The following is a 57,671-nucleotide window of genomic DNA, read 5'->3' as shown; positions in this document are numbered from 1 at the left end:
TTTTTCTCCCCTCAACCAGTATACATAATATTATTATAATCTCTTTTCTAAAAAGTGTTGACTATGCCCTTTAGGATGATCTTCAACAACACCATATTCTCGGTATCCGTGCTTTTTATAAAAATCTGGTGCTTGGAAACTAAATGAATCTAGTAAAATAAGTCTACATCCTTTTTCCATCGCAATTCCTTCTATTTTATGTAACAATTGACTACCATAACCATCATGACGAACAGATTCATCAACCCATAAAAAATCTATATGAAGATGATAAAAATACATCGTTCCTGTTACCCCGCCAAAGATTTTTCCTTCCTCATCTTTCACTACGAAACTTACTTGTTCCATTGGCTGTTTTACTTCATCTGACAGCGCAGACATGTTATATTGAATTAATTTATTTTTAATGTATTCTCCTTCAGTGCGTGTACCGTTCTCTATACGTTTCATATATATTTCATCCTTTCAATTCTTATAATATTTACATATTTTTATTGCATCATTTCAATAGACTAATCAATACAAATCTACCATATGTAACAAAACATGAAAAACCAATTAATCCCGGCATTGATACATGCCCTGTTCTTGCATAACTTATGACGATAAAACTAGTAATTAATAATAAAATAGATGGCCAAAAAATAAGTGCTGTTTGGAGTAAAGCCATGTTCCTTATATATTATAGAATGGGTTTATATTTGTGTCATAAGGGCTTATGCTTATTTTTATTTTTAAAGGCTTTTTCCTTATACTTGCGTGTTAGCTAATTCATAAGCTATAGAGTGTAAGTGGGTGAATGATAAGGATGGTGTAAAAATGAGTAAATTTAATAAGAAATTTCATATTCCATGCGAATGTTTTGGTCCCCCTTTACCTCCACCTGAAATTGGTCCAACGGGTCCGACAGGACCAACAGGACCAACAGGAGCAACAGGAGCAACTGCAGTAGCGTGTTGCCCATGTACTAATGTTCTTGACAATCCTGGATTTGACGAACCACCATTAGTAACCGATCCAGTTCCTGGTTGGAATCAAATTGGGGATGTTGAAGAAGTAGGTGTTCCAAATGCTCATAGTGGTCGTATTCTTTCAAATGGGGCACTTAGTCTCTTAGCTGCGTCAATTGGACCAGGTGGAAGTATTAATCAATTGGTTGATGTTGACGAAGGTTGTTGTTTTACGTTTTCTTTTGCTGCGGATGTAAGGGATAATGCATTTCTTATAGCTTCTGTATCTTTTCCAGACCTTGGACATGGATGTCCTCCTCTTGCTGCAACTCTTGGCCCATTAAATATTCCACATATTATACCAGTTATGAATCAACCGCAATCTCTTTTCCAACATTATACTCTTGTTGTGTGTATACCTCCTGGTGTGACTACAGCATGTGTTGCTTTCCAAAATATTGCTACAGGTGGGCAAGGCGCAACAGCTTTTGTTGACAATGTTGTATTTCAGCCGACTGGTGGACCTTGTACTTCATGTTCACAAAATTTCTAATGTATTGAAGTACTTGAATCTTTTCGTTTTGCTGGCGGATCACAAAACCATTAAGGAGAGCCTTTGTGCTCTCTTTTTATGTTAGAAATCACCAGACACTCCCATATGCTGAGCGCATTCCTTTATAGTCCCGATACATATGAGCGATTCACTTTTGTAAACGGTATACTCCTTTAGGTGCACTATTCCCCTCCCTGCTATTAAAATAACGTTTTTATTCAATTATCGGTTACAACGTTTGTTTGACTTGTCATCTTATATTCTTTATATAAGCACTTCAAAGCTTCTAGAATTGTTTCATCAACCTCTTTATTATCAAATCGATTAGGTAAATCTCTTCCCCCAATTACATAAAGAAACGGAAATTTATGAAACATTCCTATTATACCAATATTTATTATAGCGGTGGGTAATCCACCTGTCATATGTGCTAGATGATAATAAGGTATACCTGCATATTCATCCCTCTTTTTATATCGTTTTATCATCTTCTCAAAATTCGATATAGAATATAAGAATCCTTTTTTGTTAAATGATAATCATGAATACAATAAGAAAAAGGTAGTATGAAATTTCTTCACACTACCTTTTAAAATTAATTATTACGCATAACGAATACATCTATTCTTCGATAGGATTTCCAGGTCCGTTAAGCTCCAATTGATAAAAAGCTAAATCTAGCCATCGATTGAACTTATAACCGGCTTTTTTTATTGTTCCTGCATGAACAAATCCATAGTTTTGATGCAGGGCAATACTTTTCTCATTTTCTGCGTCAATTCCAGCAATTAAGGTCATATATTCTCTTTCTTTTGCTATTGTAATTAATTCTTCTATTAAAGAGGACCCAACTCCATTTTTTCTATATTCCTTATCAACATACACAGAATGTTCAACTGAATATTTATAGGCAGGCCATGCCCTAAAGGGGCCAAATGTCGCAAATCCTACTACTTTATTATCTAGCTCGTAGACTAAAATTGGATAGCCATCAGCCTTTTTTTGTTCATACCAATCTATTCTATTTTCAAGGGTTACAGGTTTGTACGCATATACAGCTGTTGAATTAAGGATTGCATCATTATAAATATCTAAAATAAATGTTACATCTTTTTTCATTGCTTCCCTTATCATTGTTTTCTTCCTTTCATAATGATCTTTCTCTGTACCTTTCTTTCAACTGATCTACCTAATAATAATACAAACTTATTTTTACAACCGAATTCTAGATTTTCGAAAACCATCAATTGCATTTAGTACCGCAGATAATATGAAGATAATTATCCCTCCACCAATTAACCACGTTTTAAATTCCTCTGGAGAAATTGTAAACACATTTGCCACATACATAATGAATCCTTCGTTAAATAAATGAGGATTTACTACGATTACAATGAATACTATTGTTGCAGCTAACTGTAGGATTGCGTTCCCAATTGCCAATTTTTGCGTCCATTGTCCTTGCACTAACTTATAAAGAGATATACCTATTTCGAAAACGATCATAATTACAACGATTGGCCAATACTGAAGTAAAACATCTTGATTGAAAGTTGGTGCGACAAATTTAAGTCCATCTGCTGCACCATTATATACGCCAACAAGATGATTCGCATAAAAGTAAAGGGTAGCCCAAACTGCTGTCCACATCAAACCTCCAAAAACTTCAAACTTTGAGATCGACTTTTTCTTTGGAACATACGAGATATTTTTCAAATCATCAGGAGTCCATTTTTTTAAACTTGTCGTCAACGGTTGGGTACCTTTGTCTTTATCTGTTCTTTCTAAAATAGCAAATACAAGTGTCAACCAGAAAAATACATGGAGGCCTACTTCGACAATTTCCCCAATGCCTTTACCTATCAATTGTAAAATAACATTTAATACTGCTTGATCACCAGTATAGCCTATAAAATTTTCTGCAATCATTGCAATGAGTGCGATAACAGCTGCAATTGGTATAATCATTTTTAATAGCGTCGTATATACATCAAAATAGCGCGGTCCAATTAAATGCATCGGTCTATCCAAATACCCATTAGCCAATGAAACTGGGCTCCCCAATTTTTCAAGGACACTCTTTACATCTTCCTCATTGTATTCATCAGGTAACATATCCTCTATTGTCGACCGTAGCTCAAGCGTAATATCTTCACGATTTTTTTCAGGTAATCTCTTCGCAACTTCTTGGACGTACATATCAATCAAACTCATTCTCGTCCTCCTCCTTTAATAAGTTATAAAGTTCTTTTGAATCCTTTATCCATTCCTTTTTCAACTGCAAAAATATCTCTAATCCATATTCACTTAAAACATAATACTTACGAGGTCTACTCTCCGTTTTATCCCAACTACTCGTCACTAGCTCCTGCTTTTCTAATCGGCGAAGTAGTGGATATAAAGTACTTTGATCTATCATGATTCCTGATTGCTCCAATAATTGGACAAGCGAATATCCATATTGCGGCGTTCTTAGTTGACTTAAAACCGCTAATGTCAATGTCCCTCTCCTTAGCTCAGTAATTAATGAATTTAATAAAGTATCCATTCACCCACCTCATTTCCATTACTATATGTCATACAGTATGTGTTTTATACTATGTATCGTACAGTATTAGTGTGACAAAAACAATAATTTTTCAAAAAAATAGACAATAAAAAGCACAAATGATATGATTTGTACTTTTCTAGCTAACTTAAATACCTATAACACTCTTAACTTTGTCCCTCTGGTAATAAAAAATCTCCCTTTTCTTTAAGAAATGGTGCAACACCTACAATTGCCTCAAAATTGATTACTCCATATACATGCGGGTATTCTTGACCGTTAGAAGCAAGTTCATATTTTATTTCTGCTTTTACTAGGGATGGATCAATTGTAAGTAATAATACATCTTCTTCATGACTGAAATGTGTTTCCGCAACTTTTAAAGCTTGGTCTAATAATGAACAATGAATGAACCCCTCTTCTTTAAGTGAGGCTTCATTAATCTCTCTAGTTGTTTTTGCGATTTCCCAATTTCTTTTTGTTATTACTTTTGTAATCATATCCATTCCTCCTATATCTTTATATAGAAAAAAAGAGGTTTTTCTGTTTATTACTAGAAAATCCTCTTTTTTATTTATTTTAATCCCTTAATTAATGGCGACGCTTCCCCACTATGGAAAATCCATAAATCATGAAGCGATCTCGTACATCCGACATACAATAATTTCGCATCATGTTTTGTATTTTTGTAATGTTCCTCATCAACGTCGATTAAAAGTACGGCATCAAATTCTAAACCTTTCGCCAAATATACAGGTACTACCGAAATACCACCTTCATATTTGCTTTGATCTGCTTCAATGACATTAACAGTCAACTCTGCATTTGTTAACTTCTCATATATATCACGGCATTCATCGTCTGTTCTTCCAATTACCGCGATTGTTTTCACATCTTCAGTTTGCAAATGCTGTAATGTCTTTAAAACTTCAGTAAATTGGTCCTCTGCCGGAATTACTTTCACGTCTTCACCGCTACGGAAAACTGGAGTTGCGAGTCCCACTGGAATCTCTGCATTTTTAATTATTTCATTCGCGAATTCAATAATTTCTTTTGTAGAACGATAACTTCTCGTCAATTCATAATAACCTGTTTCTTGGAATACTTCCTTAAAAGCACCCCAGTCTTCAATTCCTTGATAATCATAAATTGCTTGAGATAAATCACCTAATATAGTGAAAGAATTACCTAGTGTAATTTCTTTTAATACATATACTTGGAATGGCGAGAAATCTTGCGCTTCATCAATAACGACGTGATGGAACTTTTGTCCAATTTCAATTCCTGTTATGCGATGTTGTATGTAAATTAAAGCTGGTAAGTCTTCTACATACACTTCTTTTTTACGACAATTTTTTTCTGTTTCTTGAACAAGTTCTTCAGGTAATACTTCGAGTATTTCTTTACTCTTTATCATTGAATTATATAGTGAAAGCGGGCTCATTTTCGGCCAAAAATTCATATATGTGTTCAATCTCTTTGTCGCTTCTTTTTTTAGTAATTTTTTCTCGTTTGTTTCTCCAAACTTTTTAAGCTCAATTTCAATCCAGCGCTTCATACGGCCGACTAAACGTTCTCTTCTTTTCTTTAATGGATAGTGTTTATATTCAACCTGCATCCATTTTTTAACGTCTTCCACTGGAATAACAGCTTTATCCCATGCCTCAAAATCTTTTGTTGGCACTAAATCTTTTTCAAATTGAATCATTCTTTCTTCAATAAACGACTTAAATTCCAGCGCGCCTTTCAATTTACCTAGCATAACCTTTTTTTCATCGCGATTAATTGAGAAAGCTTCTTTCAATTTTTCTTCTGTCTGCTTCAGTTTCACCGAACCATCTAACGTACGTAATGCCCAATCTGGAAACGTTGTTTGACTAATATTTCCTACCCCTAACTCAGGAAGTACACTTGAAATATAGTCTAAAAACAAACTGTTTGGAGCGAATACGATCATTCTCTCCGCTTCAAGTTGTTCACGATATTCATAAATTAAAAAAGCAAGGCGATGTAAAGCGATTGTTGTTTTTCCGCTCCCTGCAACCCCTTGAATTAATAACGGTAAGTTTCTTTCCGCACGAATAATATCATTTTGCTCCGATTGTATAGTCGAAACGATATCTTTCAATTTATTATCTTTATTCTCACCTAATCGATATAGAAGAAAATCATCAGCATGTGAGACATCTTCATTTCCTTTCACATATGTATCAACAACACGTTCTAGTTCTCTCTTTCGAATCGAAATGTTTCGTTTTAAATAAACATCGCCTTCTACTAATCCGTCTGGTGAATGATAAAATGCTAATTCTTCACCACCGGTAAATGAATAAAACATACTTGCGACAGGTGCACGCCAATCAATTACAATTGGTTTCATCGTATCTTTATCTGAAACACCTATTTTACCGATGTAAATCGGCATTACGTCTTCCTTGCCATCCTCCTGAAAGTCTAATCTTCCAAAATACGGCTCATGTACACCAATACGTAAGCTTTGTCTATTAGACTCCCTCATACTTTCAAGAATTTGCTCTTTAAAATCTTCTCCATAATAAACCGGGATTTTTTCAAGCTGTTCTAATTGATCATCCATCGTACTTAAAGTATCTTTCATTTTTTGTAACTCTTCGTCAAAAATGTTGTTCATTTGATGATTCCCTCCTGTCCGTTCCAATTTTTTCAGTCGAAATATAATTGTATTAAAAATCCATTCATAAAGTCAATCGTTTTAGTAAGAATTTTCTAAATTAAAAAAGAGTAGAGATTAATCCCTACTCTTTTTTAATTTAATTCGATATGCCAAACATTCATTTAATGTTGCCAATTCTTTATATTTTCGTTTTTCAAAATCATATGCTCCCCCAGGGAAGAATCCCATAATACTTAAACCAGCTTCAGCACATAGATTGCTAATCTCATCTACCGTATAACATCGTAAAGACTGTGTTACTACATCATTTGGATAATTAGGGTCCCACCAATGATCTAACATTCTTTCATTTATACTATCATATTCGTATTTTCGCATAGCTACACTTAAGAACATTTCTTGTCCACTTACTTTTTTCCAATACAATGGTTGATAAATATCAATAAGTGCACATCCATCATCCTTCATCCAATTTTTAATCCGTTTTAATAGAATCAATTGCTCATCATCTGTTCCTACACCAAATCCGTCTAAATAACTAACAACATCAAACTTTTCTTCAAAGTTAATTTTATAAAAATCAGCGCAATGAATATCTATATTATTAGTAGAATGTTCTTTTGCAAACATAACTAACTCTGGTACAAGTTCAACCGTAGTCATTTTCACTTGTAACCTAGACATCGCCCTTGCAAATCTACCATTTCCTGCTCCTAGTTCTAACATCGCTTGAAATGGATGACCAACTTGTTCTTGAACTTCTTTAGCAACCTGCTCTAACCAGCTTTCTGTATTGATATCGTAATTCGACAGTTCGAATTGTTTTTGGTAAAATTCCTTCACATTTAATTCGTTCATTATTATTCTCCTCCTGCACTAGATTTTTCTGCTACAGGTGAGAAACTAAATTTCTGACACCCATGAAAAAAACCATTTTTATTTCTCTATATTTATGATTTATCAAAATAATAAGAATTTTTAAATTACCAATATGAAAAGCAGATAATGGTCGATTCCACTATCTGCTCTATAGCTGCTTTTATTTTCCTTGTTGATACTCCACCCAATCACCAGAAATGATGACTTTCTTTAGCATCTCTTTATCTTGAGCAATATACACAAATGCACGTATTTCTCTATCACCTAAATAAATCGTTTCGGTGATTCGGTCATATAAATCACTCTCTGCATTACCTGTGTATTCTTCAAGTTCATCTAACTTTTGCAGAACATCATCATTTACTTCATAAACTTCTCCGTATACTTTGTCCTCATTTGAACAAATCATCGCAGGATACCCTTCGTATGTATCAAATAATTTACCATACGTCCATGCTTCGTCTGCGATGCATATTGCACCTTGCATAAAATGAGCATTCGTTTGCTCTTTTCTTAACGTGCCATACACGAAAACGTGATGCATAAATCCCTATCCCCTTTATATGTCTCTACTTTCTAATTTGTAAATAAGCACGAATCATAAAGTAACTCACTTCATTTGGAAGTTGGTCCTTAATCGATTTCAGACCACCCTCTGCATTTTGCACGGCAGTTTCAATCAGTGATTCATATTCTGCAGGAACAAAACTGTTCCAGTCTACTTCCATTCCATCTTCAAAGCAGCGAATTAAATGATTTTCAATTGTTTGTCTTGATAAGCTACGTTCTTTAGCAATTTCATCTAGATCAATGCCTTGTTTATACATTTCATACGTTTCTAAATGAGAATTCGCTGACGCTTTTCCTGATTTTTTACTCTCTGAAACAACTTCAGTCTTAATTGTTTCCGCATAGTTTGGGTTATCCTCAATAAAGTGCTGAACTGCTTGTAAGAAGTGAGACCCGTACTTCACAAGTTTGTGTTCTCCGATTCCTTTTACAGTTAGGAGTTCGGAGTCACTTTGTGGCATTTTCGCACACATATCTTTTAACGTTTGGTCAGAGAAAATAACGAACGGCGGTACACCTTCTCCTTGTGCAATTTCTTTACGCACTTCACGAAGCACTTCAAATAAAGGATGGTCTTGAACAATTTGTCTCGTTTCTACTCGTTCTTTGCGTAAAACATTCTCTTTACCAAGTAATACTTCTTTTCCTTTTTCCGTTACTTTTAATGTTGGATACGTACCATGTTCAACTGCAATTAACTCATCTGAAATTAAAAACTCAATAAACTCACTGACTTCTTTTACACTACGGTTTGATAAAAGACCGTACGTTGGCAAAGTATGAAAATTAAATTCAATGACTTTCTTATTTTTAGATCCAGTTAATACTTGTGCAATCATTTGCTTTCCGAATCGTTGGTTCGTCCTAATCATACAAGATAGTACCATTTGGGATTCTCTCGTCACATCGATACTTTCACGGTCGTCCGTACAATTACCGCAGCGACCACAATCTTCCTTCGGCTCTTCTCCGAAGTATTGCAAAATAAATGATTGTAAACATTGTTCTGTATGACAGTAATCAGTCATATTTTGGAGTTTTTCAAGCTCATTTGAAAAACGTGATTCTCCAGTTGATTGATCGATTAAAAAGCGTTGTACTTGCACATCTTGAGAAGAATATAACAAAATACATTCACTATCTAATCCATCACGACCAGCACGTCCTGCTTCTTGATAGTAACTTTCCATATTTTTTGGAAGTTGATAATGGATAACGTAACGTATATTCGATTTATCTATACCCATTCCAAATGCAGATGTTGCCACCATAACACTTATTTCATCTCGTAAAAAGAGTTCTTGCTGTTCATTTCGATCGTGGTCGCTCATACCAGCATGATATTTCGATACAGAAACTCCTGCTTTCCCTAAATCTTCATATAACTGATCGACAACTTTTCTTGTAGCTGCATATATAATCCCAGATTCCTTCTGATTTTGACGAATATAATCCGCTAAATAAGCATTACGATCCTGTCCTTTAATGACAGAGAATGATAAGTTCTCGCGCTCAAACGTTGTCATAATTGTATTTTCTTGATTAATTCCAAGCGTGTTGCAAATATCTTCACGAACTTGTGGTGTTGCCGTAGCAGTTAACGCTAATACGAGCGGCTTTTCTGGAAGATAATCTAATATGCGATGTATATGTAAATAACTAGGACGGAAATCATGTCCCCACTGCGAAATACAGTGCGCCTCATCAATTGCAATCATCGGGATTTTCATATCGATAAGTTGATCAACAAATTCCATTGAATCAAGACGCTCAGGCGCCACATAAAGTAACTTATAATGGCCTTGTTTCGCTAATTGAATTCGTTGATTTGCTTCTGTAATAGAAATAGAACTATTAATATAAGTAGCTGAAATACCGTTTTGTACTAATGTATCTACTTGGTCTTTCATAAGTGAAATCAAAGGTGAAATAACTAATGTCGTTCCTTCGAATACTAATGCGGGAATTTGATAACAAATTGACTTACCACCACCCGTAGGCATAATACAGACTGTATCTTTCCCATCTAATACATTTTTAATTGTTTCATCTTGTCCTCTTCGGAATGACGAATAACCGAAATAAGACGCTAAAAGTTCTTGTGCTTTTGTAAACAAAAAAGAGTCACCTGCTTTTCTTTATCTTTCATCTATTCCCATTATATCATCAAACTGATTCTCGCCACTTTGAATTTTATAAGTATTTGAGTTCTATTTGCTTCCTACGTTTTCCAACATAAAAAACAAATCTAGTACACAAGAAGAAAGAATTTCAAAATAAATATTCATTTAATTTACCTTCCTAGAATACTACTAATCGTATACATATGAATTTGAGGAGGTTAAATTATGAAGAGTCGTTACAATAATTCCAACAAACCTAAAGCGTCAAATAAACAACTCCAATTCTCTAATAATGATGCGTGGAAATATGAATCATTTTATAAGTATCAGCCCTTATTTTCTTATAGCAAGCTTATGAATTTCCTTTCTCAACTTTTTAAACGTTAATACATGTGCCAAATATATATCATTCAAACAAATTTTCTCAACATATAACTTATAGACTTACTACAATACAGTTGTTACCATATATAATAATCTGTTAGATAAACCCCTTATGTTGACCTGCTTAAATTAGCAGGTCTTTTTTTATACTTACATATTGCAATGTATCGTAGCCTGGCTGAAAAGTCTTTTCTCCATTTTAGAACCCTATTCCGCTCTCCACAAATGATTATAATTCCAAAAAGCAAACTATAAATCCGCTACATTCATACAAGCAATTCATTTTTTCTCAATACACAAAGTGAATTTCATTTGTTACTATAAAAGTACTCTAGATGAGTTTTTGCTCATCAACATTATCTAGTTAAAGGGATCTGCCGCGGGAAGCAGATCCCTTTAACTTTATTAAAAAGCACCCTTCTCATTTGGACACATTTACCAGGTTTTTTCGAAAGAATTTTATGTTAATATTACGTAGTCGAGTCCGACATCTCGGCAATACCCTTTTGAGGTCCTGCAATTTCCCTTGCAGGACCTCTATTATTTTAAAATTCTTTATATTCATATATATCATAAGCGTGTTTTTTTATTCCCCTTCAACTTTCTCCTTTTCCAACTCTCAAAAAAACTCTTGGACACGTAACTTAAAAATAACGTTTATCATATTGTGAGATATACATGTTCAAAGGAGTGTAACTATTTATGTATACTTATTGGCAATCGTATTACTCCCCTTATCATATCACTAATGGAAACTTCGATTCATTTGTACGAAATTACCGAGTTAGTAAAAACGAAAACTTTCTAAAAGGATATATGCGTTCTTTATGGGAACAACACGTTGCTTGGACACGATTAGCCATTATAGGCATCATCTTTAACTTGCCCGACGTAAACGTTACCGTTGGACGTCTTCTACAAAATGCAACACACATGGGGCTATCACTTGAACCATTCTACGGAGAAAATGCAGTAAAAAAATATAGTGCATTAATTAAAGACCACTTAACAATCGCTGCTGATCTTGTTAAAGCCGCAAAAGCTGGTGATCAAAACGCAGCGGCCGCTATAGAAAAGAAATGGTACGCTAATGGAGACGAAATTGTTGAGTTTCTAACTAGTATCAATCCATATATAGAAAAAGAAGAATTTAGAAAAATGTTTTATGAGCATTTAGCGTTAACGAAAGCGGAAGCACTTGCCTTCCTAAATAAAGATTATGATGCCAGTGTAAAACTATACGATAAAATTGAAAAAGAGGCATTAGAAATGGCCGACATGATAACAGACGCAATCGTAAAACAATTTCCGCAAGTATTTCAATAAAAATAAGCCGATTTGAAAAAACAAATCGGCTTATTTAGTTTTCTATCAATGATATTTCACCACTCCTCTTTACATTTAACGTATATCGATATATTTTATTAATATCCGTTTTTTATAGGAGGAAATAGTTTGATTAACGCAATTGGTCTCGTATTTATTCTCACAAATAAGCACGAGAAAAAGAAAAAAGTTTATCTGAATGAAAAATTCGCATTAATAGACATTATTGATTCTAAAGAAATATTTGATGATAAAGGAAACTCATTAGTAGAACTAACATGTAAATACAGTATATATTTAGACGAAAAATACTACTGTAAATCTCTCGATGATTATACTGGACAAGTATTCCCCTTCTTAAGCTCTAAAATAGGCAAAGGACTTCTTAGAAACTTAAATTATTACTTTTCTTACGTTGATGCCTATGATAAAAAACCACCTGTTAAAGAAATAAGACCTCTTATGAAACAAGTAACTAACAGATAGCGGACAGTATTCAAAAAGAAAGCACCTAACTTCAGATGCTTTCTTTTTTTGAATCAGTAACTCTCTAACTTTCATCTCCTTCTAAATATATATACCCAAGCATACTTTAAAATAAAAACATTGGAGGATTAGGCTGAATGAAATATTCAGAATCAATCGTAAGTAAACGGCTTCGAAAACTTAAAACAACTGGTATGTTTTTTATACTATTTTTAATCGCCTGGCTTGGATATACAAAATTCCTTTATGGAAATGGTTTTCTTCTAGAAAAGAAAAATTCAGTTGAAGTAATGAATACTAGCGTTACTGGAGAAATAGAAAAGAATTTCGATGTAAACTTACAAGGTTTTCGTAAAACAAACCTTGATACACTTATAGATGCTAGTAAAACCGATCCTAGCGAACTATCCTTAATTGAACTTATCAACACATCTTGTTCTAAAGATTGCATTGGCGAGCCTTTAACTTACGTTAAATCAAACCACGGATATATCTTTTATAAGGAATCTAATGGTACTAATGTAGCTTTAAAGATTATAAAACAGGATTCATGGGAAATTGAAAAAAAATCTGTTCAAGATGGAATTTAAAAGGTTTATACACAAAAAGAGTACTTACTTCGAAGTACTCTTTTTAAAATATTACCACTTACGACATTTATCATCATCGTCGTCACGTTTACGATTGCGACGGCAATCATCACAATCACAGTCACGTTTACGTCTACAACCACAATCATCACAATCTCTGCGTCTACATCTTCCAAACATTAAATCATCCCAAAATCTATTACAATCTCTGCGTCTACAACCACAATTATTACACATGAATATGACTCTCCCCTCAATAGCGTTCATCATATTCTATGTTTAAAAACGTAAAAAGGCTTGTTTACTAGTCTATTTTAAATGTATTAATTTGAATCTATATTACTAATTTATCCCTATACTTCCTTCTGCGCTTCCACTGCCCCATTCAACCTCTGCAACATATACCCAATTCCTTTACACCCTTCTAATGGATATGTAATGATTTCTTCTGGATATAGCTTCGTCACAACTTTTTTATGCTTCTTCCCTGCAAGTAATACTATTTCATCAAACTGAAGTAAATCTTTATCAATCATCTGTTGTTTTAATTGATCTATGCTAATAATCTCATTACTATTTGAATCAAATGCAAGATCATAATTTCCCTTTACAATATCATTTGGTCTTAAAAATCCATGCTTTGCTGATAATATAACCCAATTCTCGAAAAACTCAGTTGCATACGCCTGACATGCTTTTCCGAATGGACTAATATATACATCTTTTGCCTCTGCCTCTCCGTAATCTGAGTACTTATCCCAAATTTTCTTCTTTCCGCATGGAATTATGCATAACCTTTTCATCGTTATTTCTTACCTCGATTCTATATTTCTTATGAAATATCAATTTTTCAGTACATTTTTTTTACAGAATACTATATACTTATCTCGAAAGATAAAATTACATTATATCCTATATTTGGTTTAATTTATTTCAGAACAGTCTATTAAGCATATGTATTATTACATAAACACACCGTACTAAAGTTACTTTCATACAGCATGCAGACTCCTCATCCTTTAGTGAATTTGTAAAGATTTCGTAAAATCAAGTACACTTAATCTCCCAATCTCTATTCAATAGCACAATATATAAATATAGTATAAAAAGGAGGTGAACAACTATGAAAAATATACTCCCAGCATTATTAGCTTATATTATTGTTTGTATCATCGCGATTATCATTCCAGCATCTGAGGGCTATAATACTGTAGGTTGGAAATTCTTTGTTGGGCAAGCGTACGCAATACCTATTTTCATTATTGCAGCTATTATCACATTTTATATAAATAAGAAACGATCTTATGAATAAATGATAAGAAGGATAGCTATTGCTATCCTTTTTTATTTCCATCCAATAGGCTCTTCTGTAATTTTATAATAAAAAGGACAAGTAGCCAATATGACTACTTGTCCTTTCTTTTATCCATACTCAATAATATTAAGCTTGGAATGTTTCTGTTAATACAGGAACGATTTGTTTTTTACGAGATACAACACCTTTTAAAGTAGCTGTGTTGTTTTGTAATGTTACGTTGTAAGCTTTCTCAACAACGTTTGTTGCTTTACCAATCGCAAGACCAACAGAATCGTTAGTTAAGATATCAGTTACAACGAATAAGAATAGGTCCAAACCTTTTTCTTCTACTACTGTAGTGATAACTTTTTCAAGTTCTGCTTGGTGTACAAGAACGTCGTTTGTATCAACAGCGTTTACTTGTGCGATTTCAACTTTCGCGTTACCCATTTGGAATTCTTTAGCGTCAAGAGAGATTAATTGCTCCATTGTTTTTCCGCTTAAATCAGCACCAGCTTTTAACATTTCTAAGCCGTAGCTATCTGCATCTACACCAGCGATTTCCGCTAATTCACGAGCTGCTGCTACGTCTTGTTCTGTGCAAGTTGGAGATTTGAATAGTAAAGAATCTGAAATGATTGCAGATAACATTAAACCAGCAACTTCTTTACGAATTGTAACGCCATTTTCTTTGTACATTTTGTTTAAGATTGTAGCTGTACATCCAACTGGCTCACAACGGTAGTAAATAGGATCGCTTGTTTCAAAGTTAGCAATACGGTGATGGTCAATAACTTCTAACACACGAACAGATTCGATATCGTTAGCACTTTGTTGACGCTCGTTATGGTCAACTAAAATAACGTTGTCCACTTCGTTTGCTACTGTCTCAACAAAACGCGGTCCTTCTACTTTAAAAGAGTCTAACGCAAATTGAGTTTCACCACTGATTTCGCCTAAACGTACAGGCTCAGCATTCATTCCTAATTCTTTTTTCAATTCTGCATAAGCAATCGCAGAACAAATTGCATCTGTATCTGGGTTTTTATGCCCGAAAACTAGTACTTTTTCCATGTTTTCCACCTCTTCATGAAAAGGATATCTTAAAGAAGCAAATATGACAATATTTTAGACACATTTTTTTATAAATAATTGCAGTTTCTTCTATATTTTTCATAAAAAAAATCATCTAAAATGAATTAGATGATCAAAATGTATATTTAATTTAAAATAGTTTAGGAACTTGCACTACATTGTTAAAAGCAAAATTGGAATTTAAACCATTATTCACAAGGTTCACATCAATAACTTGATAAAACGCATTTCCAGTGTCCGCAATCTCCCAAACAGCTAAAATAAGATGGTAGCCATTACGGTCAGTTGGTACATTTGCTTCATGCGTTACTGTTGTCCCCGGTCTAACTCCGCCATCATTTTTCACATAGAACGGCACTAAATCTAAACTAGACCTTGTTAAAGGCATATTTGGATTCCAATCCTTCTTTGTAATGTAGTATTTCCATTCTTTCGTACTATGAGGAGCGGTTAGTTTCCACTTGAATGTATTCATCCCGCCGTTTAACGTAACTTTCTTCCACCTATCAACTGCTTGAACGTCTAAAGCAGGAAAATGGCCAGCTCCTGCGATTTGTCCATCAGAAGGTCCTAATTGCGGAAAACCCCCTATTCCTTCTACACTTTGTGGTTCATATTGAACTGGACCGCAATTTACATTTACCCCTTGCTTACATAAATAAGATCGGCTCGCTGGTGATTCTACATACCCATGTGCTGAAGCCTTTTCTGAAAATCCAAATGTTAATAACCCCGTAAGTAATATCCCGCCACTTAATATAACCTTCTTCACCTTTTGTAAACTTGTCTTTTTCATTCTTTCATCCCCTTCCCAAAAATGAAATAAAAATAACTATAGTTGCCTAGTCATCTTCTCTACATCCATTATAAGTGGAAGAGTATTACTAAAAGAACCCTCTAAAAACTTTCTCAAATTCTTCTAGCTACAAAAATATCAATTCTTCACGCATTTTAATTACCAGTTATCAAATCTATTATTTATTTTGTCGTTTTACTGTTAAATACTTATAACACCGTCTGAAAATACAAACGGCGTTAAAGTAGTTAATAATTACTTACAATTATATATCACAGTGTAGCTTCGAAAAAAGTTTGATTACATTAACTCTATAAACCTAGATAAAATAATACAAAGAAAAAGTGTGTTTTGAAAAAGATTGATCTAAACACGCTTTAAATATACTCAATTAAACCATTCGTTTATAAATAAATTACGAAATTGGCAAAGGTAGTCTAGTTATCAAATAGCCCTCTCCCTCTCAGATTTGTGGAAACTGGCTCCTTTCCTATCTCACGTGCCCATATAGATAACTGGCCGATATGGTGGATTTCATGGACAATGACATGACGTATTATCTCTCCGTGTGTACATTCAATGACTCGGCGCCTGATTGGGGCGTCTCTAGAGCTAATCGGTTCTTCATTGAAATCAGTTTCTGAAAGTTTCCGAGAATCCATTTCATTTGTCCAAGAGGTCACAAATGGCTTCACTTTCTCGTGGTATTGATCCGAAAGATTTTTCACTTTTTGCAAGCTAGCATAATCTTCAAACAATGGCTCCTCAGGCACTGGTTCACCTCGCAAACCTAAGATCCACATATATTCCACATCTACAATGTGAAATAGGGTATGTAGTATACTGCCGAACCCACCGACCCGTTTCTTTACCAGTTCTTCAGCCGACATGTCTTCGCACAATGTAAACCAATCATCACGAACTTGCCAGTTATATTGAAACAGTTTCAACATCACAGCAACCTCCATCTTTTAGATTAACATTTAATATTCACCAAAAGACTTCAAAATTCCTATTTAAATAATACCTCTTATAAACCTATTAAAACCTTATACAAATTGGCCCTCAAATTGAACATTCAATATAAAGTTAATGAATGAAAAGAAAACCCCTATTATACAGGGGTTTATCAATCTTTTTATAAATCAATACTCAGACCTAATAACAACTTTGTGGTTTGAAAATATCCCTCTTTTTAAATAAAAATACTAAATCATTTTATAATAAATAACCGTTGCATCTAACTCACCATTCGGAGAAATTGCATACCCCGGTATTTTACCGGATTCTTGAAAGCCTAATGACTTGTACAATCTATTGGAAGAATCTCCTTCTCTAGTATCTAATACTAAAAGAGATCTGTTTTCTTGCTTTGCCCGTTCTTCTGCTTTTTGCATAAGTAAACGCCCAATACCATTTCGTCTATAATTTGGATGAGTCATTAACTTGCAAATTTCAGCTCTATGTATCCCATTAGGCTTTGTAACTAAATGTAATTGAATACTCCCTGCCACTTCATTGTTTATTTTAGCAACATACAATATCACTTCTGGTGCTAATACAGTTTGCCAATAATTTGTTGCTTCTTTTTGTTCCAGTGGAGGTAAAAAACCAATTGACGCCTCATCATTTACTACAGTTTTCAACAGTTCAGAAAGCTCTTCAAGGTCTTCATCAAGTCGTTTAATTTCTTCTATTACTATACTTCGCATTCCTTTTCCCCCTTTTGTTTCATTGTAACAATTTTTAAAGCAGGAATAATGAAATACTAAGATGAAATTATTAAATATATGATTTTTTAGAGAAAGGATACCTATATGAAATATATATTAGATAGGAAATATGCAAGAGAATTACTCCAGTGGGCATATGAACAAAACCCAGGTCCGTGGTTCGATCATTCACGTAATGTTGCCCTTGCAACTGAAAAGATAGTTGATGAACTTATTAATAATGGGTACGACCTAAATGCTGATATAGCATACAACGCTGCCCTCCTGCATGACATAGGAAGATATAAAGGTTTTACTAAATCTGTTATTCATTCCTATGATGGTTATATGTATATGAATGATTTAGGGTATACAGGAAACGCCATTATATGTGTGACGCATTCATTTCCTTGCAAAAATGAGCATTTAGATATCGCGGCAGAGTGGAGCATTGTTCCTGATTATATGGAAAGCCGATTAATTGAAATATTGAATGAAAACAGTGACTACGACTTATACAATAAGGTGATTACCCTTTGTGACGCACTTGCTGATGCGGAAGGCTTTACTACTCTTGAAAAAAGATTGGTTTCAGTTGGTTTACGTCATGGCACAACCTCTCATACTTCTTTACATTGGAAGGGATTCTATGCAATTAAGAAAGAATTAGAATCTTTAATTGGTAAGAGCATATACACACTTCTCCCTAATATAGAGACATCGATTTATAAAAATATAGAATATTAAAATGGGATTTGACTTGATAGAACATAAAGGTAACTTTGATTTTGGATATGAAGATATTGCGGGTATATCTCGGAAATGTAAATTTTCTAATTGTTCGCATACAAATGAACCACACTGTGCAGTAAAAAAAGCTATCTCTGACGGCATACTTTCTGAAGAAATATTTAATAGTTTTTATAGAAATTTAAACGAGGCACACTATGTTTCTAAACAGAGTAATAAAACAAAAGCTATCGACTATATGAAACAATTGAAACTCTTTCAAAAAAATTAGACTAAACTAGAAAGTCCCCCTTAAAAGAATATTTTAAGGAGGGCTTTTTCTTGTTTAATGATTTTGATGTTTCAATTCCACCAGACATTCTTGTACTAAGGTTACTGCCTGACTCATTGCAGCTCCCCCAGCAAACGCGGCTGAAACACCACAAGCTTCTAAAATTTCTTTATCAGAACATCCTTGGTCAATACAGCCCTTCGTATGATAAATCGTACAATATTCGTCTTGTGTTGCTAAACTAATCCCTAATGCAATGAGCTGCTTTTCTCTTTTAGTTAATGTACCCTCCTGAAAACATGCTTGTGTAAAAGCGTTATATGTTTCTGCAATTTCAGGGATTTGTTGCGTAAAATTCCCTATACCTTCTTTATAATCAAGTAATACATCATTTATAGAGCCATATTGTTGATTTTCCATCGTATATCCTCCATTCATTTTATTCACACTTACTTTAGTATGAGATAAAATAAAGGACATATACAAATATTTACTTTAAAAAATAGAATGAATTTTCAGTTTATTTCACTTTTAAATTTGCACATCTACAGTTTCAGCCCATTATCTACTGACACTTTTTCTTTAGAATTTTTCCTTTCAACCTCTTTACTTCTTTCTTCCCAAAATGTTAAACCTTCAATTCCCACATTTTTAGGATCAAACACTGGATCTTTCCCTTCTTTTTTCTGCGTTTCATAGTCTTTTAACACTTTTAATGCCGTTTTACTTAATAATAGAATCGCGAGTAAGTTTAACCATGCCATACTACCGATTCCTAAATCTCCAAGGTTCCATAATAGCGAAGCTGATTCTACGCTACCGATGTAAACCATAATTAAAAACCCAATTTTCAAAACTGGTTTTAACCAGCTATATTTGAGGTCACGATCTAAATAAGTGAGTGTCGTTTCAGCGATATAGTAGTACGCGAGTAAAGTTGTAAATGCAAAAAAGAAGATTGCGATTGAAATAAATAATGGACCAAATCCTGTCATAACAGTTTCAACTGCTTGTTGTGTATAGATTGGACCTGCATCTACATTTCCCATATTCTTTACAATAGCGCTTTTCCCTTCAGGTATTACATTATACATACCTGTTATTAATATCATAAGAGCTGTCGCTGTACATACTACAATTGTATCAATATATACAGAAAACGCTTGAACTAGCCCTTGTTTTGCAGGATGTGATACTTCAGCAGCGGCAGAGCTATACGTTGCTTCTCCAACACCAGCAACATTTGAAAATACAGCACGCTTTACACCCCATGCAATAGCTGCGCCGACGATGCCGCCAAACATTTCATTTACACCAAAAGCACTTGAGAAAATTAAAGCAAACATACTTGGAATTTCCGTTACATTCGCAATTAATACGATACATGTAACAATTACATAACCAATTGCCATAAATGGAACTAGCATTTGAGAAACGCCCGCAATTCTCTTTACGCCACCAAAAATGATAGCTGCTAATAATACGACTAACAATATACCAGTTATATATTTGCTAATACCATTAGAATTTTCAAATCCAACTGCGATACTACTCGATTGAATACCTGGTAATAAAACGCCATATGATAGTGTTACAACGACCGCTACAATGACCGCAAACCATTTCATTTTCAAGCCTTTCTCAATGAAATATGGCGTACCACCACGGTATTCATTGCCTACTTTACTTTTATATACTTGTGCTAATGTTGATTCAACAAATGCACTAGCTGCTCCTAATAATGCCATCACCCACATCCAAAATACAGCTCCAGGTCCGCCGAAAGCGATAGCTGTCGCTACTCCTGCGATATTACCAATTCCAACCCTACCTGATAACGCCAAACAAAATGCTTGAAAGGATGATATCCCAGTCTCCGAGCTCTTCCCTTCAAATAATAATTTAATCATCTCCTTAAAATAGCGAATTTGTAAAAAACGAGTTGCAATTGTGAAATACACTCCTGCTCCTAATGCGAAAACAACTAAGCCAATACTCCAAACTTGCCCTACTAACCATTCTACTAACTGCTCCATCCAAATCCCCCTTATAATTCTTTTGAAAAAGCAATTTTATATATAAGAAAACGGACAACTATTATTAAACCTTCCAGTTGTCCGCATCTCTCATTATTTCATCCCTCTATTTATTAACAGTTAGACTCTCTATTACTTTATATTTACCCAAACACTTTTCACTTCTGTATAGTTATCAAGGGCGTATGAACCTAATTCACGTCCGATACCAGATTGCTTATATCCACCAAATGGTGCAGCTGCATTTTCTAAGTTATAATCATTAATCCACACTGTTCCTGCCTTTAATTTATTGGCAACTTGATGTCCGGTTTTAATATTTTGTGTCCATACGCCCGCAGCAAGCCCGTAAGACGAGCGATTTGCTCTTTCAATTACTTCTTCTGTCGAATCGAACGGGAGTACAACGACAACTGGTCCGAAAATTTCTTCCTTAACGATTGTCATATCGTCTGTAACATTTGTGAATACTGTTGGCTGTACAAAATAACCTTTTTCAAATGCACGTTTACCACCAGCTGCAACAGTAGCACCTTCAGATTTTCCTTGTTCAATGTAATTTAGCACACGCTCTTGTTGTTTTTTAGATACGAGCGGTCCCATTTCAGTTTCCGCCTCCATACCTGCCCCTAGCTTCACGTCATTCGCCATTTTTACAAGTTCATTTACGACTATTTCATAATGCTTCCGATGAACGAAAACTCGAGATCCTGCGCTACAATTTTGACCATGATTATACATAATGCCTTGGAACGCACCGTTAATCGCTTCTTCTAAGTCAGCGTCTTCTAAAATGATGTTTGGTGACTTACCACCAAGTTCTAACGTTACATGTTTAATTGTTTCTGCAGATTGACGCATAATATATTTCCCTGTAACTGTTGAACCTGTGAAAGCTACTTTATCAATATCATGATGGTTTACAATTGCCGATCCTGCTTCAGGACCGAAACCTGGTACAAAGTTTACGACACCGTTTGGAAAACCAGCTTCTTTAAAAAGCTTCGCTGTATATAGTAAAGATAAAGGTGTTTGCTCTGCTGGTTTTAATACAATCGTACAACCCGTCGCAAGAGCGGCTCCCATTTTCCAAGAAGACATAACGAGCGGAAAATTCCACGGGATAATTTGACCTACAACGCCAACCGGTTCATGGCGTGTGTAATTTAAATAGTCTTTTGAAATTGGAATGGTTTGACCAATAATTTTTGTAGCCCATCCCGCGTAATAGCGGTAATTTTCTACAGTCGCTGAAATATCATCATCAAGTGCTACTTGATATGGTTTTCCATTATCTAAAGCTTCCAGCTGTGCTAATTCTTCTCTATGCTCTTCAATTAAATCTGCTAATTTATAAATAAGGTGTGCTCTTTCAGCAGTAGTCATCTCTGCCCACGGGCCTGATTCAAAAGCAAATCTTGCCGCTTTTACTGCGACATCAACATCTTCTTCTTGCGCTTCACATACGACTGCTAGAACATCTTCTGTTGCTGGATTGTATGTTTCAAACGTCTTTCCACTTATTGAAGAAACAAATTCACCATTAATAAACATTTTAATTTCTTCATTTAAAAACGCTTTCACTTTTGGTTTCAGCTCAATGTTTGTCGTTAACATATATACTCTCCTCCTTATTTAAACAGCTGCATGAGCTGCAATTTCTAGTAAAATAGCTTGAAGCTTTTGATCTTCTTCTTCAGTTAATCCTAATCTCGGATAACGTGAAGGTCCTCCGACTTGCCCATGTAATTCCATTGAACGTTTAACGATTTGCACATACTTTCCTGATCCTTCAAGAAACTCACAAAGAGGTAAAATAGCATCGTTCATTTCCCACGCTTTTTCTAATTCACCATTTTGAAAATGCTCATACATTTTCGTAACGAGTCCTGGAACGATATTTCCGGCTACTGAAACCCATCCCGATGCACCAACTAAATAAGATTCCATAACTAAATCTTCAGATCCGCAGAAGACTTGGAAAGCACCTTCACCTTGTCTTACTAAATCTCTCGCTTTTCGAATATCTCCGCTAGATTCTTTAATATGTGTAACATTTTCACACTCTTTTCCAATACGGAGCATTAACTCTGTGCTCATATCAACACCAGAAGTAAATGGGTTATTGTATAGCATAATTGGTATATTTACAGCGTTTGAGATTTCTTTAAAATGAAAATAAATCTCCTCTTCCTTCGGTTTACAATAGTAAGAGTTTATAATTAATGCGCAATCCGCTCCGTGCGCTTCTGCATGTTTCGTATATTCAATCGTTTCTTTCGTCGTCTCTGCAGCAGTTCCAACAATGACAGGAATACGGCCATCAACTTCTTTTAATACTGTTTCTACCATGTTAAATCGTTCTTCTTTTGATAAACTAACAAATTCCCCTGTACTTCCATTAATAATAATTCCAGCTACCTTTTGCTCAATAAAGTAGTTTACGTTTTGTTTTACGCCTTTCCAATCAATCTCTTGAAATTCATCCATCGGTGTTATTAATACTGGAAATGCTCCTTTAATTTTTTGCATCTTTATCTCTCCCTTTAACATATTATTTTAATAAGAAACCTGTTGGAAACGGATCAGTAGGATCTAATATAAATGTTTGCATACCTGTAATAAACCCTCTACTTTCAAATCGAAAAATGTATCCGAGTTCTTCTTTCTTCACTTTTTCTACTGTTATAAAGCTATTAAAAATACTTTCATTTCTAAAAGGTTTATCCGCTATATAATCATTTTTAAATAATGTATGAACATAAGACACAATAGTAGAAACAAAACCTGGTGAACGTACTATAAAGTTATCTTCATGAAATGTAATCGACTTTATATGGTTCTTTTCTTTTTGCATAGAATCTACTAAAATAAGTCTTTTTATTAATGACTGTTTTTGTATAGCTTGAAGTGTAGCTTCACCCCATTTTTTTAATTTAGAGATGTTTTCAATACTGATTTCTGGCGAATACGTATCCTTTTCTACAACTGCATATACTTTATCTGCCTGTATGAGAGAGTAACTTATATTACCAATCTTTAAATTTTTCTCAATCATATAACATAGTTTGCTTTCAAACGAAACAGATACAACTTCATCATTCTCTACATATGCATTCACTGAAAATATGCCAGATAGCGTTTCGATTTTGTATTGATTAGACTCTCTCTTTTTTAAATACCCGCTTTCTAGTAACATCGTTATTACTGCGACAATGCCTCCGTAATGAAGAGGAATGGATCCTTCATGATTAAAAAACAATACAGCTGCATCCACTTCATTATGAATAGAAGGAACGACAATACATCCATTTAAACCGATAAAACCACGTGGTTCATTTAATAAAAGCTTCATTTCTTCTGCTAATTCACCTGAAAATTGTTCGTTTAATTGCTCCAAACTGTAGTAGTATTTGCATGGTACGTCTTTCATTACACGAAATGCCTCGCCATTTACGTGTACGTCTACTGCTGTATACATTTTTTGAATGTTCATTTTACATCCTCCGTTTCATGTTCCATCGGCGGAATTAGCAAAAAGCCTTCTTTAAGTGGATCCTTTTCATTGTAAAAAAATCTATGCATGCCCATAAGCCAAGCTGATCCCGTAATTTTCGTTACTACAGCTTCAATATTTTCGACATATGTTGTATTCATGACACACCCTTTAAATAGAGAACCCACAATACTCTCATGAACAAATTCTTCATCGATGTCAATTTTTTTATGAGCGTATAATACAGCTAACTTCGCTGATGTTCCTGTACCACATGGAGATCGATCAATTCCCCCTGGTGGAACAACAACTGTATTTTTCACATGCGCACTTTCATGAGTAGGATCTGTGTAAAATTCAATATGTGTTAATCCTCTTATAAACGAATACTCTGGATGAATGATTTCAAAATTCTCATTAATTGTATTTCTAATATGAATCGCCTTATCAATGATTGTAGAAGCATTTTCTGGCACTAGCTCTAGACCAACTGCCTTCGCATCGATAATGGCATAAAAATTACCTCCATACGCAATATCAGCCTCTACAGTTCCAATTTCTTCGACGTATACAGAAATATTTTTCAGTAAAAAAGCTGGTATGTTACAGAAAGAGACTTCTTTCGCTTTCCCATCTTGAACAGAAATATCTACTTCAACTAAGCCAGCTGGCGTATCTAGCTTTAAGGAAGTAATCGGTTCAACTACTGGAATTAAACCTGATTCAACTAAAGCTGTACATACACCAATTGTATCGTGGCCACACATCGGCAAATATCCACCCGTCTCTATGTATATAACACCTATATCAGCTTCAGGATGACACGGATCTGTTAATAGTGCTCCTGACATTACATCATGACCACGTGGCTCATTCATTAACAATTTACGAATCCAGTCATACTCCTTTTTCATATGTAACATCTTCTCTGCCATCGTCTCCCCAATTAACTTAGGAAGTCCGCTAATTAATGTCCTCGTTGGATTCCCGCCCGTATGTGTATCAATCGTCGTAAAGACTCTTTGTGACCTCATCCGTTTAACACCCTTTCTGTAAAACGACTCAAACGAAGTTGTTCAATAGGAATGATTGTTTCTTTGTCATTTAATAACTCTTCAATTACTTTCCCGGTTACTGCTGCAAGACTAATTCCATCACCTTCATGTCCTGCTGCTATAAAGTAGTTCGGAATATGTTCCACTCCTGAAATGATTGGCAAATGATCTTCTGTCCACGGGCGTAAACCAGCATATGAACGAATCACCATCATATCTGCCATTTTCGGATAAAAACGAATTGCTCTATTCGCAATACATTTAATAACCTCATTGTTAATCCTCGTATGAAAGCCTACAAACTCTCTACTACTACCAATTAAAAAATTTTGGCTTTCTGTCGGTTCAAATACAAGTGCCACCCCGTATTTTTCAGTTAAAGCATCCACTTTTCGTTTTCCGCCAAATTTAGAAATTAAATAACCAAATTCCATTACTTTACGGCAACCTACGTGTTGTTGCCTTGAAGCTACAATAATATGTCCCTTTCTCGGTTCAATTGGGATATTCACATCTAACATCTGTCCGATTTTAGGAGCCCACACACCGGCTGCGTTCACCACTTGCTTCGCAGTAAACGTCCCATTTGTTGTTTCTACAATAAAGGAACCATCTATATCTCTTTTCATTTCTTTTACTTCTGTATGATTAAAAGCTTTTGCACCAAATTTCTTCGATTCTGCAAGAAGTGAAAAAGCAAGAAGATATGGATTTACAGTTGAATCCGTTGCACATTCTAAACCACCCAATAAATCATCTGCAAAAAATGGTGATTCTTCTTTTATATCTTGCCTATCAAGCATTCGAAACGGTAATCCAGCTTCTTTTTGACGATTTACCCATTGCTGCGCTGCCTCCATCTCTTCGTCTGATTCACAAACGAGAATGCTTCCTGGCGCTCTATATTCAAATGAGTGCTCCAATTCTTCACTTAATTCAGTTACTAAATTTTGACTTACTAACGACATTTGACTATCAAACCCTGGATCTTTATCAATCGCTAAAATATTCCCGTCACACCGTGAAGACGTTCCACTGACAAATTCTCCTTTTTCAATGATCGTTACGCCTCTTCCGTATTTTGAAGTGTAATAAGCGATAGAACATCCTATAATTCCACCACCTATTATTAAAACGTCACAGTGCCTCATATATAGCACTCCTCCTTTCTCCTAAATCTCTCACTTTTTATTCATGCAATTGGTGTGCCAACTCTACATACAGAACTATTTATATGAAATAATTTTTATTTGTAAAAATATTTTAAATTTATCGTAAATAGGTGTATTATTTCTTTATCACTGTCTAAATTTTTATACATACCAGGAGGACACTATGACATTTTCATTTCCAACAATAAAAGAGTTTATAAAAATTTTATCAATTGATCGTACAAGCACCATTCAGCACATGAAACAGGAAGGTGAAAATTTTTATTACCTTCCTTCATCTACTGAAGAATGTAGTTGCGCAGTTATTTATGAAGAGGACTCTTTCACTACGTTAATCGAAGCTTTTTCTAACAATTCGGCAGTTGTAATTGTGAACGAAAATCTAGATCCTATATGCTGTGTAACTGCTCAACAAATGATTCCATTTCTTTATAAGTCTTACAATGATCTGCTAGCTTTTTATAACACTGTCATTCAAACGACTGATTCTTCTGTTACCGTCATTGATGAGAAAGAATGCGTTCGTACGTGGACAGATGGCGCTGAAAAAATCTTTTCAGTCAAATATAACGAAATTATCGGACAACCGATTACACGTTTTTTTGATTATAAAGATTTAGAAATTTTACAATCATTACATGACGGAAAAAGCATAATCGCCCAGTTCCATCAGCCTCGTCCGGATTTGTTCGTATTAATTAATTCAAATCCAGTTTATTGTAACAATGAAATTATAGGAGCAGTCGTTTCTGAAACTGATGTTACAAATCAAGTCGCTTTGAATGAAAAACTATTTAATATGTCGCATGAAATGCACCGATTAGAACAAGAAGTAGCAAAATATAAAGATACATCCGATCCTTTCCTTGCGATGAATGGAAAAAGCCCTGTTATACAACGAACGATTCAATTAGCTAGAAAGGTTTGTTCAGTAAAATCCACGGTTTTAATACTCGGCGAAAGCGGAGTTGGAAAAGAAGTGTTTGCGAAAGCAATTCATGAAGCAAGTGAGACAGCGAATGCCCCGTTTATTTCAATTAACTGCGGTGCAATTCCTGAAGCGTTATTTGAAAGTGAATTATTTGGTTACGAGCGCGGGGCGTTTTCTGGTGCAAATAGTAAAGGGAATAAAGGGAAAATAGAGCTCGCGCAAGGCGGTACTTTATTCCTTGATGAGATTGGAGAAATGCCTCTCGATATGCAAGTGAAACTTTTGCGTGTACTGCAAGAACGAAAGTATTACCGAGTTGGTGGAGAAAAAGAAATAAATATTGATTTCCGCATTATCGCTGCTACAAATCGTGATTTACAAGAAGAAATGAGAAAAGGAACTTTCCGAGAAGATTTATACTATCGCTTAAATGTAGTTAGCTTACATATTCCGCCACTACGCGAAAGACGAGAGGATATTATCGAATTAACCTATACCTTCTTAAACGATTTTTCAATAAACTATAACAGGCCTATTCGCGACTTACCTTCAAGCATTATGCATGAACTGCTTCATTACAATTGGCCTGGTAATATTCGCGAGCTCCGCAACGTAGTTGAAAGACTCGTCGTATTTGCGACAGACGGCATTATAAAACAAGAATATTTACCGTTTCATACAAATGATACTTTAGAGAACGAAACATCTCATTCCCTATTACTCAGCAATAATAATACGATTCTTTCTTTACAAGAAGAAATGGATGAGCACGAGAAAAAGGTAATTGAAAGAGCTTTACGCATTTTAGATGGTAATAAATTAGAATGTGCGAAACAACTCGGGGTAACGAGGGCCACTTTATATAACCGTTTAAAAAGACTAGGGTTACAATAACCCCTCTCCTCCTCTATATTGGCATAGTTTTTGCATAATAATTTATGTAAACCGAACTAGAGGAGGAATACATATGACGAATAAAGAGAACTTAATTGTTTGTCGTTGTGAAGAAGTTACATACGGACAACTTCAATCGACAATTACTGAATATAATTGCTCAGCTCGTGAGCTAAAACTAAGAACACGTGCTGGTATGGGTTTTTGCGGCGGTAGAACATGTAGAATGACGATAGAACGAATGGTAGAAAATGCGAATCCTAACATATCCCAAAATGAAATTCCATTAAAATATCAACCGCCAGTGCGTGCAGTTACTTTTGGAGCGGTAGGTGACAATCAATGAGTAGAATTACACATCACCCTATTTTAGGTAGTTTAAATAGTAGTCAGCGTATCAATTTTCAATTTAATGGTCAACAATATGAAGCATATGGACATGAAACGATAGCGGCCGCTCTACTTGCAAACGGAATAAGAACGTTAAGAGTACATGAAGATAGCGGAACTCCGCGAGGTATTTATTGTAATATCGGGCATTGTTCTGAATGCCGCGTGACTGTAAACAATCAAACGAATGTACGAGCTTGCTTAACTGTAGTTGAAAACGATATGGTTGTTGACAGCGGAAAACAGCATCCAAATATCGTGAGAGAGATGGTGAAAAAGCGATGATCGATGTAATTATTATTGGTGCAGGACCAGCAGGATTATCAGCTTCCATCTCTTGTGCACGTTTTGGACTTAACGTACTTGTTATTGATGAATTTATGAAGCCGGGCGGGAGATTGTTAGGACAGTTGCATCAAGAGCCTACTGGGGAATGGTGGAACGGAATAGAAGAATCAAAACGTCTTCACGAAGAAGCAAAATCTCTTTCAGTCGATATTCGGTGCGGTGTTTCCGTCTATAATTTAGATAAAGATGAGAGTTGTTGGTTCGTGCATACAAATATCGGTACGTTAGAAGCACCGTTCGTACTAATTGCTACTGGGGCTGCGGAGTATTCTATTCCCCTACCCGGTTGGACACTTCCAGGGGTTATGTCAATTGGCGCAGCTCAAGTTATGACAAATGTTCACCGCGTTCAAGTTGGTAAAAAAGGAATCATTATCGGTGCTAATATTTTGTCATTCGCCATTTTAAACGAATTGCAATTAGCTGGCATCACAGTGGATCATATTGTAATCCCTGAAAAAAGCGAGTTAAGCCAAAAGGCCGGTGAACCAGAAGAAGTTTTAAAATCGCTCTTAAATGCGGCTCACCTCGCCCCATCTCCCTTCCTACGTATAGGTAGCCGTTTTATGAAATATGATTGGATTCGAAAAGCTGGATTAACATTTTATCCAAATAGCGGCATGAAAATAAACGGGACGCCGCTTCATCTTCGTAAAGCTGCACTTGAAATTATCGGTACAGATCAAGTAGAGGGTGTACGTGTTGCTAACATTGACTCTAAAGGGAATATTATTAACGGATCAGAAAAGATCTATGAGGCAGACTTCGTTTGTATAGCCGGAGGTTTATATCCGCTTGCTGAGCTTGCCGCTGTAGCAGGATGCCCTTTCCATTACATTCCAGAATTAGGCGGACATGTTCCACTTCATTCAGAAGAAATGGAAACCCCTCTTCCAGGTTTATTTGTAGCTGGAAATATTACTGGCATTGAAAGCGGAAAAATCGCGATGGTGCAAGGGACAGTTGCAGGTCTATCTGTCGCTAAACATGCAAGTGAGAAACTTGACGTAGTCGACCAACAATTACAACAAGCAATTCAAAACGTTCACTCTGTTCGTCAAAAAGCAGCGATTCAATTTAATCCAATGATTGATGTTGGTAGACGGAAGATGAATGAACTTTGGCGTGATTATTCTTCTACATATGCACATACTAAAAAGAGCTGCTGAGATTACTCTCAACAGCTCTTTTCACTACTCGTCCGAGTTATTAAATTTCGCTAATGCGTAGATGCCTTCTTCATCATCTAATTCAAGTTGCAATCTTGCTGCAAATGAATTGACGTTGTATTCTCGATCAAGCAACAAGCGTAGTGCTTCGATTAAGTTTGCTTGAATTAAAATTTGCTGGCGACCATTTACCTCTACTTCTGCAGAGAAACCGTAGTCATCATCATACATTAGTTCAACTGAAACTTCTTCTGGACCAACTTGTCTTTTTTCAGCGATATATACGCAAAGTGCATTTATAAGTTCTTGTTCAGAAATTTTTATTGTTTCCATGCTACTTCATCTGCCTTTTTCTTACGTTGATCTTTGAAGTATTTAAATGCACGAACTGCTAACATTACGATACCAGCCATTACTAACATATTTACCATAAACGCTAATACAGAACCAAGTGCTCCCATATTTGCAAATAAGCTACCCATTAGTAAACCACCAAGACCACCTAGTAATAGGCCTTTCATAAAGCCACCTTTATTACTTTTTGGCGCTGTGTTTGTTGCTTTTGTTTTTGAATCAGTTGTCGTTTTTTGTGAATTCACATTAGAATCTTTTTTGTTTAAATCAACTTTTGACTTTTGATCTGAACTTGGTGTATATGATTTTTTACCAGATTTGTAACTTTTCGCTGCCGCATGATCTACGAACATAAAGCTACTAGCCCCAAAGATAACCATGAATGCTGTCATTACTGCTACAAGTTTTTTCAACATATTATATCCATTCTCCTTTTATATAGATATATGTGAAATCTATCTTTCTAGTAAATCCAGAATGATAGATTTGTTTTAAAACCATTTTAAAGGTTCTTATGAACTTATTATATGAACTTTTGTCGAAATATGCAAGCATTATTTACTTACGACAATTTCATGACATAGGAAAAATTAAGCAAAACGGAATTGACTTTAAATGAAACAAAACATATTATAAGTTCATAAGAACTTTTTATAATTTTGGAGGTGAAAAGATGGAAACATTTCATCTCACACGAAACGAAATGGCAACGCTCCTTCTATCACTAAGAGGATGGAATACGAAGAAGCCTCTCGGCATTTTACAAGAAGCTTGGGCAAAGTCACATAAAAAAGATATTGAAAGCGGACAAAGCGTTACTGCTTTTATTACAACCGCACTTTCACCTATTTTTGAAAAATTGATTAAGATTGACGATACGGATGTCGGTTTTTCTTTAAATGAAATAGTTGCGCTTGGCAATCAGATTGAAAACACGAGTTTCTCTGTAACTGCTATGCAAAACTGGGTGAAACGAGATATAAAAGAAATGATTGGCTCCCCTCAAAAAGGGAAGAAATACTCAATCGAACAAGCAGCATTACTATTCATTGTCGAAGATTTAAAAACAGCGCTTGATTTTGAATCTATTCGCAAACTATTACGACTCATCGTAAATGACCCGGCCGATCGAAGTGATGATTTAATTAATCCTCTTCATTTATATGTAGCTTATTCTTCTTTATTTGAAGAACTGAATCAAGGGAATTGCTTACAACTAAATGCTACTGATACAATTCATACGATCGAAAATATCGTAAAAGAAAAGGCTGATAAAATAGCAAGTAAGTTCGATCAAATTAATAACGAACAACGCGAAGCAATTCGTAACGCTATTATTATCGCCACACTTTCTGTACATACCGCTTATGTACAAATGCTAGCAAAACGTTACGTTTCAGCAACGTTATTTTTACAAAATTTAGATGTGAAACCTTAAAAAACAGGAGCAGATTTGCTCCTGTTTTTTTATATCAATATATCTTTTGTACTATTAAGCTCACATGAAATTCGAAATTGCCCTTCATGAACTTTTTCGGAGACTAAAAAAGTTTTATGTAGACACCTTTATTCTCACTAATATATGAGAAATTTTTAATAATCTTTTCATTATCTCTTCATGAAAAGATGGCTTATATCCTTTACTATAATACTTATGAAAGACATAAAAGAATTGAAATGGCAATCCCCTATATGAATAAGGTATAATATACATATAGTAAACCTTTTATATTGTTAAATAAAGGGGCTTATATTCAAAATTCATAAATTAGAAGGTGCAACAATGTTAAGTAGTTTTATTCATTCAGTATTAACATTTTTTGAGGGATTAGGTTATTGGGGCATAATGCTTGGACTTATGATTGAAATTATTCCAAGTGAGATTGTCCTTGCTTATGCGGGATACTTAGTATTCAATGGTAGTATCTCATTTGTAGGCGCAGTTATATTCGGTACAATTGGTGGTGTTATTGCCCAAATCTTTGTTTACTGGATTGGTCGATATGGTGGTCGCCCTGTATTAGAACGTTACGGTAAGTATATTTTCATACATAAAAAACAAATGGATGCTGCTGAAGATTGGTTTAATCGTTACGGAACTGGCGTAATTTTCACTGCACGTTTCATTCCTATCGTTCGTCATGCGATATCAATTCCTGCTGGTATTACAAAAATGCCATTACTACGTTTCACTACATTAACAGCACTTGCGATCATCCCTTGGTCTATCATTTTCATTTATTTAGGTGAGAAACTAGGTGAAAATTGGGAGAATATTAACGATATTGCTGGACCGTATGTGAAATCGTTCGCTATCGGTGGCGTTGTACTTATACTTTTATATTTCGTAATAAAAAAGTGGACAAAAAAACGTAAAAATCTTGCTTAAGATTATAATAAAAACCGCTATAAATTCATTTAGAATTATAGCGGTTTTTTATTATAGGCTTGTTTATATATTATAAATTGCATTATTTCTTCTTTATGCTTTAAGTCATGCTGAATGAGTAATGAAAAATAATTATTTAACCTCACTTTTTTTGTACCAACTTGATAGTCATTATTAAAATTACGAGCAGGAATTCGCTCAATTTGGTCTACTAATTGTTTACGAGTAAAGCTAAATTGATCTATTAGTTCTTCTTTTGAAATACCAGACCTTGCATATTTTATTGCACCCTTATTCATTTCCTCAACATCTGTTGGAACGATATGTACAGATTTCCCGCTTACAAAATATGAAATTCTATACTTCATTAGAAACTCATCCCAAACAATAAAATGTGAAATTACATCCGCAATTGCCCATGAACCTTTTTTAAATGGTTGAAACCATATATCCTCCGATATTCCATTCAATGTTTGGCACCATTCTATTAGATTTAACTTTTCTTCCAGAATCCTTCCTTTCTCCATAATGCACTCCTCTTCCACACTAATAATTCATTCATATTAATGATTTCTAGACATTACATAAAAAACCCTCCAGTCTAAGATTTACATGGATAAGCAACAATTCCACCATAAAATACGTATAGTAACTCAAAAAGGAGTGATTCCCCTATGCACTGGCATCAAAAAATACCATACTTAATCGGACGCCCTGTTGGTGTTTCTCTTATTAATGGGCAAGGAACTTCCGGCGTTTTATGCGGCGTTCAAAATAATCAATTATTTGTTTACGAATACCTTTACCAAGCCCAGTTCGCCATGAAACATTATGACTTTAGACAAATTCAAGATATACACGCCTTTCCAAATTGCCCACAACAAAATCCTCTATACTAAAAAACAGGAACGGCTTTATTGCCATTCCTGTTTCTATTGTTTACATATTATTTTTCAGAGTAAAACCTCTGCACTGCTTCATCAAAATAGATCCATCCTTTCCAGCCTAAATGAATCGTATCTTTTAAGAAATACTTATCATATTCATGGCTAGAAAAATCGACTACTGGGTATCCTGCTTTCTCAACTTGATCGCGAACCTTATTATAATACACATCACGACGTTCTTTTGGGAAACCAGCGTAATCATACCACGGTCCGTTTACAGGCACAGAAATAAAGAGTGGTTTTACATTTTTTTCTTTGAAAAGATCTAAAACAATTTGTAAGTCATCATATTCTGGTGAATCATCATACGATTCATTTGCTCTAAAGTTTTTTAAACCTTTTAATTTTTTCTTTAAATTATGTTTATAATAATATGGATTTTCAATTCCGAATGTATTTGTTGTGGATCCTACTTTACCTTCTTGTTCCGCATGTTTACGTGCATCTTCCCAAGAAAGCGAACGTAATCCCATATTTGTTTCCTCTTTCATCGGTTCGATCTTAAATAGAGAGTTAAATAAATCTCGATGATCTAAAATGTTCCGGTACATATACGCTAGCGGTTTAGCTAGTCCAGCTTTTATGTTATGTTTTGTATCGTTATATACAATACTTTCTAGCGAACTACTTAATATCGCATCCTTACGAACAACTTTATAATCTAGTAAACGTTTCGCGATTTTTTTCTTCATTTCAGGCTTTATTTCGTCATTAAAAATAAAGTGATAGGCTTGTTGTTTGGAGAAATTATTTGTAAAATCCCCTTGTGATACACCGGTTTTTGTAAACCATTGTGGTGAAAGAACAAAGACTACCTTTTTACCTTCTAATTCATCCATTGTAGACGTCATATTTAATATATGAGCCAAGCTTTGCGTACCACCAGTCCCTATTAAAAATGGAGTAAAACCTGCTGGATTTACTCTAAAATAGTTAGATGGATGATATGCATCCATTCGTAAAAACTCTGATGAACCATACATCGGTAAATACTGCGAATTCTCTAACATTTTCTGTTGCAAGAAAACACTTTGTAATTTCTCTTTTTGTAAGGAAGTTGCTGCATCTTCTATCTTTTTATCGCTTATTAGTGACACTAAACTCTTAGATGGAATAAGCAATACAATGAAAAAGAGTATACAGGCTAAAATAATTGGTCCGAAAGCATGCTTCATCTTCATCGTTTATTCCTCTTTCTATTGCTAATAAATTGTAACCCTTGTTTATGACACGTCATCATTTTTCTCCTTTTTTCTATACATGTCCCATTCTATTTATCTATTGTATACATGTATGTATTCCTCTCTTTTCTCTGCAAATTCATACATTCATAGAGAAAGAAAATGTTTCCAAAGAAACATGTTAATTATACAAGATTCTACATAAATTTCACACTGGAATTTATGTAATAATTTTATTTTTAAGCTATGAAAAAACTTATAAAATGTCTATAATTCATTTGAATCTATAAGAAAAAACAGACTTTCACATACGTGAAGTCTGTTTCTCCATCACTTTATTTTTGTACATCTGCCCATTTTAAACTTGTAGCTGGACCGAATTGATGTACATATAATTCTTTCACATATGGTTTTTGTAAGTAAGAAAGACCGCGCTGGAATACTGGTGCAATTACCGCATCATCAAGGAGCACTTTTTCCGCATCTTGCAGTGCTTTCCAACGAGCTTTTTCATCATTACCTAATTCTGTTTTAATCTTCTTAATTAACGCATCATATTCTGGATTTGCATATCCTGTATTATTTACGGTACTTCCCGAAAGGAAAACTTCTAAGTATGTCATTGGATCTGGATAATCAGGTAACCAACGTGATAACGACATTTCGTATTCTTTTTTCTTCTCTAACGCTAATTTTTGCGTATGTGGTTGTAATTTCACATTTACTTTTAGCCCCGGTAAGTTTTTCTCAAGCTGTTCTTTAATATATTCGCCTACCTTTTTAAAGTTCTCTAAGTCATAGTTTAATAGTTCTAACGTCACTTCATTTGTGCCTGTCTCTTGCTTCGCCTTTTCCCAATATTCTTTCGCTTGTTTTACATCCGTCTTATTAAACTCACCTGCCGTACTTCTAAAATCTTTCTTATCTGGTCCTTTTAAAAATCCTTTTGGTACGTAATAATTCGCAGCAACTGATCCGTCATTTAAAAATGATGTCGCCAAGCCCTTTTTATCAAACACTGTACTTAGCGCAAGACGTGCATTTTTATTTTTAAGAATCGGCACATTTTCATTGAAACGGAAGAAATACATAACCGGATCTGTATATTGTTTCAACTCTTTATTATTTTTATATTTATCTACGAATTCTGTTGAAATGACAGCTCTATCAACTTTATCTGTCTCATATAAATTTACCGCAGTTGAAATTTCTTTAACAATTTGATAGTTTACTTCATCTAACTTCACTTCTTTTTTATCCCAATATTTATCGTTTTTCTTCATTGTAAAGCTCGCTTCGTGCTTCCACTCTGATAATGTAAACGGCCCATTATATATCGCTTTATTTGCCTCTAACCCGTATTTATCACCTTGCTCCTTCGCATATTTTTCATTAATTGGATAGAAAGATGGTAAAATGAGTAGTTTCGTAAAATACGGTACAGGATGTTCCAGCTCTACAACGAACGTTTTATCATCCTTTGCTTTCACACCTAATTCTTCTAAGCCTAATTGTTTCTTATTTATCTTCTCCGCATTTTTCACATCGTACGCGATATATGCATATTGAGAGGCTGTATCTGGATTTATAAGTTGCTTCCAAGCATATACGTAATCATGAGCTGTTACTGGATCTCCGTTAGACCATTTCGCATCACGTAAGTGGAATGTATATGTCTTACCATCTTTACTCACTTCATATTTTTGTGCTCCCGCTTGAATCACTTCATCATTTTTCGATAAACGGAATAACCCTTCCATTACGTTATTCAAAACGTTAAATGATACCGCATCTGTTACTTTCCCTGAATTTAATGATGGAATTTCACCCGTTTCTAGTAGTTGTAATACTTTCTTCTCATCTTTCGGCTTTGTAGCTGTTTTTTCTTTAGCACAGCCTACTAAAAATGAAGATACAAGTAGAGTACTAACTAATGAGTAGCGAACAACCTTTTTCATATAAAGCCCCCCTATCTTTTTTAAGGTAAGTAACGACGAGCACCAGCGTATTCTTCTATATATCCTGGTGTATTTAACGGTATAATTTCTACCGATTTTTCAGCCTTTGGAGAGTGAATCATATTTCCATCACCAATATACATGGCAACGTGATGAACACTACCTTTTCCTTGATTATGTGCAAAGAATATTAAATCGCCCTTTTGTAGGTTTTCTTTATCAACCGCAATTCCTGCTTTTGATTGTGGCCCAGAATCCCTCGGTATTGTAATGCCATGTGATTTATAAATCGTATGTGTAAATCCAGAGCAATCAAATCCAAAACCACTTGTACCAGCCCATATATACGGTAATCCTAAAAACATTTTTCCGGTGTTTATTAAGTCTTCAGCGGTTGGAGTCGGAATATCATTTTGAGAATGGTAAACACTTCCATCATTTTTCCGTAGCCACGCCTTCTGACCATTTGGTAACAATACGCGGTATGAGATCGTATCTTCACTTAATAGCGGTAAACGCGTATTATAACTGACTTCTAGCGATTTATGTTTTTCAGAAGGGTTAATATATACAATTGCTGTCGGTTTCGTTACTAATACAAAAGCTTCGTTTGTTTTATCTGCAAATTCCTGATTATACGTTAATTGTTTTTCAGGCATCCACCCTGGATACCCTTCTTCATTTCGCGGCGTTGGCTGTCCGTGCACTAGTACTTTTACCCAATCACCTTTTTTATCAATTACTGTTACTTCTTGACCGAGTAGCGCTTGCGTTTCTAATTTATTTGCACTCGTTAACCAAAGCTTCTCATCTAGCGTCATTGATTTCGTCCACTTCCATAAATCAACTGGATTTGTCGCACTCGGTGCATCAATTGGTCGTAATGAATCTGGTGCAGTCCATAACGTTGCAGCAGATACATCTATAAATGCTTTACTATCCTTCTTCTCTTCAGCATTCACCGAAGTAAACGATGAAAATATAAATAAAGTTGTTAAAAATGCAGTTCCTACTTTTTTCATATATATCCCCCTTATAAGATAGTTTACTAGGTACTACTTCTAAGATTGTATATTCACTATAGAATGCAGGTTTATCTTTGGATCAGTGTAAGTCATCCCTTCTGGCTCTTCTACTAACCATAACGGTGCATCAAGATCAAAGTAATGAATATTCGGATGAGCCGCAGCTAAATGGGCAACAGCGCTAACTGAAAGTGAAGATTCCATCATACTTCCGACCATACATTTCACACCTGCTGCTTCCGCAATATCCGCAATTTTCCATGCTTCTCGTATGCCGCCGCATTTCATTAATTTAATATTAAGTAGGTCTGCATATCCTCCTTGGACAATCTTTAATGCGTCTCTTGCCGAAAACATACTTTCATCTGCCATAATAGGCGTTTGTACATTGTCCTTCACGTACTTTAATCCTTCCCAATCTTTCGCATGAACTGGTTGTTCTACAAATTCTATATTTAAATTTCTATTCTCCATTTCTCTAATAATAGAAACCGCTTCTTTCGGTTTCCATCCTTGATTTGCATCTAAACGTAACGTCGTATTCTTTGGTACTACATTTCGAATTGCCTCTATGCGTTCTAAATCTAAATGTGCCTCTTTACCCACCTTAATTTTTAATGTTTGGAATCCCTTTTCGATATGCTTTTTCGCTTCTTTTGCCATTAATAAAGGCTCATCAACACTTACTGTAATATCAGTATAAATCTCTTTCTTCCCACCTAACAATGCATATAACGGTATGTTGTGAAATCGACAATATACATCGTATAAAGCCATATCTACCGCCGCTTTCGCACTTGTATTTCCTATACAGCTCATTTGAATGTGTAACAATAACGTTTGAAATTGCAGCACATCTTTATCAACTAATACGGAGCGAATTGGCCCTAATATTGCTTCCTCAATCCCGTTGGCAAAATCACCTGTAATAACCGGTGTTGCTGCAGCAGCTCCTTTTCCAACAATCCCTTCATCTGTATGAATAAACACATCTATACTTTCGATTTCCGTTACAGTGCGAAGCGCAGTTTTAAACGGTGTATGAAGCTTTACATGTCGGCGGTTTACCTTCACATCGGTAATTTTCATTTTGTTCATCCTTTCATTGTTTATAGAGTGATACTTTAATATCCGGGTGGCTTTTCCGTTAATGCGAAACAAAAAAATCCAGCCATAAGAAGATTCTTACGGCTGGATTTTGTCTATGAATGGGTAGACAAAGCAGCGATCTGATTATATTTTTTCTGTGCATCCTTTAGCGCTACAAGTAGCGCCTTTTGACACGAACCGAAGTACCGATTTTTTATTTCTGTTACTAATGCTGGGTCATTAATATTTTTATGTAGAAACAAATATTTAACAAATTGAGATGTTAATGCAATTGTGGCTGAGCAATCTGCATCTACAATTTCCCCTGTATCCTTCTCAAGTACAAATGCTACAAAATAACTTTTGAACTTTTCGGTAATGGGATTATTTTGAGGTGCTTTCGCATCCCCTACGACGTAAATTGTATTTGAAGCGTACACAGCTATCTTCCTTTCTTATACGAGGATAACGGTTTTCTTAACAGACGTATAAGCTGTTAACTCAACGTTGATTAAAAAATGTATCCGCTTACCTTGTATTATATACAATTGACAGAATTTTAACAATATTTATTTTGACATATATTCCATAATTATGAAAATCTCTTAAAACAATTAAAATTGGCTCAAACTTCTCATTTTTACAATATGTCATTTCTCCTTGTATCATGACATTCACACTACAAACAACTTTTCCCTCATACATCAAAAAACAGTTAGCTATCGCTAACTGTTCCACCACTTCACTTTGGCAATACGAATATTGTTTCGTTTGACTTAGAAAATTGATACTCTTTTCTAGCAAACTTTAAAATCTCTTCTTCATTATCGGTTAAATTCTCAATGTTAGTCTTTAAAGAACCTTGATCTTTCTTTAAAGAAACTAATTGTTTCTTTTGATTTGTTATTGTATTTTTTTTGCCATTAATTACTTCTTGTTGTTTCGTTAAAATATATTGAACGTACAAAGTAGTCGCAGCAATAAAAATGAACATGAAAATAAAACGCCTTAACTTCTTCTTATTTATAGTTCGCTTGTCGTTAGGCTGTGATAGTTGCTCTGGTATATTAGGAACATTGACTCTTTTGAGTTTCCTCATTTTCAAATCCCCCTAACCCATATTTTCTCACTACCATAGGCACGATCTCTTACTAACTTAAATTCTATTCTTATAAAATAACCTCCTTCACAAAAAAATCTCACAAATTAACCAATTAGAGATAGCGTTCGACGACATCTCTGTATTTAAAATGAGAATTTTTATTTATGCTGCTATAAAATAGTAGTTTATGTTATTCTTTTTCCCCAATTGTAGAAAACATTTTTACACATATAAATTCTAGTTTTGCATACCGATGTTATAACATGCTTACAAGGAGGAAAAATGATGCACTACCGTACATTAGGTAAAACTGGAATTACTGTTTCTGAAATTGGCTTTGGAGCGTGGGCGATTGGCGGCGATGAATGGGGTCCTGTTAACGACAAACAATCTATAACCGCTATGAAGAAAGCAATTGAATGTGGCGTAAACTTTATTGATACTGCTGATGTATACGGATTAGGACATAGTGAAAGGTTAGTAACTCAAGCGATAAGAGAGCACCGTAATAATATCGTTTTATCAACGAAAGGCGGTTTAATTGGGCATCACTATGATCCAAGTGGAGAGCCTGTTTATAATACTGCAGAAAAAGTGATCGCAGTATTTGAAACTAGCTTACTGCGCCTAGAAACAGATTATATTGATGTTTATTTCTGTCACATTTGGTGGGATAAACAAGAAGAAACAGAAGCATTTTTACGAGCATTTGAAATATTAAAACGGGACGGAAAAGTAAGAGCTGTTGGTGTTTCAACTCACGACATACAATATATAAAACACTTCAATAAAAACAATGAAATTGATGTTGTGCAACTTGATTACAACATATTAAACCGAAAACCAGAAAACGACATACTGCCCTACCTACAGGAGAACAATTTAGGAGCTGTTATACGCGGCCCTTTAAAAATGGGGATATTAACTGGAAAATTTACAAATAAAACAACTTTTCTTGACGGAGATTTACGCAAAGAATGGCCAAAAGAAAAGTGGTTTCAAGAAGATTTACAAAAAGTAGAGAAACTACGATTACTCTCAAATGAAAATCAAACCTTAGGGCAACTTGCACTTCGTTATGTCCTCACTCATCCAGCGGTATCGGTCGCAATTCCTGGCGCAAAAACAGAAAAACAAGCGAAAGACAATGCAGACTCGTCTATCCGTCCGATTCTTACAGATGAGGAATTAGCGCATATTCAGTCAATATAAAACAAGACCAGCAGCTGGAAATATCCAACTGCTGGTCTTGTTTTACTTTTAATACTTTAAATCTATATCATATTCCATCCTCTTCGCTGTTTCTTCAGCAACCCGAGCACCCAACAAATTTCTCACAATGTGAAATGACATATTAATTCCAGCTGAAATTCCTCCAGACGTAATAATATGCCCCTCATCTACAAACTTTACATTCTCTAATACTTCCACATTCGGAAAATCATTTCTAAAACTTTCAATACTTGCCCAATGTGTTGTCGCTTTGAAGCCATCGAGTAATCCAGCTTTCGCAAGTAAAAGCGCACCGGTACAAACAGAAGTCATTAACTTTACTTCTTTCATTTGCTCGCGGATCCAATTTGTTATTATTTCATTTTTCATTTCGTTTTCTCTAACACCTAACCCACCAGGAATAATTAAAATATCAACTGGAGGCAAGTTTTCGATACTATAGTCCGGTTGTACCTTTAATCCATTTCTCGCTGTAATCATTTCTCCATCTTGACTAACAGTATGAACTGTAAATAGTTGACCTTCACTTGTTGCTGTAACGGAAAAAACTTCAAATGGACCCGCAAAATCTAACACTTCCACTTCATTAAAAAGAAAAATCCCTACATTCCAGTGGCTAATCATAAGCTCACTTCCTCTTGCAAATGATGTAATAGGGATTCATACCCTTTTTCTAAAGCGATATCATATGCGGTTTTTCCATCATTTTTCTTAATCATTTTATTAGCACCATTTTCAAGAAGTAATATAATGATTTCTTCATTTCCTAATAACGCCGCTTCATGAAGTCCTGTCCAGCCACCACTTTGCACAGCATTCACATCTGATCCCTTTTCAATTAAGAAAGCTACAAGCTCGCTTTGCTTATTCGCAATTGCTGCTTGAAGAGGTGTATTTTCATTTTCGTTTTTTGCTCTAATATGTATTTCTGCTCCCTGTTCTAAAAGGAAACTTGCAATTTCTTTCTGTCCAAAATAAGCAGCTAAGTGAAGCGGTGTCCATCCATCTTCACTAAATGAGTTAACAACACTTGGATCCGTATTAATGATTTCTACTACCTTTTCTTTTTCCCCTCTTATGACTGCTTGTGATATTGATATGATTTGTTCCATAATGAACCTCCATGTATACAAATGTTAAGTACCCCTTAATAAATTCCATTAATAATCACATGTTCCTTTCTAAATAATTAAGTTTACATAATAATATTATTTTTATAATTCGCTATCCTAATAAAAAAACAACCCACTCTAATGAGTAGATTGTTTTTGAATTTCATTTTTATATTTGTTTAAAAAAATATCATTTTCACTTACAACTAATAAACATTAATAAAAATGAAATGAAATTATATATTTAGCAGCCATGAACTCTTTATATATTCAAAACCGGCTATTTACTTAAATTAATAGTTTTTTATCACTTGAAAATAAAAATGGAATTTATCCTTACATTTGAAAATACATATATAGCAAGAATCTATAGCAGTACTCTTATCATACTAATCTATAACAATTCTGCCTTCTTCCCTTACCTGTATCCTTTAAAACATAAGACTTTAAAACGAGTGCTGTTAGTGAATCTGTTAATGTTTTATATGATAAATTTGAAAGAGCTAATAGATCGTTCGTATATAACATTCTATGCTTCTCTAATAATAATAGTACTAATCGTTCTGACGGTTTTAATGTTTCATCACTTTCTAGTATAAAATCTATATTTTTCATATCCCTACTTCTTACTCCTTATATAAAAAAATGATTTTAGTAGTTATTTAATATAAAAATACTACACAACAAATTTGAAGATATATCGAAATAACATAACACCCAAACACTTTTATACTATAACATAAAAAAGACATTTCCCCAAATTGAAAATGCCTTTTTATATCTACTTCTCTTTTTTATATAATTGATATGATTGTTCTAGCCCTTTATTATATTTCGTATTATTATCTGTCCATTCTCCCCCTAAGTTTCCTGGCCACCCTGATGTATTAGCAACATATTTAAGCAACTCCCAATCCTGCAGTCCTTTTTTCACACCACGTTCATACGATTTGACCATACTTGAAATTGCTATCGTTGTATTTATACGCGAATCCACTAAACTCTCTTCCGATAATTGCGCTGGTGCTAATCCACCACGATGTAATTGGAATAATCCGAAAGATGTTCCGTTATCCCCTATCGCTTTTCGATCAAATTTTGTTTCATGATCAGCAATAGATAATGGTATCCAATCTGGAATATCATACCTCTTTGCAACTTCACTAATTACTTGTTTATTATTTTTAATCTCTTTCTGCTTTTCATAGTTAATATAAATTACATAACTTAAAGTAACTAACGTAAATAATATGAATATATATTGTAGTGCCTTTTTCATCATTTCATCTCCTGCTTTGTATATGTTTCACTTTCTATATACACTATAAGACTTTTATGTGACATTCATTTGACAAAATGATATTAATTATACATAAGCTGTTACAGTTTTAACTATCAATCTAAAAACTACAATTCTTCTAAAAGACTCCTTCAACACATAAAAACAATCAGCCTTTCATGTATAGTACATGAAAGGCTGATTGTTTTTCACTACACTTTTTTATGTATACAGTATATCCCTGCTATAATAAAACAAAAAAGACCTTTATACGTTAAAGATCTTTTTCATCTTATTTTTGTTACAAAAAACGCCAGAATCTAAAAAAACTTACTTTATGATTTGTATTTTTATATATAAATTAAAGGTTATAAGGATACCAGCATCTTCTCGATTAACATTTTTCACATTAAATATTTCTTGCAATATGCGGTTTGCTGTAATGACTTGTTCCACCACCACCCACTACTACTTTTCCGCCTTTTTCGAAGATTAACAATTTACTTGAACCATCTGAAAGAAGTACTATTACTTCAGCATGATCACTTGTCGCTACATAGATTACATAACCACTTTTTGAAATACAAGTTTCCCAATGCTTATCAAATTCTGATCTTACAACTCGATTAGAATACACTTGATTTTCAATTCTTCCTGGCTGTTCATTTTCCAATTTTTTCTTACCTCCTTCCAAAGTTGTCATTTATATATAAATGACGGTTTCTCAATAAATTAGTGACCGTCCTTAATATAAATAGTATATGTAGTTAGTAGGAGAATGCTTGGACAATGAAAACGTAACAGCATTTAAGTATTTTACAATCGGAATTTTTCCTTAATCATTACAGCTACTTCTTTAGCACTCAAATGAGTATTATTAATTTTTATGTACTCTTCTTTTTCAATTTCATCATGAAATGAATTTAATCTATGTTTTTTCATCGTTTCTTTTAAATTTTTTTCAGACCATTCAATGTCTCTTTTTTTCGGTTTATGCTCTAGTCTATGTGGACTTTTATTTCGCTCTAATCTTTCATCTAATTCTGCCTCGAGCTCTACAAAATATACTGCTGCGCCTTTTGATTCAAAAATACTTACTACATGGTTTATGTACTCCCAATCCGATTGAAGGTCAAATGCCCATACATATGTAAAAATCATTCCGTATAAATCACTTTTAGACACTTCTTCAAATATTTCATTACGAAACAAACTTACTAATCTTTTTGCTTCCTTTGTACTGTAATCAAAAAATGGACTTACTAAATCAATGGTCATGTGATTATGAAAATTTTTCAAATCTGTTAGTTTCGCTAATTCTTGTCCGACTGTCATTTTCCCGACTGCTTGCGGGCCAAATATTAAGATGAATTTCATTTGTTTTCCTCCGATCTTTCTCTATAAACAATGAAATAAAGCATATCCTAAAATTGAAAATAAGGCAGTCGATGTTGTGTCGATTGCCTTATTTTCATGAATAATCCCTATATTATTCCTTTCGTACAGCTTCAAAAGTAATAATTTGTTCTGCATTTGACGGTTGCTTTTCATAAACATAGTCAGCAGAGCAAGTAATGTCAGTGAAACCTATACTTTCTAAAAGGAGTTTAAACTCTTCTATTCCATACCACCGCATTGCAAAACGTTGTAGTTCAGTTTGTACTAACTGTCCTTTACTCCATTTTTCATATTTTAAATATGATACAGTTACTTGGTTAAGCCAATCTATTTCAATTGATTTATTTTCTAATGTAATTCCGTCCCCGCTTGGCAAGGAAAAAGTCGATGTATGAATCTCACCCGTCTTCCAGTCATATAGAAGCGCAAGATCTACAATTAAACGCCCACCTGGATTAAGATGTTCATAAAAACATTTCAAAGCGTTTATAGAATCATCACGATTTTCAATTAAACAAAAGGATCCGGTAGGAATTATTATCGCCTCATATTTATATGGTAATGAAAATTGTTGTAAGCTTCCTTGGTATAAATTAGGGTTTAAGCCTCTCTCTTTACAACGCTTACGGCAAGAATCTAGCATTTCAGGTGAATAATCTATCCCATCAACTTTAAATCCAACTTCAAGAAGTGGAATAATGACACGCCCTGATCCTACTGCCGCTTCGAGAATTCTTCCCCCACAATTATTTAAACGTTCTTGGTAATACTCAATATCACCATTTAAAGAGTAACCGACAGGTTTTGTGAAATCATATAATTCCGTACAAAGTGTACTATAATAACTAAACATTTATTTTCTCCTCCGTTTTATGTGTACGGAAGATTCTAATTTACTTAATCTTTCCGTACCTCAAATTTTAATGAGAATTCGAAAGAGCTGACTGTCATAATTTATCACTCACTTTCCATGTAATATATTTACATTGTATAATATTCCCTCGCGATTGAACATATAAAAGTTGAAAATTCCGATTATAAACAAAGAGCTTACTATAGTAAGCTCTTTATCAAAAACTATTTATTTCACAATCGGCAATGTCACTTCGCTCAATTTCACCGTTAGCTTCGTTCCTGCTTTCGGTCTAATTGTATAATCGTAATCACTTGCGATTAAAACGACCCCCATTTGATGCCCTGCTTTAAATACATAATCATCTGGCTGCATGTCCCATGTAAATGTGTAATCTTTACCAGGTTGAATCGCTGTTGAATTTTCTATACTATTTAAGTTTTGCGGATCCATCCAACCTCTCGTTACAATTTCAGGCCTCGCTCCGCCATAATCAACAAGTAAAGCTGTTAAATTTGAAACAGATCGATCAATATTTCCTGTTATTGAAATTTTAGGCGTACCACTTATTCGCATATCTTTTTGCAGTACAGGCATTGTATATACTAATCGATTCGCTATTTCTAACTCAGGGTTTTCTACTAGTTGATTTGACTTTATTTTAGCATCATCTACTAATGAGAAAACATTGTTTACTGATCCCATACTTAATGGTAGATTGACTGCTTTATTACTTAAATACATACGGACTTTTGATGGTACAGCTGCTGGATCTGGCCAATTTTTTATTTTTTGCCACGATTTATTTTCACGTTGTACATCTACCATCGGTTCATCCATAATTCCATTTTCAATTCCATATAACCAATAATCGAACCATTTATTTTGGGTTTGTTGCCAGTTATTACTTGATGTTCCGCCATGTCCACCTTGATGTAACCACATTTTACGAGGAACATTATTTTTGCCAAGAGCTTCCCACCACTGTGCGAACTGCTTCGTTTTTACATTCCAATCATTTAAACCGTGAACAACAAACACACTAGCCTTCACATTCTTAACATCTTTTACATAGTTACGTTTATCCCAAAAATCGTTATAATCGCCTGTTTTACGATCTTGTCCAGCTGTTAGTTCTTTAATAATTTGCCCGCAAACTTCAGGGTTCTTTCTTGTTAGTACTGCTTCTGCCATATTATCTGTATCTTCTCCCTGATATCCACCTGGCGCAATAACCACCCCATTTGCACTATAATAATCATACCAGCTACTAATCGCTGCGATTGGAATAATTGTTTTTAACCCTTCCACTCCTGTCGTTGCGACAGCATTCGGTAACGTACCATTATAAGAAACTCCTGTCATTCCTACATTTCCCGTAGACCAATTTGCATTTACTTCCTTACCATCCTCTGTATATGCTTTTGCACGCCCATTTACCCAATCAATGACAGACTTCGTCCCTAGTATTTCTTGTTCATCTCCAGTTGTCGGACATCCATCTGATTTTCCAGTTCCGATACTTTCGCCTAAAATAACTGCATATCCTCTCGGGACATAATAATTACCATACGACCCAAGATTAACTGCCCCATACGGTTTTCCTTCATACGCATACAATTCTTCATCAACATTATAAACAGGCACATCTTTTAATCCAGATCGATATGGACTCATTTCATATATAACAGGAACTTTTACATTTGATTCTGTCTTTGGACGCATAACTTTAATCGATACTCGATCTTTCCTACCATCTCTATCACTATCGACTTCTGTCTCTACAAATAAATTTTCAATAATTGCTTCATCAAGAGAATAGATTGGTTTTGTCATCCCATTTTCCAATTGAATTTTTGTGTTTGGAGTTAAAGCTTCTGAAACTTGACCATTTAACTTAATATCACTCCCTTTTACAGAGCTCCCTTCATTTTCTGCATGTGCAGTCATACTAGAAACTCCTGAAGTAATTGTTAAAGATAATATAGCTGAAAGTGTTATTGCTAATTTCTTTTTCCTCATGCCCTTCCCTCCCCATATATTCCTTCTTTTACTATACATTAAAAATGCAGAAAATTCAGTTTATATTTCGTAGAAAGTTGAGAATTTTGTAAAACATTCGAATCTTTCAAGATAATAGAAAAGGAACTAATAACAATTAGTTCCTTTCTATATACATATAAAATTGTATTTCTCCATCTTCTACCGAAACTCCGTATTCAAAACCATGTCTTTCTAATATACTTTTTACAATCGCTAATCCTAATCCAGTACCTGATTTTTCTTTACTGCGAGAAGACTCTAATACGTAAAAAGGCTCCCAAATTTTATCTATCTCTTTAATTCCCTCAGCAGCAATACCATTTTGAATTTGAAAATACACAATGCCATTTTTCTCTTCTAATATGATTTTTATATTTTGATTCGTTGTATATTTTATCGCATTAGAAATTAAATTTTGAAAGACCATTCTCATTTTATTTAAATCAGCATAAACAATCGTGTCACCAACACTATAGTCCACTTGCAACTTGATTTCTTTCGACTCCAGTTCAATCTTATGCTTATCTATTATACTTTGTACTAGTGGTTCAATAGGGAATTCTTCTTTTTGTAAAATATCTCTTTCTAGTTTAGAAAATCGCAATAACTCTTCAATTAAATTTGAAATTTGATCTGTTTGTTTAATGATTGTATCAACATATGTGCCATCATCTAAACCGTCTTTTATTCCCATAGAATATGCTTTTACTAATGCGATTGGTGTTTTTAATTCATGAGTTACATCGCCCATAAATCGTTTTAAGTGGTCATTTCGATCTGTTAAATCTTGATGTGCTTCATGTAATTTATCACTCATAATGTTTATACTATTTGCTAAATCACCTATTTCATCATTCGTTTTAACTTTCGTCCGTTTAAATTTCAGACGTGAAATATCTTCTGCGACATCACTCAATTCATTCAGTGGTGTAGTGATTGTTTTTGAAAAAATCCAGACGAGCACGATAATAAGAAATAGTGAGAATCCCAAAATGTATATATAAAATGAGTTAAGCGTTTTAATTACTTCATTGGAATGTGCGATAGAAACTCCTACTAAAATCAACATATCATCTTTCGCAATGTATTTCGCAAAAAAACTAGATTTTATCTTTTCTTGATCATATATTTTATTCGATTGTCCGATGTTCTTCACTTTCGTAATTTCTTCTTTTGTAATCCAAAGTTTATTCAATGCAACTCTCTTTTTTGTAAGTTGCATGCGTAATTCTTCATTAATAGCATCTTCTGAACTATTTATTGATGTATACGCAATCGTAACATTACCTTCATTTTCAATATGATTTATAGCATCATCCAGTTCTTTACGCGGTATTGACTGGATTTGCGCTGTAATGCCTTCTAAGCTTTCGCGTGTTTTGTGCACATTATATTTTGGTAAAAAATAGTTAATTAATAATAAAGAGATGGCAAAAATAAGGATGACTGTTAAAGAGATGCTGAAAAATAACTTTTTACCGAGTTTATTCACACTCTTCCTCCAAACTGTATCCTAAACCGCGATGTGTCTTTATAATATTTCCTCCTATTTTTTTACGTAATCTTCTTACATGCGTATCAACCGTTCGCTCTTCCCCAAAATAATCAAATCCCCAGACGATATCTAACAACTTTTTCCTCGTTAAAATCGTGCCTTTGTGATTTAAAAAGCACTTTATTAATTGTAATTCTGTCTTTGTAATGTCTAATTCTTTCTCATTTTTATATACTTTATTTTTGGTGAAATCTATTTTTAAATCTTGAACTTGAATAACATCTTCATGCTGTACAAGCTTTTTCGCTCGCGTAATTAGCACTCCTGGATGAAATGGTTTTTTCACATACTCATCTGCCCCGCTTTGAAGAGCTGCTAATTCATCTTCACTTTCACTTTTCGCAGTAAGCATTAATACTTTTACACTCGAATTCTTTTTTATTTCCTGACAAACAGTAATACCACTACTTTTCGGCATCATCCAGTCTAAAATAGCTAAGTCAATTTTCTCATCATAAAATATTTGAAGTGCTTCCTCTCCATCTTTTGCTAATAAAACTTCGAAGCCTTCTTTTTCAAAATACGCTTTTAAAATTTTTAGCATATCTTGTTCATCATCCGCGATTAATACTTTCATTACAATTCCTCCGTTACTTATAAACAAATATCAATTTTATCATACAACTTCTTTGTTACATCAATGTGACATAAAAATATTTACAACGTTTGAGGGTATAGTAAGTGTGAGGTGTTGTTTCATGTTCAAAAAAATAGGAGTCATTATTCTTCTCTTCTTTTTATTATCAACAAATGCGTTCGCAAATACAAATAAACAAATTGAAGTATTTGATTGTAAAAAAGAAATGGTCGTTCAAAAACAATCTTTAGATTCAGCCATTCAAAAAGAAGCAGTTCAATACGCAAAATCAATTACTGGTCCATTTAAAAACTTAAATGTCGTTCCGAAAGATGGTCATATGATAAAAATCCCGTTATCAAAACCTGTTCCTATTACAAATCAATGGTTACATACAACAATCGATGAAGTACTCATCCTTCTCCCACTTAATGAAAAACCTTACATTATGCTTTACGATGATGAAAATAATCCGCATTTTTATTATGTAAAAGGTGATCCGAAGGTTTTATTGAAACAAATGAATGTTAAGATGTAATTGCATAAGAAAGGTTCCATACTTGAGTATAGAACCTTTCTACAATCTTATCAGGTGACTTGAACCTTTATAATTTCCGATTTTTACAAATCCATTCGCGCTATAAAACTCATCACCTCGCTTTGTATCCGTATATAGAACAACAACGTGAAAATACTTTTCCGCATGTCTTAATAGTTTCTTTAATAACAACTTCCCTAATCCGATGCGCCGATAATCCTTTGAAATATAAAATCTCCTCAATCGGCCAATCTTATTATCTTTCGTATACGGATCTTGATTTAATCCTCCAATTCCAATTAACGTATCCTCTCGAAAGATTCCATATAAACATTCACCTGTTTTACTAAACGTATTTCTTTTACTTTCATATTCATTTTTTAATTTTAATAAGAAGTTAAAACCTTCTTCTTTACTTTCCTGGACAAGGTGATTGACCTCATATTTTAGCAAATCTCCAATTCGTTTTATTTGTATATCTTCCAGCTTAATCTCCCACTTTCTCTATCCAAATGTATCTTTTTGAAAAATAAAAATGCCCAAGAATATATTATCCTGAGCATTCATTTGAATGTGAACTTATTCATTTTGTTATGTACGTATTCTTCAATTCTGGTAATATCCCCTTCAGTTCCATTAAATCATCAATTACTAAATCAGCATGAGCAAGCTCATCTTCTTGTGCAAAATCAAAATTACATCCAATCGCAATTAAACCATTATCTTTTGCCGCATTAATATCCGATAAACGATCCCCAACTACCGCTGCCTCTTGTATATCATACTTCTTCAAAATGCCTTTAACTAAATCACCTTTATTTAGCGAGTGTATTTGTTCAATACTGAATGTTTCCGTAATCCATTGGTCTAAATCATAATAAGATACGATTGCCTGTAAATATTCCGTTAAACCATTACTAGCAATGTAAATGGAACAGTTATTTTCTTTTATAAAACTAAAAACTTCCTTTACATTCGGATATAAAGCACCATTTCCGCTCTTTATATTTTCAATTAGTCTTTCTAAAAAATATGCATCTGTTTGTTCCCTTACTTCATTAGAGTGATTAGGTAATAAAGCTTCCCAAACTTTAGGTAAAGGTACACCCATAATTTCACGATATTTATCAATTGGTGTTATCGTATCCCATAATTGTAGTGACCGTAAATGATCAAATGTATCATCTAGTGATAACTCTAAAATTTTATCTGTTTGAAATAAAGTTCCATCCATATCGAAAATTAGTGCTTGTAACATGATATTCTCTCCCATTCTTTACTTATGAACTACAATACAGCTTTACTCGAAATATTTTTAAGCATCTCAACAATAATTTCTGAACAATATTTCGCTGCGTTTTTCGCGAAATCATCATATGAAACTTGCGCTGAATCATCTGCACTATCAGAAATGCATCTCAAAACTAGAAACGGTATGTCATTTATATAAGCAACATGTCCAATTGCTGCTCCTTCCATTTCTGTACAATGAGGTGCATATTCAGTGACTAATTGCTCCTTTAATTTTGAATCCTCGACGAAGCATTCTCCGCTGACGATTCTTCCTTCATGAACAGTAATATTTAAACTACTACTATTAACAGCTTTTCGGGCTAAATCTCTTAATCCCTCGCTTGCATGAAACGCTTCTTGAAACGGAAATAGATTCTTCATTTGATTTTTATTAACATCATGATGCGTAACATTTGTAGAAATAACTAGATCGCCAATTTTCACATCCGGATGTAATCCACCCGCAACACCTGTATTAATGATAGAATTCACATCAAATTTATTAATTAAAATTTGTGTACATGCAGCGGCATTTACTTTTCCTACACCACATCGCGTAATAATAATTTCTGTATCCATGTAGTTTCCTTTATAAAAAGGTATTCCCGCAATAGTATGTTCCTCTTTAACAAGTAGTTTTTCTAATAGTAAGTCTACTTCTATTTGCATTGCTCCGATAATGCCAATTCTGTTCATGTATGTAGTCCCCTTAATTAATTTGCAAATATTCATCAATATCTTTATGAATTTGCATAAAAGCTTTATTCCAAAATTCATACTCTGTTAGATCAATATCAAAATGTTTTTTCATCAATTCTTCAACTGGAGCCTTTCCTGTTTCTCGTAAAAACTCTTTATACCTCAAATGAAATGCATTTTTATTTTTATTTGCTATTTCAATTAAACTAAAACTCGCTAAATACCCAAATGTGTATGGATAATTGTAAAAAGGAACATCTGCTATATAAAACTGAACGTATTTCATCCAAACAAATGGCTGATATTCGCTTAATGCATTTCCGTATGCTTCTTTTTGTACCAATATAGATAATTTCTCAATTTCATCAGCACTTAAAGGACCTTCCTTGCATTCTTCATAAAACTTCTTCTCAAACTGAAACGATGCACGAATTGCCATAACATAATTAAAACTATTTCTTATTTTCCAGCTAAGCAATGACTTTTTCATCTCTACACAATCTGTTGTTTGAATTAAATAATTCATGGTTACCGTTTCAAAGAAAATAGACGCTGATTCAGCTGTACTCATTGGCAGATAATCATCTAAAAATGTTGTAGATTGTTCAAGACTCATAACATAAAAATGCCAAGCGTGTCCCAGTTCATGAGCAAGTACTCTTACACTATCAATTGTTCCATCATAACGAAGTGAAATGCGAGATTCTTTTTCACTGAAAAAAGGAGCACAAAATCCACCCGGCGGTTTATTATCTCTCGGTTCAGCATCGATCCAGCCATTCGCTATTGCATTCTGTGCGAACTGTGCCAATTCTTCATCTATATTTTTTAGTGCATCATATATGTTTTTTACTGCTACTGAAAAAGGAATAACAGCCTTATTACTTTCCTTCCATGTCATTAGCTCGTGCCATGTAATTGAATTCTTTCCTTTTTTATAACCGTTTAACGCAATTACTAGCTTCGTAAGATTTTGTTCCGTTGCATTCCACATTTGGGATAATGCAGTTTCAGAGATGCCATTTGCTTGTAGTGATTGTTTTAAAATCTCTGCTCCTTCCATTTCATCACTTTTAGCATGACGTAATCTTCCTATTTGATTCAATACAGTAGCAAAGATATCTTTTTCCTTATTCAAAGTATTTGTAAGAGAATCAAATACTATTAATCTTTCATTATGATCATCACTATTCATCGCAACGTAATTTGCTTGTCCAAATGATAAAGTCTCTTTATCGTGTATTACTTCTATCTTACTTCTTAATTGTGTATACATATCTTCCCAAGCTTTTAATTCATTTTCTATTAGTTTAATACTTGAATGATTTGTATTAACACTTTGTCCCTTACTAGATTCTATTAATAGTTGAACTTCTTTCTTTAATTGATTTACTTTTACACTTAGTAAAGTATCTTCAGGATGCTTCTCATCTTCAGCAGCACGGCAATATAAGTAATATTCTGCTTTTTCTATAGCCTGTATAAGTTGTGAAAGGATTACTGAGTCTTTTGTTGCTTTATATTCAATTTTTAATCTTTCTATCGTTTCTATAGAAAACGTGAAGTTTTGTTCTTGAGGATATAGCCTGTCCAAATCCCATTGAGATTGGGCTTGTATTATTTTATTCATTTTGCACCCTCCTTTTTTTACAAATAGTTATAAAAATCCACTCTTTTCACTATTATATATGAACTATTAAAATTTTAATGTATCGGAATATTCAAACTTATATGAATGTAATTTGATATTTCATTTTCTATTTCTTCCTATTTATATAAGTTGTAAGTATTACTACTTCTGCTAGGGAATTTCTAGGTTCGTATAGACTACACTGTTTATTTACTCTTTCTTTTGTTTGAAGTTTATAACTTTTACTCCACTTGGATTAATGTTATAAGTAATTGTTACAACATGATTTGGTGGGTTATGGGCGTTTGTATAAGTTCGATACTTTGCAACGACAATGAAGTTAAAAGTGTATTTGGGGGATCGGTCAATTTTTATAACCTTCGCATCAGTTAAACTATACTGATGCGAAGGTCCAAGTTTGCTTTGAATCGTTCGACTTGCATACGGAGCCAATAAAGTGTTATAGGAATCATAAAAATCTTTATCAGATATGTTAGCTGCGTTTCCTTCTTTCGGAGATGCAAATATGACCATTATTTGAATCACGTAAATTATTAGGGATAGTTTACTCTTTAGCATGAGATTCACTCCAGGCTTATTAGATGATAAACTTTAGGATGCTCTAAAAAATAATGACTATTCTCTTTATGTTATTCTTAGCTTATTAAGCATCAAATAAATCAGAGCTTTTACTTGCGAGTCAATATTTTTAATAAAATTTATGCTAGCTCGAATGACTGGAACTGATTTTTAAATATATTTCAAACAAATTGAAAAAAATCCCACCCTAACGATATCTAAAGATGCTGGCTTTTACTGAGTATATATAGAATTTAAACATAGTAGAAAGTGAGAGAATAACTTATGACAACTCATATTGTACAATCAACCGACTACAATCAAGCATCTGATGCATTACGACGCGAAATTGCTGTAATGCTACAGCAGGTTTGGCCAGATTTCGATTCCACGCCTAAGGAAACAATTTCAGAAACTCACCTTAAAGAATTTAATGTACGCTCATTTTATTCCTACATAGATGGAAAGTTAGTCAGCTATGCAGGTGTAGTGCGCAAAACTATCCATCATAATGGGCAAATATTTAATATAGCTGGACTTAGTTGTGTAGCGACTGATCCAGATTATCATGGGCAAAGTTTAGGTTTACAAACAGTTGCTGCAGCTACTGAATGGATTGAAAAACAAAGCGATATAGATTTCGGTATATTTACGTGTAAACCATCTTTAGCTCACTTTTATAATCGCGCTGGTTCCTGGCCTGTTTTACCGGATATAGTGCTTATTGGTAGAGAAGATGAAGATGCTTTATCTAGTGAATCCTTAGAAGTTGTTGTTTTAATGCGTTTGTTTTCAAAGAAAGCGAAATTCCATAAATCAATGTTGTGCCATACCACTATCAATCTTGATTTTCCAGTTGGCCAGTTTCTATAATACAGATAAACAGAAGCCAATTTCCATACGATTAGGACATTGGCTTTTTCTTTTTTATTTTGCTTCACATATGCAATTCACATTAGCTTTTCTTTCCATACAGAACCGCTAATGCGGGATAAAAAAAGTTTCTCCCTAAGAGCGTTAAAACACGTACTCTTTAGGATAACCTCTAATAATTTATAAACTAAGAAAACATATTATTGAAACCCTGTTTTAATCCATTTTATTTTCAGCTGATAGTTTAAAATACTTAGCAGATAATTTATATGAGCGATTCTCATAATAATAATCCCCCAATTTATAAGCTAATGCGGCAACTAAGCTATATTGCTGTTTTTCTATACCCATCTCAATTGCTGTTTTCATATTCTTCTCATATCCATTATAATCTGCCCATATTCTAGATTTTTCCGCTTTAAATCCATATAGTTGAACATGGGCATACGGTACATCACAAATCGATAAAATTTCAAATGCCTCATCTATAAGTTTAGTTACTGTTTGCCAATCTTTTAATTCTATATAAATTTCTATTAAATTCCGAATTGTATATACCTTACCTTCTTTGTTTGGTAAATACTCACAAAGGATCAAGTTTTCCTCGTAACACTTTATTGCATTTTTATAATCTTTTAATGCTTGATAAATTTTCCCGTAATTATATTTCAAAAAACATAAATTTAATGGCTCATTTTCCACCTTTGATTCATTTTCTACTTGTTTTAAAGTTTCATATGCTTGTTCATACTGTTTATCTTTGTTATATTGCATCGCAAGAAGTATTAACGCATAAATTTTATATTGTTCTATATTAAACTTTTTATACAATTTATATGCTTTTTTTGCATATATGCGACTAATACTTTGATCTTTATTAAGATTCTGACTTACTATACTTAGATTGTAATACGTATCTGCGTGCAACTCTGTCTCTTCTGGTTCCAGCATATTTTCTATCTTTTTGTAAACTTCATATGCTGTAAAATACTCCCCTTTATTAGAAAAATAAAGACCTCGAGCTCTTAAATAATATATATAATCTTCAGTGTTTTTCATTTCCACTTGACTTGGAATCATTTGCGAAGCTTGATCTACAAATAACTTCACATATAATAAGTTTTTATTTCGGACATGATAGTATATGATGACGCCATACGTCTTTAATAATAAAGGAATTGCGTCCACTTCACGAACGTATAATTCTAACAAAGATAATTCAGCTTCAGTTATACTTTTATCTTTTTTATATTTATCACATATTTCAAGAATAGTAAACTTTATCTCCTCATGATTATCATCTATAAGAAAATCACAATTAACACCCAGCTTCTTTGAAACTTTTATTAAAAAAGATGATGATGGTTTAATTTTCCCACTCTCTATTCTACTTAAATATGTTATTGAACATACTCCTGATACGAGCTCTCCCTGTGTTAATCCTTTATGCATTCGAACTTGGCGAATACGCTCCCCTATTTCCATCTCTC

65 protein-coding genes and 1 pseudogene are annotated in these 57,671 nt (G+C 34.1%); 17 read left to right on the top strand and 49 right to left on the bottom strand.

The features are described from left to right. Positions 1–33: 33 nt before the first annotated feature. Positions 34–450 (bottom strand): GNAT family N-acetyltransferase, encoded by a 417-nt coding sequence (locus B5P40_RS24065; RefSeq protein ID WP_002142067.1) that lies wholly within the window; start codon positions 448–450, stop codon positions 34–36. A 369-nt stretch (positions 451–819) separates the two neighbouring features. Between B5P40_RS24065 and B5P40_RS24060 the strand changes: the two genes are divergently transcribed. Continuing rightward, the gene (locus B5P40_RS24060; protein ID WP_113710041.1) at positions 820–1,503 is read left to right on the top strand and encodes a collagen-like protein; all 684 of its coding nucleotides are present in this window, start codon (positions 820–822) and stop codon (positions 1,501–1,503) included. Positions 1,504–1,721: 218 nt separating this feature from the next. Here the strand turns inward: B5P40_RS24060 and B5P40_RS24055 are convergent. From B5P40_RS24055 to recQ, 9 genes and pseudogenes are all read right to left on the bottom strand, one after another. Further along, positions 1,722–1,961 (bottom strand): annotated as a pseudogene (locus B5P40_RS24055) (serine hydrolase); the annotation flags it as partial. 163 nt (positions 1,962–2,124) lie between these two features. Next, positions 2,125–2,637 carry a GNAT family N-acetyltransferase gene (locus B5P40_RS24050; protein WP_002142071.1) on the bottom strand — a complete coding sequence of 171 codons (513 nt, stop codon included), beginning with the start codon at positions 2,635–2,637 and terminating at the stop codon, positions 2,125–2,127. Positions 2,638–2,715: 78 nt separating this feature from the next. After that, positions 2,716–3,717, bottom strand: a complete 1,002-nt coding sequence (locus tag B5P40_RS24045; protein ID WP_113710040.1) for an HAAS signaling domain-containing protein — start codon at positions 3,715–3,717, stop codon at positions 2,716–2,718. Continuing rightward, positions 3,704–4,051: a PadR family transcriptional regulator gene (locus B5P40_RS24040; protein WP_002085093.1), complete on the bottom strand. Its 348-nt coding sequence runs from the start codon at positions 4,049–4,051 to the stop codon at positions 3,704–3,706. Before B5P40_RS24040 ends, B5P40_RS24045 begins: the two co-directional genes overlap by 14 nt. A gap of 167 nt (positions 4,052–4,218) precedes the next feature. Then, a complete protein-coding gene (locus B5P40_RS24035; RefSeq protein ID WP_002127746.1) occupies positions 4,219–4,551 on the bottom strand; it encodes a DUF952 domain-containing protein in 333 nt (110 codons plus the stop codon). A 74-nt stretch (positions 4,552–4,625) separates the two neighbouring features. Continuing rightward, positions 4,626–6,701: a HelD family protein gene (locus tag B5P40_RS24030; RefSeq protein WP_113710039.1), complete on the bottom strand. Its 2,076-nt coding sequence runs from the start codon at positions 6,699–6,701 to the stop codon at positions 4,626–4,628. A gap of 117 nt (positions 6,702–6,818) precedes the next feature. Then, positions 6,819–7,562 (bottom strand): class I SAM-dependent methyltransferase, encoded by a 744-nt coding sequence (locus B5P40_RS24025; protein ID WP_002168220.1) that lies wholly within the window; start codon positions 7,560–7,562, stop codon positions 6,819–6,821. 181 nt (positions 7,563–7,743) lie between these two features. Then, positions 7,744–8,127: a gamma-glutamylcyclotransferase family protein gene (locus B5P40_RS24020; RefSeq protein WP_002032638.1), complete on the bottom strand. Its 384-nt coding sequence runs from the start codon at positions 8,125–8,127 to the stop codon at positions 7,744–7,746. A gap of 25 nt (positions 8,128–8,152) precedes the next feature. Continuing rightward, positions 8,153–10,270, bottom strand: coding sequence for a DNA helicase RecQ (recQ, locus tag B5P40_RS24015; protein ID WP_002013002.1), 2,118 nt, complete (start codon positions 10,268–10,270; stop codon positions 8,153–8,155). A 1,092-nt stretch (positions 10,271–11,362) separates the two neighbouring features. On the opposite strand from recQ, the gene B5P40_RS24010 reads away from it, so the two are divergent. The 3 genes from B5P40_RS24010 to B5P40_RS24000 all read left to right on the top strand — a co-directional run bounded on the left by B5P40_RS24010 (position 11,363) and on the right by B5P40_RS24000 (position 13,062). Next, positions 11,363–11,986, top strand: coding sequence for a hypothetical protein (locus B5P40_RS24010; protein ID WP_002085083.1), 624 nt, complete (start codon positions 11,363–11,365; stop codon positions 11,984–11,986). Between the two features lie 129 nt (positions 11,987–12,115). Continuing rightward, the gene (locus tag B5P40_RS24005) at positions 12,116–12,472 is read left to right on the top strand and encodes a cytoplasmic protein (protein WP_113710038.1); all 357 of its coding nucleotides are present in this window, start codon (positions 12,116–12,118) and stop codon (positions 12,470–12,472) included. Positions 12,473–12,609: 137 nt separating this feature from the next. Beyond that, entirely contained in the window at positions 12,610–13,062 is a 453-nt protein-coding gene (locus B5P40_RS24000; RefSeq protein WP_002012998.1) for a hypothetical protein, read from the top strand. A gap of 51 nt (positions 13,063–13,113) precedes the next feature. On the opposite strand, the gene B5P40_RS32930 is transcribed toward B5P40_RS24000, so the two are convergent. After that, on the bottom strand, positions 13,114–13,299 hold the full coding sequence (locus B5P40_RS32930; protein ID WP_002085081.1) for a hypothetical protein: 186 nt from the start codon (positions 13,297–13,299) through the stop codon (positions 13,114–13,116). A 116-nt stretch (positions 13,300–13,415) separates the two neighbouring features. Further along, complete coding sequence (locus B5P40_RS23995; protein ID WP_002012995.1) at positions 13,416–13,865, bottom strand: DUF6884 domain-containing protein; 450 nt, start codon at positions 13,863–13,865, stop codon at positions 13,416–13,418. Positions 13,866–14,185: 320 nt separating this feature from the next. Here B5P40_RS23995 and B5P40_RS23990 point away from each other — a divergent pair, with 320 nt between their 5' ends. Next, on the top strand, positions 14,186–14,374 hold the full coding sequence (locus B5P40_RS23990) for a DUF4017 family protein (protein WP_002012993.1): 189 nt from the start codon (positions 14,186–14,188) through the stop codon (positions 14,372–14,374). Positions 14,375–14,503: 129 nt separating this feature from the next. Here the strand turns inward: B5P40_RS23990 and ppaC are convergent, their stop codons facing one another. The 4 genes from ppaC to B5P40_RS23970 all read right to left on the bottom strand — a co-directional run bounded on the left by ppaC (position 14,504) and on the right by B5P40_RS23970 (position 17,962). Continuing rightward, positions 14,504–15,433 carry a manganese-dependent inorganic pyrophosphatase gene (ppaC, locus tag B5P40_RS23985; protein WP_002032629.1) on the bottom strand — a complete coding sequence of 310 codons (930 nt, stop codon included), beginning with the start codon at positions 15,431–15,433 and terminating at the stop codon, positions 14,504–14,506. A 151-nt stretch (positions 15,434–15,584) separates the two neighbouring features. Continuing rightward, positions 15,585–16,250 (bottom strand): lytic polysaccharide monooxygenase, encoded by a 666-nt coding sequence (locus tag B5P40_RS23980; protein WP_002127752.1) that lies wholly within the window; start codon positions 16,248–16,250, stop codon positions 15,585–15,587. A gap of 437 nt (positions 16,251–16,687) precedes the next feature. Next, the gene (locus B5P40_RS23975) at positions 16,688–17,203 is read right to left on the bottom strand and encodes a DinB family protein (protein ID WP_113710037.1); all 516 of its coding nucleotides are present in this window, start codon (positions 17,201–17,203) and stop codon (positions 16,688–16,690) included. Between the two features lie 255 nt (positions 17,204–17,458). Continuing rightward, entirely contained in the window at positions 17,459–17,962 is a 504-nt protein-coding gene (locus B5P40_RS23970) for a GNAT family N-acetyltransferase (protein WP_088033551.1), read from the bottom strand. Positions 17,963–18,067: 105 nt separating this feature from the next. Here B5P40_RS23970 and B5P40_RS23965 point away from each other — a divergent pair, with 105 nt between their 5' ends. Together B5P40_RS23965 and B5P40_RS23960 are read left to right on the top strand one after the other, a co-directional pair. Further along, positions 18,068–18,709, top strand: coding sequence for an HD domain-containing protein (locus tag B5P40_RS23965; RefSeq protein ID WP_113710036.1), 642 nt, complete (start codon positions 18,068–18,070; stop codon positions 18,707–18,709). Position 18,710: 1 nt separating this feature from the next. Further along, entirely contained in the window at positions 18,711–18,983 is a 273-nt protein-coding gene (locus tag B5P40_RS23960; protein ID WP_033713265.1) for a P-loop NTPase family protein, read from the top strand. A 54-nt stretch (positions 18,984–19,037) separates the two neighbouring features. Here the strand turns inward: B5P40_RS23960 and B5P40_RS23955 are convergent, their stop codons facing one another. The 7 genes from B5P40_RS23955 to B5P40_RS23925 all read right to left on the bottom strand — a co-directional run bounded on the left by B5P40_RS23955 (position 19,038) and on the right by B5P40_RS23925 (position 26,721). Further along, entirely contained in the window at positions 19,038–19,403 is a 366-nt protein-coding gene (locus B5P40_RS23955; protein ID WP_002168216.1) for a carboxymuconolactone decarboxylase family protein, read from the bottom strand. Positions 19,404–19,528: 125 nt separating this feature from the next. Then, positions 19,529–21,019: an alanine/glycine:cation symporter family protein gene (locus B5P40_RS23950; protein WP_113710035.1), complete on the bottom strand. Its 1,491-nt coding sequence runs from the start codon at positions 21,017–21,019 to the stop codon at positions 19,529–19,531. A 132-nt stretch (positions 21,020–21,151) separates the two neighbouring features. Then, a complete protein-coding gene (locus B5P40_RS23945; RefSeq protein WP_003189783.1) occupies positions 21,152–22,636 on the bottom strand; it encodes an aldehyde dehydrogenase family protein in 1,485 nt (494 codons plus the stop codon). An 18-nt stretch (positions 22,637–22,654) separates the two neighbouring features. Continuing rightward, entirely contained in the window at positions 22,655–23,551 is an 897-nt protein-coding gene (gene dapA / locus B5P40_RS23940) for a 4-hydroxy-tetrahydrodipicolinate synthase (protein ID WP_002142092.1), read from the bottom strand. A gap of 22 nt (positions 23,552–23,573) precedes the next feature. Next, entirely contained in the window at positions 23,574–24,515 is a 942-nt protein-coding gene (locus tag B5P40_RS23935; RefSeq protein ID WP_113710034.1) for a proline racemase family protein, read from the bottom strand. Continuing rightward, the gene (locus tag B5P40_RS23930; protein ID WP_113710033.1) at positions 24,512–25,549 is read right to left on the bottom strand and encodes a proline racemase family protein; all 1,038 of its coding nucleotides are present in this window, start codon (positions 25,547–25,549) and stop codon (positions 24,512–24,514) included. The genes B5P40_RS23935 and B5P40_RS23930 overlap by 4 nt, the downstream gene beginning before the upstream one ends. After that, the gene (locus B5P40_RS23925) at positions 25,546–26,721 is read right to left on the bottom strand and encodes an NAD(P)/FAD-dependent oxidoreductase (protein WP_063226213.1); all 1,176 of its coding nucleotides are present in this window, start codon (positions 26,719–26,721) and stop codon (positions 25,546–25,548) included. The genes B5P40_RS23930 and B5P40_RS23925 overlap by 4 nt, the downstream gene beginning before the upstream one ends. Before the next feature lie 184 nt (positions 26,722–26,905). Between B5P40_RS23925 and B5P40_RS23920 the strand changes: the two genes are divergently transcribed. From B5P40_RS23920 to B5P40_RS23905, 4 genes are all read left to right on the top strand, one after another. Beyond that, positions 26,906–28,567, top strand: coding sequence for a sigma-54 interaction domain-containing protein (locus B5P40_RS23920; protein ID WP_113710032.1), 1,662 nt, complete (start codon positions 26,906–26,908; stop codon positions 28,565–28,567). Between the two features lie 73 nt (positions 28,568–28,640). Further along, positions 28,641–28,913: a (2Fe-2S)-binding protein gene (locus B5P40_RS23915; protein WP_113710031.1), complete on the top strand. Its 273-nt coding sequence runs from the start codon at positions 28,641–28,643 to the stop codon at positions 28,911–28,913. Continuing rightward, positions 28,910–29,242, top strand: coding sequence for a (2Fe-2S)-binding protein (locus B5P40_RS23910; RefSeq protein ID WP_002127768.1), 333 nt, complete (start codon positions 28,910–28,912; stop codon positions 29,240–29,242). The genes B5P40_RS23915 and B5P40_RS23910 overlap by 4 nt, the downstream gene beginning before the upstream one ends. Further along, complete coding sequence (locus tag B5P40_RS23905; protein WP_002127769.1) at positions 29,239–30,474, top strand: NAD(P)/FAD-dependent oxidoreductase; 1,236 nt, start codon at positions 29,239–29,241, stop codon at positions 30,472–30,474. Before B5P40_RS23910 ends, B5P40_RS23905 begins: the two co-directional genes overlap by 4 nt. 24 nt (positions 30,475–30,498) lie before the next feature. Here the strand turns inward: B5P40_RS23905 and B5P40_RS23900 are convergent, their stop codons facing one another. Both B5P40_RS23900 and B5P40_RS23895 read right to left on the bottom strand, forming a co-directional pair. After that, the gene (locus B5P40_RS23900; protein WP_002127770.1) at positions 30,499–30,807 is read right to left on the bottom strand and encodes a YxcD family protein; all 309 of its coding nucleotides are present in this window, start codon (positions 30,805–30,807) and stop codon (positions 30,499–30,501) included. Beyond that, complete coding sequence (locus B5P40_RS23895; RefSeq protein WP_113710030.1) at positions 30,795–31,244, bottom strand: hypothetical protein; 450 nt, start codon at positions 31,242–31,244, stop codon at positions 30,795–30,797. Before B5P40_RS23895 ends, B5P40_RS23900 begins: the two co-directional genes overlap by 13 nt. Positions 31,245–31,501: 257 nt before the next feature. Between B5P40_RS23895 and B5P40_RS23890 the strand changes: the two genes are divergently transcribed. Both B5P40_RS23890 and uptA read left to right on the top strand, forming a co-directional pair. Continuing rightward, positions 31,502–32,266: a DUF1836 domain-containing protein gene (locus B5P40_RS23890; protein WP_113710029.1), complete on the top strand. Its 765-nt coding sequence runs from the start codon at positions 31,502–31,504 to the stop codon at positions 32,264–32,266. 345 nt (positions 32,267–32,611) lie between these two features. After that, positions 32,612–33,217: an undecaprenyl phosphate transporter UptA gene (gene uptA, locus B5P40_RS23885; protein ID WP_002032601.1), complete on the top strand. Its 606-nt coding sequence runs from the start codon at positions 32,612–32,614 to the stop codon at positions 33,215–33,217. Positions 33,218–33,252: 35 nt separating this feature from the next. On the opposite strand, the gene B5P40_RS23880 is transcribed toward uptA, so the two are convergent. Continuing rightward, positions 33,253–33,744 carry a DinB family protein gene (locus B5P40_RS23880; protein ID WP_113710028.1) on the bottom strand — a complete coding sequence of 164 codons (492 nt, stop codon included), beginning with the start codon at positions 33,742–33,744 and terminating at the stop codon, positions 33,253–33,255. Between the two features lie 147 nt (positions 33,745–33,891). Between B5P40_RS23880 and B5P40_RS23875 the strand changes: the two genes are divergently transcribed. Further along, the gene (locus tag B5P40_RS23875) at positions 33,892–34,116 is read left to right on the top strand and encodes a hypothetical protein (RefSeq protein ID WP_113710027.1); all 225 of its coding nucleotides are present in this window, start codon (positions 33,892–33,894) and stop codon (positions 34,114–34,116) included. 47 nt (positions 34,117–34,163) lie between these two features. On the opposite strand, the gene dltD is transcribed toward B5P40_RS23875, so the two are convergent. From dltD to B5P40_RS23840, 7 genes are all read right to left on the bottom strand, one after another. Beyond that, positions 34,164–35,345, bottom strand: coding sequence for a D-alanyl-lipoteichoic acid biosynthesis protein DltD (gene dltD, locus B5P40_RS23870; RefSeq protein WP_113710026.1), 1,182 nt, complete (start codon positions 35,343–35,345; stop codon positions 34,164–34,166). A gap of 335 nt (positions 35,346–35,680) precedes the next feature. Further along, the gene (locus B5P40_RS23865) at positions 35,681–37,303 is read right to left on the bottom strand and encodes a peptide ABC transporter substrate-binding protein (protein ID WP_002127776.1); all 1,623 of its coding nucleotides are present in this window, start codon (positions 37,301–37,303) and stop codon (positions 35,681–35,683) included. Positions 37,304–37,323: 20 nt separating this feature from the next. After that, positions 37,324–38,325 carry a C40 family peptidase gene (locus tag B5P40_RS23860; RefSeq protein WP_113710025.1) on the bottom strand — a complete coding sequence of 334 codons (1,002 nt, stop codon included), beginning with the start codon at positions 38,323–38,325 and terminating at the stop codon, positions 37,324–37,326. 39 nt (positions 38,326–38,364) lie between these two features. Next, the gene (locus tag B5P40_RS23855) at positions 38,365–39,426 is read right to left on the bottom strand and encodes a dipeptide epimerase (protein WP_181462961.1); all 1,062 of its coding nucleotides are present in this window, start codon (positions 39,424–39,426) and stop codon (positions 38,365–38,367) included. Between the two features lie 104 nt (positions 39,427–39,530). Next, positions 39,531–39,857, bottom strand: a complete 327-nt coding sequence (locus tag B5P40_RS23850; protein ID WP_002127779.1) for a DUF3870 domain-containing protein — start codon at positions 39,855–39,857, stop codon at positions 39,531–39,533. An 88-nt stretch (positions 39,858–39,945) separates the two neighbouring features. Beyond that, the gene (locus B5P40_RS23845) at positions 39,946–40,221 is read right to left on the bottom strand and encodes a hypothetical protein (RefSeq protein WP_113710023.1); all 276 of its coding nucleotides are present in this window, start codon (positions 40,219–40,221) and stop codon (positions 39,946–39,948) included. Continuing rightward, positions 40,160–40,516 (bottom strand): FtsB family cell division protein, encoded by a 357-nt coding sequence (locus tag B5P40_RS23840; RefSeq protein ID WP_002085024.1) that lies wholly within the window; start codon positions 40,514–40,516, stop codon positions 40,160–40,162. Before B5P40_RS23840 ends, B5P40_RS23845 begins: the two co-directional genes overlap by 62 nt. 288 nt (positions 40,517–40,804) lie before the next feature. Between B5P40_RS23840 and B5P40_RS23835 the strand changes: the two genes are divergently transcribed. After that, complete coding sequence (locus tag B5P40_RS23835; protein ID WP_113710022.1) at positions 40,805–41,731, top strand: aldo/keto reductase; 927 nt, start codon at positions 40,805–40,807, stop codon at positions 41,729–41,731. A 48-nt stretch (positions 41,732–41,779) separates the two neighbouring features. Here B5P40_RS23835 and B5P40_RS23830 read toward each other — a convergent pair whose 3' ends face one another. The 10 genes from B5P40_RS23830 to B5P40_RS23785 all read right to left on the bottom strand — a co-directional run bounded on the left by B5P40_RS23830 (position 41,780) and on the right by B5P40_RS23785 (position 50,569). After that, the gene (locus tag B5P40_RS23830; protein ID WP_002168209.1) at positions 41,780–42,376 is read right to left on the bottom strand and encodes a DJ-1/PfpI family protein; all 597 of its coding nucleotides are present in this window, start codon (positions 42,374–42,376) and stop codon (positions 41,780–41,782) included. Continuing rightward, positions 42,373–42,864, bottom strand: a complete 492-nt coding sequence (locus B5P40_RS23825) for an ankyrin repeat domain-containing protein (protein ID WP_002127784.1) — start codon at positions 42,862–42,864, stop codon at positions 42,373–42,375. The genes B5P40_RS23830 and B5P40_RS23825 overlap by 4 nt, the downstream gene beginning before the upstream one ends. A 384-nt stretch (positions 42,865–43,248) precedes the next feature. After that, a complete protein-coding gene (locus B5P40_RS23820) occupies positions 43,249–43,479 on the bottom strand; it encodes a hypothetical protein (RefSeq protein WP_000789035.1) in 231 nt (76 codons plus the stop codon). A gap of 166 nt (positions 43,480–43,645) precedes the next feature. Next, positions 43,646–44,146 carry an invasion protein gene (locus B5P40_RS23815; protein ID WP_002012946.1) on the bottom strand — a complete coding sequence of 167 codons (501 nt, stop codon included), beginning with the start codon at positions 44,144–44,146 and terminating at the stop codon, positions 43,646–43,648. A gap of 406 nt (positions 44,147–44,552) precedes the next feature. Continuing rightward, positions 44,553–44,816, bottom strand: a complete 264-nt coding sequence (locus B5P40_RS23810; protein WP_002127785.1) for a hypothetical protein — start codon at positions 44,814–44,816, stop codon at positions 44,553–44,555. Positions 44,817–44,959: 143 nt separating this feature from the next. Beyond that, complete coding sequence (locus B5P40_RS23805) at positions 44,960–45,520, bottom strand: AAA family ATPase (protein ID WP_002127786.1); 561 nt, start codon at positions 45,518–45,520, stop codon at positions 44,960–44,962. Positions 45,521–45,632: 112 nt separating this feature from the next. Further along, a complete protein-coding gene (locus tag B5P40_RS23800) occupies positions 45,633–46,394 on the bottom strand; it encodes a class I SAM-dependent methyltransferase (RefSeq protein WP_113710021.1) in 762 nt (253 codons plus the stop codon). A gap of 228 nt (positions 46,395–46,622) precedes the next feature. After that, complete coding sequence (locus tag B5P40_RS23795; RefSeq protein ID WP_113710020.1) at positions 46,623–48,416, bottom strand: Xaa-Pro dipeptidyl-peptidase; 1,794 nt, start codon at positions 48,414–48,416, stop codon at positions 46,623–46,625. Positions 48,417–48,552: 136 nt separating this feature from the next. After that, positions 48,553–49,929 carry a sensor histidine kinase gene (locus B5P40_RS23790; protein ID WP_002168206.1) on the bottom strand — a complete coding sequence of 459 codons (1,377 nt, stop codon included), beginning with the start codon at positions 49,927–49,929 and terminating at the stop codon, positions 48,553–48,555. Then, a complete protein-coding gene (locus B5P40_RS23785) occupies positions 49,922–50,569 on the bottom strand; it encodes a response regulator transcription factor (RefSeq protein WP_002168205.1) in 648 nt (215 codons plus the stop codon). Before B5P40_RS23785 ends, B5P40_RS23790 begins: the two co-directional genes overlap by 8 nt. Positions 50,570–50,690: 121 nt before the next feature. Here B5P40_RS23785 and B5P40_RS23780 point away from each other — a divergent pair, with 121 nt between their 5' ends. After that, a complete protein-coding gene (locus B5P40_RS23780; protein ID WP_113710019.1) occupies positions 50,691–51,107 on the top strand; it encodes a hypothetical protein in 417 nt (138 codons plus the stop codon). Between the two features lie 39 nt (positions 51,108–51,146). Here B5P40_RS23780 and B5P40_RS23775 read toward each other — a convergent pair whose 3' ends face one another. The 5 genes from B5P40_RS23775 to B5P40_RS23755 form a co-directional block, all read right to left on the bottom strand. After that, positions 51,147–51,560 (bottom strand): GNAT family N-acetyltransferase, encoded by a 414-nt coding sequence (locus B5P40_RS23775; protein WP_113710018.1) that lies wholly within the window; start codon positions 51,558–51,560, stop codon positions 51,147–51,149. A gap of 130 nt (positions 51,561–51,690) precedes the next feature. Then, a complete protein-coding gene (locus B5P40_RS23770; protein WP_016127133.1) occupies positions 51,691–52,365 on the bottom strand; it encodes an HAD family hydrolase in 675 nt (224 codons plus the stop codon). A gap of 29 nt (positions 52,366–52,394) precedes the next feature. Further along, positions 52,395–53,096, bottom strand: a complete 702-nt coding sequence (locus B5P40_RS23765; RefSeq protein ID WP_113710017.1) for a 5'-methylthioadenosine/adenosylhomocysteine nucleosidase — start codon at positions 53,094–53,096, stop codon at positions 52,395–52,397. Between the two features lie 13 nt (positions 53,097–53,109). Continuing rightward, positions 53,110–54,729: a M3 family metallopeptidase gene (locus tag B5P40_RS23760; protein ID WP_113710016.1), complete on the bottom strand. Its 1,620-nt coding sequence runs from the start codon at positions 54,727–54,729 to the stop codon at positions 53,110–53,112. 210 nt (positions 54,730–54,939) lie between these two features. Further along, complete coding sequence (locus B5P40_RS23755; RefSeq protein ID WP_113710015.1) at positions 54,940–55,308, bottom strand: DUF3888 domain-containing protein; 369 nt, start codon at positions 55,306–55,308, stop codon at positions 54,940–54,942. Positions 55,309–55,593: 285 nt separating this feature from the next. Between B5P40_RS23755 and B5P40_RS23750 the strand changes: the two genes are divergently transcribed. Next, positions 55,594–56,181, top strand: a complete 588-nt coding sequence (locus B5P40_RS23750) for a GNAT family N-acetyltransferase (RefSeq protein WP_113710014.1) — start codon at positions 55,594–55,596, stop codon at positions 56,179–56,181. Between the two features lie 216 nt (positions 56,182–56,397). Here B5P40_RS23750 and B5P40_RS23745 read toward each other — a convergent pair whose 3' ends face one another. Beyond that, positions 56,398–57,666: a helix-turn-helix domain-containing protein gene (locus B5P40_RS23745; RefSeq protein ID WP_113710013.1), complete on the bottom strand. Its 1,269-nt coding sequence runs from the start codon at positions 57,664–57,666 to the stop codon at positions 56,398–56,400. Between the last annotated feature and the right edge of the window lie 5 nt (positions 57,667–57,671).

This window comes from Bacillus sp. SRB_8, from assembly GCF_003264205.1.
Classification (GTDB): Bacteria; Bacillota; Bacilli; order Bacillales; family Bacillaceae_G; genus Bacillus_A; species Bacillus_A mycoides.
The sequence above is the reverse complement of the archived record's forward strand: the minus strand, read 5'-3'. Positions and strand labels throughout refer to the sequence as shown.

Bases quoted from the DNA above. Each gene is read 5' to 3' on its own strand.
- B5P40_RS24065 (WP_002142067.1), bottom strand. From the start codon at position 450: ATGAAACGTATAGAGAACGGTACACGCACTGAAGGAGAATACATTAAA.
- B5P40_RS24060 (WP_113710041.1), top strand. From the start codon at position 820: ATGAGTAAATTTAATAAGAAATTTCATATTCCATGCGAATGTTTTGGT.
- B5P40_RS24050 (WP_002142071.1), bottom strand. From the start codon at position 2,637: ATGATAAGGGAAGCAATGAAAAAAGATGTAACATTTATTTTAGATATT.
- B5P40_RS24045 (WP_113710040.1), bottom strand. From the start codon at position 3,717: ATGAGTTTGATTGATATGTACGTCCAAGAAGTTGCGAAGAGATTACCT.
- B5P40_RS24040 (WP_002085093.1), bottom strand. From the start codon at position 4,051: ATGGATACTTTATTAAATTCATTAATTACTGAGCTAAGGAGAGGGACA.
- B5P40_RS24035 (WP_002127746.1), bottom strand. From the start codon at position 4,551: ATGATTACAAAAGTAATAACAAAAAGAAATTGGGAAATCGCAAAAACA.
- B5P40_RS24030 (WP_113710039.1), bottom strand. From the start codon at position 6,701: ATGAACAACATTTTTGACGAAGAGTTACAAAAAATGAAAGATACTTTA.
- B5P40_RS24025 (WP_002168220.1), bottom strand. From the start codon at position 7,562: ATGAACGAATTAAATGTGAAGGAATTTTACCAAAAACAATTCGAACTG.
- B5P40_RS24020 (WP_002032638.1), bottom strand. From the start codon at position 8,127: ATGCATCACGTTTTCGTGTATGGCACGTTAAGAAAAGAGCAAACGAAT.
- B5P40_RS24010 (WP_002085083.1), top strand. From the start codon at position 11,363: ATGTATACTTATTGGCAATCGTATTACTCCCCTTATCATATCACTAAT.
- B5P40_RS24000 (WP_002012998.1), top strand. From the start codon at position 12,610: ATGAAATATTCAGAATCAATCGTAAGTAAACGGCTTCGAAAACTTAAA.
- B5P40_RS32930 (WP_002085081.1), bottom strand. From the start codon at position 13,299: ATGTGTAATAATTGTGGTTGTAGACGCAGAGATTGTAATAGATTTTGG.
- B5P40_RS23995 (WP_002012995.1), bottom strand. From the start codon at position 13,865: ATGAAAAGGTTATGCATAATTCCATGCGGAAAGAAGAAAATTTGGGAT.
- B5P40_RS23990 (WP_002012993.1), top strand. From the start codon at position 14,186: ATGAAAAATATACTCCCAGCATTATTAGCTTATATTATTGTTTGTATC.
- ppaC (WP_002032629.1), bottom strand. From the start codon at position 15,433: ATGGAAAAAGTACTAGTTTTCGGGCATAAAAACCCAGATACAGATGCA.
- B5P40_RS23980 (WP_002127752.1), bottom strand. From the start codon at position 16,250: ATGAAAAAGACAAGTTTACAAAAGGTGAAGAAGGTTATATTAAGTGGC.
- B5P40_RS23975 (WP_113710037.1), bottom strand. From the start codon at position 17,203: ATGTTGAAACTGTTTCAATATAACTGGCAAGTTCGTGATGATTGGTTT.
- B5P40_RS23970 (WP_088033551.1), bottom strand. From the start codon at position 17,962: ATGCGAAGTATAGTAATAGAAGAAATTAAACGACTTGATGAAGACCTT.
- B5P40_RS23965 (WP_113710036.1), top strand. From the start codon at position 18,068: ATGAAATATATATTAGATAGGAAATATGCAAGAGAATTACTCCAGTGG.
- B5P40_RS23960 (WP_033713265.1), top strand. From the start codon at position 18,711: ATGGGATTTGACTTGATAGAACATAAAGGTAACTTTGATTTTGGATAT.
- B5P40_RS23955 (WP_002168216.1), bottom strand. From the start codon at position 19,403: ATGGAAAATCAACAATATGGCTCTATAAATGATGTATTACTTGATTAT.
- B5P40_RS23950 (WP_113710035.1), bottom strand. From the start codon at position 21,019: ATGGAGCAGTTAGTAGAATGGTTAGTAGGGCAAGTTTGGAGTATTGGC.
- B5P40_RS23945 (WP_003189783.1), bottom strand. From the start codon at position 22,636: ATGTTAACGACAAACATTGAGCTGAAACCAAAAGTGAAAGCGTTTTTA.
- dapA (WP_002142092.1), bottom strand. From the start codon at position 23,551: ATGCAAAAAATTAAAGGAGCATTTCCAGTATTAATAACACCGATGGAT.
- B5P40_RS23935 (WP_113710034.1), bottom strand. From the start codon at position 24,515: ATGAACATTCAAAAAATGTATACAGCAGTAGACGTACACGTAAATGGC.
- B5P40_RS23930 (WP_113710033.1), bottom strand. From the start codon at position 25,549: ATGAGGTCACAAAGAGTCTTTACGACGATTGATACACATACGGGCGGG.
- B5P40_RS23925 (WP_063226213.1), bottom strand. From the start codon at position 26,721: ATGAGGCACTGTGACGTTTTAATAATAGGTGGTGGAATTATAGGATGT.
- B5P40_RS23920 (WP_113710032.1), top strand. From the start codon at position 26,906: ATGACATTTTCATTTCCAACAATAAAAGAGTTTATAAAAATTTTATCA.
- B5P40_RS23915 (WP_113710031.1), top strand. From the start codon at position 28,641: ATGACGAATAAAGAGAACTTAATTGTTTGTCGTTGTGAAGAAGTTACA.
- B5P40_RS23910 (WP_002127768.1), top strand. From the start codon at position 28,910: ATGAGTAGAATTACACATCACCCTATTTTAGGTAGTTTAAATAGTAGT.
- B5P40_RS23905 (WP_002127769.1), top strand. From the start codon at position 29,239: ATGATCGATGTAATTATTATTGGTGCAGGACCAGCAGGATTATCAGCT.
- B5P40_RS23900 (WP_002127770.1), bottom strand. From the start codon at position 30,807: ATGGAAACAATAAAAATTTCTGAACAAGAACTTATAAATGCACTTTGC.
- B5P40_RS23895 (WP_113710030.1), bottom strand. From the start codon at position 31,244: ATGTTGAAAAAACTTGTAGCAGTAATGACAGCATTCATGGTTATCTTT.
- B5P40_RS23890 (WP_113710029.1), top strand. From the start codon at position 31,502: ATGGAAACATTTCATCTCACACGAAACGAAATGGCAACGCTCCTTCTA.
- uptA (WP_002032601.1), top strand. From the start codon at position 32,612: ATGTTAAGTAGTTTTATTCATTCAGTATTAACATTTTTTGAGGGATTA.
- B5P40_RS23880 (WP_113710028.1), bottom strand. From the start codon at position 33,744: ATGGAGAAAGGAAGGATTCTGGAAGAAAAGTTAAATCTAATAGAATGG.
- B5P40_RS23875 (WP_113710027.1), top strand. From the start codon at position 33,892: ATGCACTGGCATCAAAAAATACCATACTTAATCGGACGCCCTGTTGGT.
- dltD (WP_113710026.1), bottom strand. From the start codon at position 35,345: ATGAAGATGAAGCATGCTTTCGGACCAATTATTTTAGCCTGTATACTC.
- B5P40_RS23865 (WP_002127776.1), bottom strand. From the start codon at position 37,303: ATGAAAAAGGTTGTTCGCTACTCATTAGTTAGTACTCTACTTGTATCT.
- B5P40_RS23860 (WP_113710025.1), bottom strand. From the start codon at position 38,325: ATGAAAAAAGTAGGAACTGCATTTTTAACAACTTTATTTATATTTTCA.
- B5P40_RS23855 (WP_181462961.1), bottom strand. From the start codon at position 39,426: ATGAACAAAATGAAAATTACCGATGTGAAGGTAAACCGCCGACATGTA.
- B5P40_RS23840 (WP_002085024.1), bottom strand. From the start codon at position 40,516: ATGAGGAAACTCAAAAGAGTCAATGTTCCTAATATACCAGAGCAACTA.
- B5P40_RS23835 (WP_113710022.1), top strand. From the start codon at position 40,805: ATGCACTACCGTACATTAGGTAAAACTGGAATTACTGTTTCTGAAATT.
- B5P40_RS23830 (WP_002168209.1), bottom strand. From the start codon at position 42,376: ATGATTAGCCACTGGAATGTAGGGATTTTTCTTTTTAATGAAGTGGAA.
- B5P40_RS23825 (WP_002127784.1), bottom strand. From the start codon at position 42,864: ATGGAACAAATCATATCAATATCACAAGCAGTCATAAGAGGGGAAAAA.
- B5P40_RS23820 (WP_000789035.1), bottom strand. From the start codon at position 43,479: ATGAAAAATATAGATTTTATACTAGAAAGTGATGAAACATTAAAACCG.
- B5P40_RS23815 (WP_002012946.1), bottom strand. From the start codon at position 44,146: ATGATGAAAAAGGCACTACAATATATATTCATATTATTTACGTTAGTT.
- B5P40_RS23805 (WP_002127786.1), bottom strand. From the start codon at position 45,520: ATGAAATTCATCTTAATATTTGGCCCGCAAGCAGTCGGGAAAATGACA.
- B5P40_RS23800 (WP_113710021.1), bottom strand. From the start codon at position 46,394: ATGTTTAGTTATTATAGTACACTTTGTACGGAATTATATGATTTCACA.
- B5P40_RS23795 (WP_113710020.1), bottom strand. From the start codon at position 48,416: ATGAGGAAAAAGAAATTAGCAATAACACTTTCAGCTATATTATCTTTA.
- B5P40_RS23785 (WP_002168205.1), bottom strand. From the start codon at position 50,569: ATGAAAGTATTAATCGCGGATGATGAACAAGATATGCTAAAAATTTTA.
- B5P40_RS23780 (WP_113710019.1), top strand. From the start codon at position 50,691: ATGTTCAAAAAAATAGGAGTCATTATTCTTCTCTTCTTTTTATTATCA.
- B5P40_RS23770 (WP_016127133.1), bottom strand. From the start codon at position 52,365: ATGTTACAAGCACTAATTTTCGATATGGATGGAACTTTATTTCAAACA.
- B5P40_RS23765 (WP_113710017.1), bottom strand. From the start codon at position 53,096: ATGAACAGAATTGGCATTATCGGAGCAATGCAAATAGAAGTAGACTTA.
- B5P40_RS23760 (WP_113710016.1), bottom strand. From the start codon at position 54,729: ATGAATAAAATAATACAAGCCCAATCTCAATGGGATTTGGACAGGCTA.
- B5P40_RS23755 (WP_113710015.1), bottom strand. From the start codon at position 55,308: ATGCTAAAGAGTAAACTATCCCTAATAATTTACGTGATTCAAATAATG.
- B5P40_RS23750 (WP_113710014.1), top strand. From the start codon at position 55,594: ATGACAACTCATATTGTACAATCAACCGACTACAATCAAGCATCTGAT.
- B5P40_RS23745 (WP_113710013.1), bottom strand. From the start codon at position 57,666: ATGGAAATAGGGGAGCGTATTCGCCAAGTTCGAATGCATAAAGGATTA.